Source organism: Diplocloster modestus (assembly GCF_019042245.1).
Taxonomy (GTDB): domain Bacteria; phylum Bacillota; class Clostridia; order Lachnospirales; family Lachnospiraceae; genus Diplocloster; species Diplocloster modestus.
The window spans coordinates 173015-230685 of record NZ_JAHQCX010000005.1; the positions used below are offsets into that span (position 1 = coordinate 173015).

Annotated in this window: 43 protein-coding genes (2 of these 43 running past the window's edge); 11 read left to right on the top strand and 32 right to left on the bottom strand. The window is 50.1% G+C overall.

All coding sequences use genetic code 11. The features are described from left to right. The 5 genes from KTH90_RS09505 to fixA form a co-directional block, all read right to left on the bottom strand. On the bottom strand, positions 1 to 480 hold the 5' end (the start) of the coding sequence (locus tag KTH90_RS09505; RefSeq protein ID WP_158351141.1) for an acyl-CoA dehydrogenase family protein. Its footprint begins 675 nt before the window's first position; 480 of the gene's 1155 nt are visible here — the first part of the coding sequence; it begins with the start codon at positions 478 to 480; its stop codon lies beyond the left edge, outside the window. A gap of 18 nt (positions 481 to 498) precedes the next feature. Then, complete coding sequence (locus KTH90_RS09510; protein WP_158351142.1) at positions 499 to 1749, bottom strand: CaiB/BaiF CoA transferase family protein; 1251 nt, start codon at positions 1747 to 1749, stop codon at positions 499 to 501. A gap of 63 nt (positions 1750 to 1812) precedes the next feature. After that, positions 1813 to 3081, bottom strand: a complete 1269-nt coding sequence (locus KTH90_RS09515; RefSeq protein ID WP_158351143.1) for an MFS transporter — start codon at positions 3079 to 3081, stop codon at positions 1813 to 1815. A gap of 79 nt (positions 3082 to 3160) precedes the next feature. Next, positions 3161 to 4090: an electron transfer flavoprotein subunit alpha/FixB family protein gene (locus KTH90_RS09520; RefSeq protein ID WP_158351144.1), complete on the bottom strand. Its 930-nt coding sequence runs from the start codon at positions 4088 to 4090 to the stop codon at positions 3161 to 3163. Between the two features lie 12 nt (positions 4091 to 4102). Further along, entirely contained in the window at positions 4103 to 4873 is a 771-nt protein-coding gene (gene fixA / locus KTH90_RS09525; RefSeq protein ID WP_158351145.1) for a putative electron transfer flavoprotein FixA, read from the bottom strand. Between the two features lie 380 nt (positions 4874 to 5253). Here fixA and KTH90_RS09530 point away from each other — a divergent pair, with 380 nt between their 5' ends. The 8 genes from KTH90_RS09530 to KTH90_RS09565 all read left to right on the top strand — a co-directional run bounded on the left by KTH90_RS09530 (position 5254) and on the right by KTH90_RS09565 (position 11393). After that, positions 5254 to 6513, top strand: a complete 1260-nt coding sequence (locus KTH90_RS09530; RefSeq protein WP_158351146.1) for an FAD-dependent oxidoreductase — start codon at positions 5254 to 5256, stop codon at positions 6511 to 6513. 44 nt (positions 6514 to 6557) lie between these two features. Then, entirely contained in the window at positions 6558 to 6836 is a 279-nt protein-coding gene (locus KTH90_RS09535; protein WP_158351147.1) for a 4Fe-4S dicluster domain-containing protein, read from the top strand. A 152-nt stretch (positions 6837 to 6988) separates the two neighbouring features. Continuing rightward, complete coding sequence (locus KTH90_RS09540) at positions 6989 to 7792, top strand: electron transfer flavoprotein subunit beta/FixA family protein (RefSeq protein WP_158351148.1); 804 nt, start codon at positions 6989 to 6991, stop codon at positions 7790 to 7792. After that, positions 7789 to 8796, top strand: a complete 1008-nt coding sequence (locus KTH90_RS09545) for an electron transfer flavoprotein subunit alpha/FixB family protein (RefSeq protein WP_158351149.1) — start codon at positions 7789 to 7791, stop codon at positions 8794 to 8796. Before KTH90_RS09540 ends, KTH90_RS09545 begins: the two co-directional genes overlap by 4 nt. A gap of 254 nt (positions 8797 to 9050) precedes the next feature. Continuing rightward, positions 9051 to 9206 (top strand): hypothetical protein, encoded by a 156-nt coding sequence (locus tag KTH90_RS09550; protein ID WP_238726696.1) that lies wholly within the window; start codon positions 9051 to 9053, stop codon positions 9204 to 9206. 1 nt (position 9207) lies between these two features. Further along, entirely contained in the window at positions 9208 to 10101 is an 894-nt protein-coding gene (locus tag KTH90_RS09555; protein ID WP_238726697.1) for a cache domain-containing protein, read from the top strand. Between the two features lie 40 nt (positions 10102 to 10141). Beyond that, the gene (locus KTH90_RS09560; RefSeq protein WP_158351151.1) at positions 10142 to 10546 is read left to right on the top strand and encodes a GGDEF domain-containing protein; all 405 of its coding nucleotides are present in this window, start codon (positions 10142 to 10144) and stop codon (positions 10544 to 10546) included. Positions 10547 to 10640: 94 nt separating this feature from the next. Continuing rightward, positions 10641 to 11393: an SDR family NAD(P)-dependent oxidoreductase gene (locus KTH90_RS09565; RefSeq protein ID WP_158351152.1), complete on the top strand. Its 753-nt coding sequence runs from the start codon at positions 10641 to 10643 to the stop codon at positions 11391 to 11393. Between the two features lie 160 nt (positions 11394 to 11553). Here the strand turns inward: KTH90_RS09565 and KTH90_RS09570 are convergent, their stop codons facing one another. From KTH90_RS09570 to KTH90_RS09595, 6 genes are all read right to left on the bottom strand, one after another. Then, on the bottom strand, positions 11554 to 17610 hold the full coding sequence (locus tag KTH90_RS09570) for a discoidin domain-containing protein (protein ID WP_158351153.1): 6057 nt from the start codon (positions 17608 to 17610) through the stop codon (positions 11554 to 11556). Positions 17611 to 17682: 72 nt separating this feature from the next. Continuing rightward, a complete protein-coding gene (locus KTH90_RS09575; protein WP_158351154.1) occupies positions 17683 to 19530 on the bottom strand; it encodes a glycoside hydrolase family 15 protein in 1848 nt (615 codons plus the stop codon). Between the two features lie 22 nt (positions 19531 to 19552). Then, on the bottom strand, positions 19553 to 22369 hold the full coding sequence (locus tag KTH90_RS09580; RefSeq protein ID WP_158351155.1) for an alpha-L-rhamnosidase-related protein: 2817 nt from the start codon (positions 22367 to 22369) through the stop codon (positions 19553 to 19555). A 131-nt stretch (positions 22370 to 22500) separates the two neighbouring features. Beyond that, positions 22501 to 23340, bottom strand: a complete 840-nt coding sequence (locus tag KTH90_RS09585) for a carbohydrate ABC transporter permease (protein WP_158351156.1) — start codon at positions 23338 to 23340, stop codon at positions 22501 to 22503. Further along, complete coding sequence (locus tag KTH90_RS09590; RefSeq protein WP_158351157.1) at positions 23340 to 24227, bottom strand: carbohydrate ABC transporter permease; 888 nt, start codon at positions 24225 to 24227, stop codon at positions 23340 to 23342. The genes KTH90_RS09585 and KTH90_RS09590 overlap by 1 nt, the downstream gene beginning before the upstream one ends. 497 nt (positions 24228 to 24724) lie before the next feature. Beyond that, a complete protein-coding gene (locus KTH90_RS09595; RefSeq protein ID WP_238726698.1) occupies positions 24725 to 26080 on the bottom strand; it encodes an ABC transporter substrate-binding protein in 1356 nt (451 codons plus the stop codon). 255 nt (positions 26081 to 26335) lie between these two features. Here KTH90_RS09595 and KTH90_RS09600 point away from each other — a divergent pair, with 255 nt between their 5' ends. After that, complete coding sequence (locus tag KTH90_RS09600) at positions 26336 to 28135, top strand: sensor histidine kinase (RefSeq protein WP_238726699.1); 1800 nt, start codon at positions 26336 to 26338, stop codon at positions 28133 to 28135. Then, a complete protein-coding gene (locus tag KTH90_RS09605; protein WP_238726700.1) occupies positions 28128 to 29192 on the top strand; it encodes a response regulator transcription factor in 1065 nt (354 codons plus the stop codon). Before KTH90_RS09600 ends, KTH90_RS09605 begins: the two co-directional genes overlap by 8 nt. 209 nt (positions 29193 to 29401) lie before the next feature. Here KTH90_RS09605 and KTH90_RS09610 read toward each other — a convergent pair whose 3' ends face one another. From KTH90_RS09610 to KTH90_RS09680, 15 genes are all read right to left on the bottom strand, one after another. Then, positions 29402 to 30994, bottom strand: coding sequence for a GH39 family glycosyl hydrolase (locus KTH90_RS09610; RefSeq protein WP_158351161.1), 1593 nt, complete (start codon positions 30992 to 30994; stop codon positions 29402 to 29404). A gap of 25 nt (positions 30995 to 31019) precedes the next feature. Next, a complete protein-coding gene (locus KTH90_RS09615) occupies positions 31020 to 33914 on the bottom strand; it encodes a glycosyl hydrolase family 95 catalytic domain-containing protein (RefSeq protein WP_238726701.1) in 2895 nt (964 codons plus the stop codon). A 17-nt stretch (positions 33915 to 33931) separates the two neighbouring features. Next, entirely contained in the window at positions 33932 to 34774 is an 843-nt protein-coding gene (locus KTH90_RS09620; RefSeq protein WP_158351163.1) for a carbohydrate ABC transporter permease, read from the bottom strand. After that, entirely contained in the window at positions 34767 to 35654 is an 888-nt protein-coding gene (locus tag KTH90_RS09625; protein ID WP_158351164.1) for a carbohydrate ABC transporter permease, read from the bottom strand. The genes KTH90_RS09620 and KTH90_RS09625 overlap by 8 nt, the downstream gene beginning before the upstream one ends. 134 nt (positions 35655 to 35788) lie before the next feature. Next, a complete protein-coding gene (locus KTH90_RS09630) occupies positions 35789 to 37198 on the bottom strand; it encodes an ABC transporter substrate-binding protein (protein WP_238726702.1) in 1410 nt (469 codons plus the stop codon). A gap of 120 nt (positions 37199 to 37318) precedes the next feature. Continuing rightward, positions 37319 to 39064, bottom strand: coding sequence for a cache domain-containing sensor histidine kinase (locus tag KTH90_RS09635; RefSeq protein ID WP_238726703.1), 1746 nt, complete (start codon positions 39062 to 39064; stop codon positions 37319 to 37321). Then, the gene (locus tag KTH90_RS09640) at positions 39061 to 40677 is read right to left on the bottom strand and encodes a response regulator (RefSeq protein ID WP_158351167.1); all 1617 of its coding nucleotides are present in this window, start codon (positions 40675 to 40677) and stop codon (positions 39061 to 39063) included. The genes KTH90_RS09635 and KTH90_RS09640 overlap by 4 nt, the downstream gene beginning before the upstream one ends. 500 nt (positions 40678 to 41177) lie before the next feature. Continuing rightward, positions 41178 to 42536 (bottom strand): ADP-ribosylglycohydrolase family protein, encoded by a 1359-nt coding sequence (locus KTH90_RS09645; protein WP_238726704.1) that lies wholly within the window; start codon positions 42534 to 42536, stop codon positions 41178 to 41180. A gap of 89 nt (positions 42537 to 42625) precedes the next feature. Further along, entirely contained in the window at positions 42626 to 43468 is an 843-nt protein-coding gene (locus tag KTH90_RS09650; RefSeq protein WP_158351169.1) for a carbohydrate ABC transporter permease, read from the bottom strand. Positions 43469 to 43543: 75 nt separating this feature from the next. Continuing rightward, positions 43544 to 44404, bottom strand: a complete 861-nt coding sequence (locus KTH90_RS09655) for a carbohydrate ABC transporter permease (RefSeq protein ID WP_158351170.1) — start codon at positions 44402 to 44404, stop codon at positions 43544 to 43546. 16 nt (positions 44405 to 44420) lie between these two features. After that, positions 44421 to 45809: an ABC transporter substrate-binding protein gene (locus KTH90_RS09660; RefSeq protein ID WP_158351171.1), complete on the bottom strand. Its 1389-nt coding sequence runs from the start codon at positions 45807 to 45809 to the stop codon at positions 44421 to 44423. A 144-nt stretch (positions 45810 to 45953) separates the two neighbouring features. Next, complete coding sequence (locus KTH90_RS09665; RefSeq protein WP_158351172.1) at positions 45954 to 46901, bottom strand: nucleoside hydrolase; 948 nt, start codon at positions 46899 to 46901, stop codon at positions 45954 to 45956. 54 nt (positions 46902 to 46955) lie between these two features. Beyond that, positions 46956 to 47966 carry a LacI family DNA-binding transcriptional regulator gene (locus KTH90_RS09670; RefSeq protein ID WP_158351173.1) on the bottom strand — a complete coding sequence of 337 codons (1011 nt, stop codon included), beginning with the start codon at positions 47964 to 47966 and terminating at the stop codon, positions 46956 to 46958. A gap of 242 nt (positions 47967 to 48208) precedes the next feature. Beyond that, positions 48209 to 48394, bottom strand: coding sequence for a hypothetical protein (locus KTH90_RS09675; protein WP_158351174.1), 186 nt, complete (start codon positions 48392 to 48394; stop codon positions 48209 to 48211). Between the two features lie 112 nt (positions 48395 to 48506). Then, positions 48507 to 49238 (bottom strand): TMEM164-related integral membrane acyltransferase, encoded by a 732-nt coding sequence (locus KTH90_RS09680; RefSeq protein ID WP_158351175.1) that lies wholly within the window; start codon positions 49236 to 49238, stop codon positions 48507 to 48509. Between the two features lie 300 nt (positions 49239 to 49538). On the opposite strand from KTH90_RS09680, the gene KTH90_RS09685 reads away from it, so the two are divergent. Next, the gene (locus KTH90_RS09685) at positions 49539 to 50366 is read left to right on the top strand and encodes a prepilin-type N-terminal cleavage/methylation domain-containing protein (RefSeq protein ID WP_158351176.1); all 828 of its coding nucleotides are present in this window, start codon (positions 49539 to 49541) and stop codon (positions 50364 to 50366) included. A gap of 35 nt (positions 50367 to 50401) precedes the next feature. On the opposite strand, the gene KTH90_RS09690 is transcribed toward KTH90_RS09685, so the two are convergent. From KTH90_RS09690 to KTH90_RS09715, 6 genes are all read right to left on the bottom strand, one after another. Continuing rightward, complete coding sequence (locus KTH90_RS09690; protein ID WP_158351354.1) at positions 50402 to 51778, bottom strand: MATE family efflux transporter; 1377 nt, start codon at positions 51776 to 51778, stop codon at positions 50402 to 50404. A 263-nt stretch (positions 51779 to 52041) separates the two neighbouring features. Continuing rightward, a complete protein-coding gene (locus KTH90_RS09695) occupies positions 52042 to 52653 on the bottom strand; it encodes a 4Fe-4S binding protein (RefSeq protein ID WP_158351177.1) in 612 nt (203 codons plus the stop codon). An 89-nt stretch (positions 52654 to 52742) separates the two neighbouring features. Continuing rightward, positions 52743 to 54809 (bottom strand): beta-galactosidase, encoded by a 2067-nt coding sequence (locus KTH90_RS09700; RefSeq protein ID WP_158351178.1) that lies wholly within the window; start codon positions 54807 to 54809, stop codon positions 52743 to 52745. Next, positions 54806 to 55753 carry an ABC transporter permease gene (locus KTH90_RS09705; RefSeq protein ID WP_238726705.1) on the bottom strand — a complete coding sequence of 316 codons (948 nt, stop codon included), beginning with the start codon at positions 55751 to 55753 and terminating at the stop codon, positions 54806 to 54808. The genes KTH90_RS09700 and KTH90_RS09705 overlap by 4 nt, the downstream gene beginning before the upstream one ends. A 33-nt stretch (positions 55754 to 55786) precedes the next feature. Beyond that, entirely contained in the window at positions 55787 to 56989 is a 1203-nt protein-coding gene (locus KTH90_RS09710; protein ID WP_158351180.1) for a sugar ABC transporter substrate-binding protein, read from the bottom strand. 455 nt (positions 56990 to 57444) lie between these two features. Beyond that, positions 57445 to 57671, bottom strand: partial view of an ABC transporter permease gene (locus KTH90_RS09715; protein WP_158351181.1) — the 3' end only. Its footprint extends 742 nt past the window's final position; 227 of the gene's 969 nt are visible here — the last part of the coding sequence; its start codon lies off the right edge, out of view; the stop codon is at positions 57445 to 57447.

Below are 57671 nucleotides of genomic sequence, written 5' to 3' on the forward strand. Positions count from 1 at the left end.
ACCGCAGGTGGTGTAGTGCTTTCCACCGTTAATCACGGCGGTATCGCCATCCCATACATAGCTGGTCTGCATGCCTGCCACATCCGAACCGGTTCCTGGTTCGGAAATGCCCAATGCCAGCGGAGGCCCGCCCTGCACATAATCTTTTACATATTTATCGATCTGTTCCTGAGTTCCAAATTCGCAAAGGTCATACATCGTCGGAATTCCCATGGAATAGAAGCAAGCCACCGGACCGCCGTAACGGGAAATGGTCAGGTTCGCCATCGCAAGAGTCAGCATATCACAGGGCGTCCCGCCTACTTCTTCCGGAAGTCCAAGGCCTACAAAGCCGTTATCTGCCAGAGCCTGCCATGCTTTCCAGGGGAATTCTCCTGTCTTGTAGCAGCTCTCACCGCCGTCGGGAAGTTCTCTTTCCAGGCATTCTTTTATGCCTTCCATCAGGAGCTCCTGCTCATCTGTCAACGTAAAATCTACCATGATATCATTTCCCCCTTATTATTTTTTCATTTTCATATATCTTTCCATGTTATAAATCTGCGGATCCCACTGGTCTCCCTCGAGAATCAGTTTTTCTTCACGCATGCGGTCAACATCGGCGTCACTGTAGCCCAGCTCCTTTAATACATCACGGGTGCTCTCTCCTACCGGCCCTGAGGACTGGAATTCTGCCGTACCCGCTTCCTTGAAGATCGCCGGTGCTTTTACGATACCGACATGCATGCCGCTGGGATAATCGATCCCCTGGAAGAAGCCGGCATCCCATGCCTGCTGATCTCCCTGCAGATCTTTGAAATCCTGGCAGATATCGAAAGGCATCGGAGTATTGATCAATTTGTCAACCCAATACTGTCGGTCTTCTTTCAGGAACATCTCCTTTAGAATCGGAGTGATCTCCTGCGCATGTGCCAGCGCGTCCTCATAAGCTACCCATGTGGTTATGTATTCCTCGGGGAGTCCAACAGCTTTTACAAATACCGGCCATGTCCTCTGCCAATCCAGCCCCATAAGGCCGATCCATTTTCCGTCTTTACACAGATACGGTTTCGCCAAAGGATGTACGGTGTTCGGGTCGGTCGGATACTGATCCCCATATATGGAAGAAACTACCGGTACGTTGGCACTCCACATTCCTGCATGCATCAGGGCTACATTGATCTTCTCTCCCTGCCCTGTGCGCTGCTGACGGACATAAGCGGCCAGAATCGCCATCGCAAGATAGGTACCAGTCGGAATATCGCCAAAGCCAAAATACGGAACCATCGGAGTATCACCCTCAACCGGGCAGTCTTTTACATATCCGCAGCGCGCCGCATAGGAAACCCCATCGAATCCGCCGCGTGTCGCCCAGGCACCGGCCAGACCATATCCGCTGGTAGATGCGCAGATCAGCTTCGGATGGTCTTCTTTTAAGGTCTCATAATCCAGCCCCAGTTTGATGGCATCTTTTATTTTCAGATGAGAGATAAAAACATCCGCGTCTTTCAGCATCTTCTTGAGAATTTCCATTCCTTCCGGTTTACGGGTATCCAGCGCAACATATGTCTTGCAGGCATTGAAGCAGTCAAATCCGGCCTGATCTCCATTCAGGATGTGGCGGGAGATACCTACGCCGCGGGTTGAGTCTCCCTGAGGCGGTTCCACTTTGATTACATTTGCTCCCCATTCACCTAAGATACGTCCGGCTGTAGGTGCAGCCATAAATCCAGCAATTTCGATAACCTTCATTCCTTTTAGCAGATCCAACATTCTTTTTTACCTCCTTAGAATTTGTTTTTTCTATCAAAGGGACTTTGCCCTAATTGATCGGTTCTAAAATTCTGGTTTCAGTTTTTCACCATTCTTAAATGCAATCAGCAGACACAGTACACAGGCAACCAGGAATCCCAGGATCAGGTACAGCACATACTGATAAGTCTTAGTTGCATCATACACAAAACCATAAACAGGTACCAGCACCATACTGGCCACGTTAATAGCCGTAATCATAAAGCCAAAGATCGTACCGAAGTCTTTATACCCGAAAATCGAGGAGACAATCAACGGCCCTAATGTTCCCATCGTAGAAGCCAGGAATCCGTAGAATACCAGCGCTCCGTAATATCCGGCCATATGCTGACGGAAGAAGATCAGGATCAGGACAGCGACGAATCCGAAGCACATAGCAAGCAGAGCGGACTTTCGTGCCCCCAGTTTATCAGCCAGCATACCAAACAGCAAAGATCCTACAAAAGTCCCTATCATCCAGAAGCTCATGCCGTTGCCGCCTACCTGGGTGGTAAATCCGGCGTCCACAGCCAGCGTGGGCACGTGGGATGCAAAGGAGGCGATGCCGCAGATAAAGAACATAAACAGAAAAACGCAGTAGAATGCAGGAGTCTTTAAGGCTCTTGCGGATGTGATACCCGGAATCATGCTGGGATCCACCGCCTGAGCGCTCTGAGCAGCCTGTTTCGTTTCCGCTTCTTCCGCTCCGTAAGGTTTTAACCCTTTATCTTCCGGATTATCCCGAATCAGCAGAAGAACCACCGGGAGTACAATTACAAATGACACAAGTCCAAGGCCTATGTAACCTGCAGACCAGCCGAATTTGGTGATAATCGCTGCAGTAGTCGGCTGCAGAATCGCGCCGAAGAGGCCCACAGCCGCCATCATAATACCCATTGCGGTACCATTTTTTTCTTTAAACCATTTGTTGATCAATACAGGTCCTACCAACTGGGTAGTAAATGCGGCGCCCAGAGCCATCAGTCCTACGAAGCTGTACCAGCCCCACAGCTGATGCATCAGACCCATGGCCGCGAAACACAGAGCGTGCACGCATACGGAAATACCCGTGATCCTGCGGATGCTGTATTTCTGAAGCAGTTTTCCTGCGATTGGATTCCAGATTGCCCCTACCAGTGCAGATACACTGTACATAATGGACAGCGAACCGATTCCAAATCCCAGATCCTTGCTGATCGGTGATAAGAACAATCCCATACCGCTGTTAATTCCACCGCGTAAAAACCCCATCATGACAATAATTGCTATTAACACAAACCATGCATAGTGAATCCGTTTCTTTTGCTGCGCCATACCAATACCTCCTCATAATTTTATCGATCCTATTTTATAATGATCTTCCTTCACACTCCGCCGGCCCTGTTTCAACTGCTTACTTGCTTAACTTTTTAGCCAGTGCAGGTACTATCTCATACAGATCTCCTACGATACCGTAATCGCACTGACGCATAATGGGTGCGTTGGCATCTTTGTTGATCGCTGCCAGAATTTTGGCATCCTTGAGCCCTACCATATGCTGTACCTGTCCCGAGACACCAACTGCCAGATACAGATCCGATTTGACGAAGACACCGGAAATACCTATGTAACACTCTTTGGGCAGCCATTCCAGCCCCTCTGCGATGGGACGGCTGCATCCAAGTTCGGCATCCAGAGCGTCCGCCAGTTCTTTTACCATGGAAATGTCTTCTTTGTTAGCGATTCCCAGTCCGATACTGACGATCTTCTTAGCCGCGGCCAGATTCACGCTTGCGGACTCCCGCTTCTGCTCGTCGCTGAGTGTAATGCTCCAGGCCGGCTCTACATAGGGAACTTCCACAACATTTCCAGCACCCGCCTTCATTTCTTCCGGCTTCTCCAGTACGCCGAAGCCCAGGATAACCAGGGTTAGATCCCCTTTTACGCTTTGTTTTAAGTTCGCCCCGCCGCCATATACCATGCTCACACCGTTCGTAACTTCACTGGTAAGATCCAGTTCTTTCGCATCCGCCAGTACACTTGTTTCAAAGCGGGCCGCCAGCCGCCCCGCGATCGCCCGTCCGGTAAGTGTAGCTCCGAATAACAATACCTCGGGTTTTTCGTCTTCCACCAATTTCGCGATGGTGTCCGTATAACTCTCCGCCATTCTTTCGGATGTATCTCCCAGATAATAGACGGTGTCGGCTCCAGCCTGCGCAGCAGCAGTTATAAGATCCCTGCTTCCCACTGCGATGACACTGACTTCCCCGCATTCCTTCGCACCTGCGGTAATATCCTGCATGAAAGCCGGCTTATCTGAAAACACCCAAACTTTTTTTGCCATACCTGCTCCCTCCTATACTAAGCCTTCTTTAGCCAGATGTTCTACGAATAGGTCAACTGCTTCATCCACTGCCGCGTCGATGATGATACCCTTGCGGTCCCGCGATTTGGGTGCCAGGATACTATCGATCTGAATCTTCGCCTCAAAGCTTCCCAGATCCTCAGGTGTAAATTCTTCCACCGGTTTCTTACCTGCGGAGAGAATATCTTTCATCGTCGGTATCCGGGACGGCGCATAATCTGCAGTGACGCTCAATACAGCCGGAAGCGGGATTTCGATTTTCTGGATACTGTCCTCCGTGGTACGCAAAGCGGTAATAGAAGAATCCCGGATCTCCAATACCTTACTGATCCCGTTGATGGTCGGCCATCCGAGGATCTCTCCCAACTGCATACCTGTCTGCCGGTAATAAAAATCTGCGGAACCTTCCCCGCATATAACGATCCTGCACTCCTCGTCCTTTCGCACGGCGGCGGCAAGTATGGAGGCCGTCAGGTTCGTATCGGCATTCCACAGGGAATCATCCATCACCACGGTCAGACTGTCCAGGCCCCTGGACAACGCATTCTTTCTGGCCTTCTTATTCGAAAGTGCTGTGGGCCCGACACAAAGCCCCTTGTGGAAAGCTTCTGCCATAACGGCAATCTGTGCGCCTGCCTCAATGGCCACCAGATCAAAATCTCCGATAATCCATTCCGCCCTGTCAAAAGATACCGAATAATCGGGATTAATCTGCATGTCCTGATTGTCAGGGGATAATTTGTAGCAAGTGATTACGTCCATAAATCCATAAATCTCCTTTCTGCTTTTGGCCTTTCTACCATTTCTGATTCTGAGATATAATTACGCAAATATGATGCCAAGTAAAAAATTACCATTTTAAGCGGCTTTGTGAAAAATTTAATTAGCAGGTAATTTGTACATAAAATAACAATTTGATACACTATGATACATTGTAATACATTTTAATGCATTCAGAAACTCTATTAGGTTCTTTTTAACCTCTTCATGTATGCATTTTTCCGCGCAGATCGCTTATAGGTGAACCTCTTTTTGTTCACCCTTTGCTTCGGCCGAATTCTTCCCAAAAAAGAAAGGTTTCAGACAGTTGGCATTGTATTTGCTCTTTAAAATAACAAAATCTTGAAGAAAGAGGTGCACACATGGGCGAAGATAAGTTTGATGTGATTATCGTAGGGGGCGGTCTGGCAGGTTCGACAGCAGCTTATATCCTTGCGCAGGAAGGCCTGGAGGTTCTGGTGATTGAACGCGGAAATTACAGCGGTTCAAAAAATATGACGGGCGGCCGTTTATATGGCCACAGCCTGGAAAAAATTATTCCTCAGTTTGCTAAGGAAGCTCCGGTGGAGCGAAGGATCAGCAAGGAACGGTTTTCCCTGCTCACAGAAGACAGTGCCGTCACTCTGGAATATGGCAGCGCAAAATTAGGAACACCCGGCTGTGAATCTTATTCCGTACTAAGGGCGGGCTTTGACCGCTGGCTGGCTGAGAAAGCGGAAGAAGAAGGAGCCATGTACATATATGGAATCCGAGTAGACGACCTGATCGTCCGCGATGGAAGGGTCTGCGGCGTGATCGCCGGTGACGAAGAGATGGAAGCCGATCTGGTCATCCTGGCGGACGGTGTAAATTCCCTGCTGGCGCAAAAAATCGGTATGAAAGAAGAGCTGCTTCCTTCCCAGTCAGCCGTAGGCGCCAAAGAAGTTATTCAGCTGGATGCCGCTACCATCGAGCAGCGCTTCCAGTTAAACCCGGGAGAGGGACTTGCCTGGATCTTCCAGGGAGACTGTACGGATGGAAGGATCGGGGACGGTTTCCTGTATACCAATAAGGACACGGTATCTCTGGGTGTGCTGACTACCATACAGGACATCGACGACAAGGAAACCACGATACCGCAGCTGGTGGACCGCCTGAAGAATCATCCGGCGGTGAAACCCCTTATCGAAGGTGGAAAATTGCTGGAATATTCGGCTCATCTGGTACCGGAAGGCGGTTACTCCATGGTTCCCACGCTGTATCAGGACGGGGTATTGTTAGCCGGTGACGCCGCTTCCCTTGTTATCAACCTGGGCTTCATGATCCGGGGAATGGATCTGGCCATCGAATCCGGACGGCTGGCCGCCCAAACCGCTGTGGCCGCCAAAGAAAAGGGGGATTTCTCAGCTGAGACATTAGCATCCTATCAGCAGGCTCTTGAGGACAGCTTCGTAATGAAAGACCTGAAATTCTATGACGGATACGACAAGGTTATAGAGGACCGGCGCCTTTATCAGGATTGCCCGGCAATAGCAGACCGGTTGTTCGCGGATTTGTTTGTAGTGGATGGAACCGGCACGAAAGATATTTCCAAAAAAATCGTGCCCGGTCTGATCGATGGGCTGGAAAAATACAACGGCTAATCTCAATTGTAGACAGATTTAATGAAAGAAGGAGAGGATCGAAAATGACTATAGAAGATAAGTTGGGTGTGGATAAATTTCATACGGACGAGATTAACAGTCATATTGATGTAGATAAAGAGTCCACGGATATGGAGGAAATCAAGAAAGTCATCAAGGCATGCCCCGCCGGGCTGTATAAGCTGGATGATGAGTATCATCTGCTGTTCGACCATCTGGGCTGCCTGGAATGCGGCACCTGCCGTGTGTTGAGCAAAGGGAAAATTGTGAAGGATTGGGAATATCCGATCGGAACCAAAGGGATCGAGTATCGTATGGGCTGATGTCCTGCAAATATGGACTCTTTAATGAAACACCCTTCGGGTATACCTATATGTCCTGCAAATATGGACTCTTTAATGAAACACCCTTCGGGTATACCTATATGTCCTGCAAATATGGACCTTTAATGAAACGAAAGGAGATTTATCAGAATATGAATATCATCGTATGTATGAAACAAATCCCGGACACATCTGAAATTAAAATTGATCCGGAGACAAATACACTGATCCGTGCCGGCGTACCGAGCATCGTAAATCCATATGACAAAAACGCGCTGGAAGCGGCAGTCCAGTTAAAAGAACAGCACGGAGGAACTGTGACCGTAATCAGCATGGGACCGCCCGCTGCGAAAGAAGCGTTAAAAGAGTGTCTCTCCCTGGGTGCAGACCGGGCATTTCTCATCACAGACCGGGCGTTCGGCGGATCCGACACCTATGCCACCAGTTATATCCTGGCGTCTTCTATCCAGCATATCGGTGATTATGATCTGATCATCTGCGGGATGCAGGCCATGGACGGGGATACCGGGCAGACCGGCGCCAGCATGAGTGAACATCTGGGAATCCCGCAGCTTACTTATGCCGTCAAAATAGAGGTTGCGGATGATACCGTAACCGTACACCGGGAAACAGATGACGGTGTGATGGTAATTTCCACCAAGCTTCCCGCTCTGTGCACTGTCGGAAAAGATATCAACGAACCCCGGACCGCTACCATGAAGAGTAAGATGCGGGCCAATAAAATAGACATCGCGGAAATCCATGTGGATGACATGCCCGACATTGACCGGGAAAAGATCGGCCTGAAAGGTTCTCCTACCCGGGTTAAGAAAACTTATACGCCAACGATTAAGAAATCGGGTAAAAAATTAGAAGGATTAAGCTGCGATGAAGCCGTGGAAGCCCTTGCCGGTTTCCTGACGGAAAAGAAAATCCTGAAAGGAGAATTGGTATGAGCTTTCCGGAATATAAAAATGTATGGGTATTTATGGAAACTTTTGAAGATGAACCGAAGAACGTAGGCATGGAACTGCTGGGACAGGCGAAACAGCTGGCGGATAAACTCCAGGAAAAAGTAGGCGCCGTGGTAATCTGTGAAAACCCGGACAAGGCGGTCCAGGCCGCCGGAGAATACGGTGCGGATGAGATCTACGTGGTATCCGGGGAGCAGTACCGGCATTTCAATACGGAGACTTATTCTTATGCTTTAACCGAACTGATTCAAAAGCATAAACCTTCCGCTATTTTAATCGGAGCCACCCACAATGGCCGTGATTTAGGTTCCAGAACCGCCGTTCGCGTACATACCGGATTAACTGCCGACTGTACCGGACTGGACATCGATCAGGAATCGGGAAATGTAGCTTACACACGTCCGGCCTTCGGAGGCAATCTGATGGCAACGATCCTGTGCGCCAGCACCAGACCCCAGATGGGAACCATCCGTCCCGGCGCTTTCAAGAAGGGAATCCCCGAGATCGGCAGAAAAGGCCATGTGAATCCAGAAGAGATTCATGTGCCTGAGGAAAGCATCGTTACCAAACTGCTGGACTTCATTAAAGTAGAACAGGTCGGCGGCCTTCAGCTGGAAGACGCTGAGATCGTGGTATCCGGCGGAAGAGGTTTGGGAAAACCGGAGAATTTCAAGGTAATCGAAGAACTGGCCAATGCCCTGGGCGGAGCCGTAGGCGCTTCCCGTGCCGCCGTAGACGCAGGCTGGATTCCTCACGTACAGCAGGTTGGCCAGACAGGCAAAACCATTTCTCCGAAACTATACATTGCCTGCGGTATCTCCGGAGCCATTCAGCATCTGGCCGGAATGAATTCCTCAGAGTTTATCATCGCCATCAACAAGGACCCGGAAGCACCGATTTTTAACGCTGCGGACATCGGCATCGTGGGAGATCTCTTTGAGGTCGTACCGGCGCTGACCAAAAAAATCCTGGAGTTAAAAAAATAAAAAATTGACTTCACCCTCCTATCGTTAGATCCTATATAGAGAGTGCTGCCCGCACTCCCAAAGCCCTCTGCCCTTTCCTTTGGATTGGGTGGGGGGTTTTCCATTACAGGAATACGTGGGGCTGGTCAAAAACCAGGGCGCAGTAAAAAACTCTCTACATTTGATTTATAAATAACCAGAAAAATAAGACTTCCGGGAATAAATGTGCTAAAATGAATGTAATATTTTGTATAAATCAACCGGGGGATATCCTAATGACGCCGTCGAAATCCAAAGTACGTAAGAAAGCCTTAATCATTACTGTTATCGTCATTGTCATCGACATAGCCGCTATATTATTAGTTCGAAATAAAGAGATCCTTTTTATCCGGAATAGTTTATCGGAACATTCCCAGGATACCAAAGCATAAATTGGTTTCCACTCTGCTGGAAATAGAAGGGGAAACCTACGACGGTCTGTATATGTACTATCAGGATCGTTATCTGTACAGTTGGGACACCCCCTATTCGGTGTACGAGTATTCCGGTTACAGGGCAACAGATCGACCATGGTATAAAGATGCGGCTGCCGGAAACGGTGATATCGTTTTTACCCCGCCCTATATGAGTTATGCGAATCACTATATCCTGACTACGATCTCCCAGCTCCAGCCGGACGGAGAAACGGTATTTGCCTATGACATCAAGATGGGGGATATACAGACCCTGGTCTCCTCTATGGATTATTTCGCTGACGAACAAATCATTATATTTGACCGTAACGGCACTGTTATCGGCAGTACGGATTCCGATTATCTGGGCGGTAATTTTTCCGCTTCACTAGAGGAAACGGCGCAGACGGTTTCAGATGCGGAAACCGAACTGGAAACGGCAGATCCGGCGCAGACGGAGAATATTGGGAAGCTTAAAGACGCGCTTACTTCCGCATCCGCCTTTTATGAATTTCGGCAAAAGTTTGATTCTGCCTTTGACCGTTTGAAGGATTCTGAAGATCATATGGTTTCTTATTATATGAACGGTACCAAATACTACGGATATCTGCTTTCCCAGGAGGATTTCAGCTTTTTGGTGTTTGTGCCGGTTGTGTCGGTGCTTAAGGGATCCCTGAATATTTGGCTGGTTCCTCTGCTCTTGATAGAATTAATATTGATCTATGTTCTGGGGCGTATCGTCAAGGAACAAAAAAACCGGGAACTGAAAGCCGCTTATGTACAACTGGGCCAGACACAAAGGCGATTGGAAATCGCGTTATCCGCAGCGCAAAAGGCCGCAGCCGTGGATGAGCTCACCGGTATGATGAACTAACCGGTCTTTCAAAAAAGAACTGACAGATACGCTGGGTTCCATGGGCCCGGATGAACACGGTATTCTGATTATGATAGATGGCGATCATTTTAAGGACATCAATGACACTTACGGTCATAATACTGGTGACGAAGTGATCAAATTGACGGCTCAGATGATCGTTGGCCGGATCCGGACGATAGATATCGCGTCTCGCCTGCACGGCGATGAATTTGCCATATTTGTATCAGCTACCGAAGATTATTCGGTGGCCAAACGAATCATGGAGGATATTAACAGTACATTGGAAAAAGAAGCCCTGAAGCGGAACATGCCCACGATCACCCTGTCTGCCGGCGCTGTAGCCGCGCGGCACGGTGATACTTATACCGCTCTTTCCAAAGCCGCAGATGCGGTATTATATAAGGCGAAAGAGACGCATAACGGAGGATTTGCTTATAAATAGTTGCACACCGGAGAGGCTTATTATTTTACCCCTGACTCAGTTGTGGTAAAATGATAGATAGAATATATAGCAGTAACCGGAAAGGAGAAATATTATGAGGAATGTAGTAGTAACCGGCGGAAGCCAGGGGATCGGAAAAGCAACGGTAAAGGCGTTTCTGGCAGAAGGCGACCGTGTTCTTTTTACCTCTCGTCACGCCGAACCCGCAGAAAAATTAATGGAGGAAATGAATTCTGACCGCCTCTTCTATCTGAATGGCGACAGTACTTCAGAGGATGGCTCCCAAGCTCTGGCGGAATATGCGAAGAAAACGTTGGGCGGCTGTGATGTTCTGGTGAACAACGCCGCGATCTTCATCGGCGGTGCCGTACATAATACAAGTATTGAGGACTTCGATAAGGTTTTTCAGGTGGATGTGCGCGGGGTATTTCTGTTGTGTAAAGCCTTTCTGCCTGAGATGATGGAGTGCAGATCCGGGAATATCGTTAATATCGCTTCCCTGGCAGGACTGGGCGGCGCCTACAATATGACGGCTTATTCCATGGCCAAAGCCGCTATAGTCAGCCTGACCAAGAATATGGCGATGGATTACGGATGCCTGGGCATCCGTGTGAATGGCATCTGCCCCAGCGCTACCCTGACGGAGATGTTCTTCACCGGAAATCCGCCGGAAGTGGTGGAAACTTTTAAAGCCAATAATCCCATGGGACGTCTGGGAAAACCAGAAGAGATCGCCGACGCAGTGGTGTATCTGGCTTCTGATAAGGCTTCCTATGTAAATGGGCAGCTTCTGAGCGTAGACGGAGGCCTGGCCTCCTGGAACCGCGAGGCAAAACAGGATCGCTGATTGACTGACTAACGGACCGCTCTCCATTTTACAAATGGAGAGCGGTTTTTCAAATACTAAGGGGGGACATGTCCATTCCGGTTTGGGACATGTCCGTTTCAGTTTGGGACATGTCCGTTTTTTGTGTCCGTTTTTGTTACGAAGATGAGATTATTCTATCTCAGGCCTTTGAACGTTTTTTCTTTACAACGATGCCGCCTGCCGCTAAGGCCGCCATTCCAACCAGCAGAAGTACATATGGTATCACAGGAGCTTCATCGCCTGTCTGCGGCGCATGGGCGTTGGAATCCGAATCGTTACTCTGTGTCGTATCAGGCTTCTGGTTATCCTCAATCTTTGGCTGATCCGGTTTACGTGTAGGAACAGGTTCCCCGGTAGGATCAGGTGCAGCGGAAGGTTCCGGTGACCCGGAGGGGTTCGGCGCGGGCGATACGATCGGTGTAGGAGTGGGTTCCGGAGTAGGTTCCGGATCCGGTTCGGTATCCGTAGCGGGTGTTGTATATACCGTCACGCTCTGTAGATCCCGGATATCACCCTCAAACCGGATGTATCGTCCATTTACTTTTGAAGTAGAAATATCGTAGCTGCTCCCTCTGCCGTCCAGGGCCTGATAAATTCTGCGCCATACTTCTCCGTCTTTTGATACGGAAACGGTAAAGTTCCTGGCCGTTTCCCCTGCGAAATTGGCGGTCATGGTCTTAAAACTCTTAATCGACCCAAGGTCTGCGATGCCTTCTGCTACCGTCAGGTCTTCTTTCTGTGCATCGTTATTCTGCTTAATCTGTACCAGGTTCAGGAAATTCAGATCCACGTCTTCCCTGGAGAGCTCAAACCGGATATAGCGGGTGTCCAGGTTTTCCGCAAGGTCTGCGGCCGCGCGGGTCTTTCCTCTCATATCCAGAGCAGCAGCCTCAGTCCAGTTGTCATTTCCGGAAGAGATCAGAACTCTTACGGTATCCGGGAACAAGAAGCGGAAGTTTAAGTCATCCAGCGCGATCCATCCCTGTTTTTGCTCCGTGCTTCCATCTACCGCCTCAAATATTACGTTCTTGCCCTGATAGCCTTCTGCTGTCATTGTAAGCATCACAAAATTATCGTCCTCAGGCGGTACAGCGCGGGCAATCTCTTCTCCCGCTTCATTCAGAAGCCTGAAGTAGTTATTCCCGTTTACGCCATAGCCGGCGGCCAGGAAGCTGATGGTATCGTTCTCCATTACGAACGGCTCCGAAGTAAGCGTACCGGTCTTGTCCGTTCCGCCAGCGGCGGAATCTGCCCAACCCTCACCTCTGGCACCGGTGCAGTCCGTGTCCTGAGATGCCGTTACCGGCGCAGCGCCGAAGGCATCACCGGTCATATTCCAGGAAACAAATGTGCCGTTCTCAAAGTTAAAATTATATTCCTGACGGATACTGTCCAGCGCCATCCATGCATAACCGGTTCCGCTGTCTCCGTCTACCATCCGGAATCGCACGGTCTGTCCCATCAGCTCCGATACATCCCAGTATTGCCGGATGAATTGGTTCAGGGGCTGAGAACTCTGTCCGGGAGGGGTGGCCATCCGCAGCTGTGTTCCATCCGCACCAATCAGCTCATAGTAGTTTTTGGCCGGGTCCCATCCGTTCTGCCCGTTCCAGCCGCAGGCCAGGAAGGAAAGGAAGGGTTTCTCGATGACAAATTCTTTTGATGTCAGGGTTCCGGTCTTGTCTTCTCCGCCCACATTGGAGTCCGCCCAGTAGACACCGTTATCGTCTCCCATAGGTCTTCCAAGTTTCGAAGAGTTGGCCTGGGCGGGGAATGCGTTTCCGCTTCTCTCCCAGCCATCGTAGGTACCGGATTCAAAGGACCAGTAGTCGTCCTCCGGCGCATCTTTATAATTATAGGTAAAAAGTTCATGGAAGCCAATCCAGCCATTCTCAGCGGAATCCATACCATCCACGGCCTCAAAATACACCTGCTGCCCTTTCAGGGCGGACACATCCCAGGTCACCAGCTTTTGATCTCCGCTGTCGGATGGATACGCAGTCCGCAATATATTTCCGGTCACATCCTTCAGGTAATAAGCATTATAACCGCCGGCCTCCGGTTCACTGTCAAATTTATCCCCGGTCAGTATGATATCGTCTACCGCAATCCAGTCAAATCCGCCGCCATACACTGCCGCCTCTTCCTTGCCAACTGCGTCGACCATCTCAAAGTAAACTTCACGGCCGGCATACTCGTTGACATCCCAGCTGTAGGTCATGAATTTATCACTGTCACCCAGTCTGTTTTCGGGTACCTGTTCAATCAGGATCTCATCTGTTGCCGCGTCCTTCAGGTAAAAGCGATTGTTCAGCTGATAGGGCCAATCTCCGGCCGAATACGCAGTACCGTTCCACCCGGCGCCTTTAAAGGTCAGGAACGGCCGTTCTACGATAAAGTTATTTGTCCGCAGAGTCCCTTTGTTTTCACCGCTGACTGCAGCGGAGTATGCGTAGTATCCGGTACCGTTTGGTACTCCCGAAGTGGATGGAGCATCGCCGAATACGGTTGTGTCAATATTTACCGTCTGGCTCCAGGTCCCATCTTCGAAATCAGCGATTACCGTCACATTTTCATTGGCCGAACCGCGGGAGGTATCGGCACTGCCGGCATCCGGATCCGTCTGTCTCAGATTCGCCATTCCAAACCATCCAAACCCTCCGGCAATAGCATCCGACATTTCAAAATAGACTTCTCTGCCCTGATAAGTGCTGACATCCATGACATGCTCCCGGAAATCCTCGAAAGTCACGCCTTCCCTTCCGAACACATTCACAGGCTGCTCTTCTATAAGCACATCACCCGTCTGCGCATCCACCAGCCGGAAGACATTGCCGCCGCCAGCCGCGTAATCGGTCCATTTATCAGGATCATATGCCGGTCCGCAATATCCCATATCAAGGAAAGTCAATTGCTTTCGCTCGATAATAAACGTTTTTGTTCTCAGTGAACCGGTCGTCTTCTCGTCTATGGCGCCGGAAGTAGCAAAATAACCATCCCATCCTTTATCACTCGCTCCGGAAGCTGGTACGTCACCGAACACTGCGGTATCCACGCTCTCAAGCTCACTCCAGTCTCCGTCTGCAAAATCCGCCACGACGATTGGCTCCTCTGTCTGAGGAGGCTCAGGTGTCTGCGTGGGCTCAGGCGTTTGAGACGGTTCCTCTTCGCCCTTCGAAGGCTTAACGCCTGCATATCCTGTCCCGTAGAAACCGAGCACATTATCCTCGATTGTGAACAGCTTACTGGAGATCTTGCCGACCCCTGTGCTGTCCGCCCGGGAAGAGGCAGTTAATTCCCCATCCTCTGAAACAGGAGCGTTACCAAAAGCACTGCCGCTGACCGTCCATTCCGGCGCGAACCCGCCTTCCTTAAACTGTATTGATTCAACCTTATTCTCAGCGTCCAGAATCACGCTTTCTACCGCGAAATCATATCCCAAATCCATGGTAATGATCGTCTTGCCATTTTCTCTGGTAATGACCGCGGAACCGGATATTTCCCCGGAAGCGGAATCTGAATAGACGAAGGCTTTTCCTTCCTCGAATTTATGATAAATCAGTTCATCCTTCTTCCAGTTCAGATCAATTACCGCTTCTTTTCCGTCCAGAGAGCCATCCTGTTCAATAATGAGCAGATCGCTGTCCTTCGTATTCTCATTCCTGGAAACCTCCAGTACACGCCGTCCGGACAGCTGATCCAGGCCGGCATCCACCACATGGAATTTCAAAGGGTCGTAGGTCACGGTCCGGGTGATGCCTCTGGAATCCGCATAATCCGCCAGAATCTTACTCATGAAGCCATCCTGGAACATCTCGGTGTTGGCAATGGGAACTGTGCAGAACAGTACGCTGCCTTCCCCCACTTTCCACTCACACATGACGATGTTGCCGGCCTCATCAACAAGCACCGGTACCGCGCCGTCTGTCAGCCGGCTGAACGCCTTTTTCTGTACGGGGTCCTCACACTCATAGCCGGCCTGGGCGCCTTTCGACACCGATTTCAGCCATTCCGGCGCGTCCTTGGAAACCTCCACTTTACTGCCGGTAAAGTTCGTTACCTGAGCGCCTCCGGAAAGCCCCATCATCCACTCTTCTACGGAATCTCCACCCTCCAGCCTGCCGGTGGTGGTGTTAAAGCTGTAATTAAAGCAGTCTTTTCCAAATCCCGCGAAAGCTCCGCCTTCCTCTATCCACTGCTTGATCTGTGTTTCCGCCTCATTGGTGGTGAGCGCCACATCCATATTGGGCTCGATCAGCACTTTTTTGCCCGCAAGGGCGCCGTCCTGTACCGGAAAATCATCCAGGATCACCGGCGAGTTCAGATAGTGGGCCCAGTTGGCAAATGCCGCCCCGTACCACTGGATCCCATGCTCGGAATCAAACACATAGTTGTGATTGTTCTTGTTGTATCCCTGCCGGAACAGATTCGCATACCAGGGGTTGAACACGACCACGTCAGACTCGGCCCCTTCCGGATCGATAGCCAGTATTTTTTTCGCATTGTTTTTTGTATAGTGGTAGACATCGGTACCGCTGTACTCGCCGTCCTTATCCCACGAGCCGTTGCTGTACTCTGAGAAATCCGCTCCCAGCGAACAGTGGGCAAGGGTTCCGATCCCGCGGCTTAAGAAGTTGAAGCCGTTATCCAGCTGTTTTTTCTCATCCAGCTGTCCGGTATCGTCCATCGTTACGCCATCCATCTGATAAAAATCAGCGGTGGCCGAAAACTGGGCCGGACCGTATGACGCATCCAGATTACTGTTTCCGACGATAACATTATCATACTTGCTGAAATCTCTGACGATCTTACCCATGCTCTCCCCGGTCTCCATCGGGGCACTCTGATAACCGCCGTCGATCTCCACATGAATCGGCTTGTCCGATACGGAACGCATGGTGGTCATATACAGGTTGATAAAGTCATCCATGTATTGGATCTTCCATATCATAAGATCCGCCCACTCGGGTCTGTCATCCACTGCCTGCGCGTTGTTCCGTACCGGCTTGGGAACCACTACGCTGTCAAAATCCCCGTAGCTTGTATTCCAGGTGCTGTTCAGCTGTTCCACCGTCTTATATTTATCCTGAAGCCAGGAGCGGAATTTGTTCTGCGCGCCCTCGCTGTATACCGCCAGCCGTTCCGGGTTCGAGCCGGAATAGAATTCAATACCGCCGAACCAGCCTGGGCCCAGGATGGAATATGCGCGGATATGCGGATTGGAGTCGAAGTGCAGCATGGTCTGCTTCGCAATTTCAATCACTGCCTGGTTCTGGATATCATTAAAGAAATCCCTGTGTTTGACCACCCGGCCGTCCTCATCCACGATATCTGTGTAAAATTCCGGGAACGCCCTCTCCGAAAAGCCCTGGAAACCAAGCCAGATATCAAAACCATCATCGATAAATTTCCCGAAGATCCAGTCTGCATATTCCCAGGAATAATTGTCCGGGTTGCTGACATATTCCATGACCTCGTCGTTGGTCAGCCCATCCGGGAATTTACCGTCGTCAATCAGGTCCGGCAGGATATTGATGCCAGGGCTCGCCGGATCGGATATGCTCACACACAGGTTCACCATCTGCTGCCCCTGCCGGTGCAGAGCCTCCAGACCCTTATCGCCAAAATTCCCCATATCCGGAAATCCCGCCAAAACCCCCACACGGTGCGGCAGAATATCCGGAAACGCAGTCAGTTCGTTTACCGCGCAGATCTCCTGAAAAGAATCCCTGATTACCAGACGCAGATAACGGGCGTCCACCGCATTCCACTGGGCAAAGATCGTCCGGCTGCTCTCAACCGTCTTGTCAAAAACCTTTACGAAGTTTTGTCCATCCGATGAGGCCTGGATCTCGTAGGACTTCGGGCCCTGGTTCCCGGTCACTGCGGCCTCCAGGACTCCCACCTTTACAGTTTTCCCGAAATCCAGCTGCAGCCATTGGCTGGCAGAGGCCGTCGGCTTCTGCTCCGGCACCCAGTTATTGTCCGCCTCGTTGTGTATCCCGTCAATTACCAGCTCCGGTCCATGACCGTCCCTGGCGGACGACGCTGTAACCGCTGCTGCCGGAATATTCGCTTCCTCGTAATTCGCAGCCGGTTCTTCCGCCTTTGCGTTCATACGCAGCGGCTGTGACGTAACTGTCAGGGCCAGCGCCAGGATCAGGGTGATTCCTTTTGTCAAATATTTCTTCCTCACTGTTTCATACCTCCGTTTGCTTTCATCTCCGTTCCCATTGGAAATGAAATTTACTTCCCCATATAAAGTGTCTCAGTCTGCCGTATAGCCTGCGGCATATTGCAGGACTGCCTCCAGGTTGATCCCGCTTTCCCACGGACGATACCGCGTGCCGTCCGGCTTTCTGCCGTAGTAGTATTCGGCCCACCCGCCGACGGAATCCAATTGCTCCAACACCTCCCTATATATTGTTTCAGCCTGAGGCATATTTCGTCTGCCCAGGGCGTACAGCAGCATTCCTTTATCATAGCCCACGGTCCGGCTCTCTTGCTCCGGGTAGGAGCAGATAAATTCTTCAATCATCCGTCTTTCTTCCCCAGGGCCAAAAATCGAGCTTCCCAGGTAAACCGGCGTCAGCTTTACGGACGGTATCCGGTAGATCCGTTGGAGAGGCTTCACCTCTGTAGGGGAGCCGTAGCAGTCCCGGCACAGATAATAGCCGCTGATATCCAGTTCGTTCCAGCCAAATTTTCCGCATTTCTGGCAGACACCGTGCAGGAATCTTTGCTGGTCGTTCTCATCGGCGAACGGCCGGTTGGTGATCAGATCCCCGTTTTTATAGAATCGCTCCTTATACTGGGTCTTTACCATATGGTAGAGCTCCTGCTGCGCATAGAGCATCGGGCTCCCCCACAATCCGCCTTTTCCCACGAACTTAAGCAGCCGTTCTCCTGCGGTAAGGAACAGAAGCGTCGACTCGGCCGAACCTTCACATAAGACGGTACGCGGCAAAATCCCCCCCGCCACATAGGTCTCATCTCCGTTGAACGGGAGCATATTCTCCTTCAGCTCTTCGACCTGGGCAAACCAGGCCCATTCTAACATGGGCATGATCCTGATCAGGAAATCCTTGTCCTGGCTGGCATTGTAGTAATCAAAAGCCTGGATAATCAGATAGCCGGTTATCTCCACATTGTCATTTTCATGGATGTGAAAATGGTGACTATCTCCCATGGTCTGCGCGTTATGTATTTTGCCGTATTTTTCAAAAATCCTGAAATAATATTCCAGGATCTTTTTTGCTTCTTTTCTATATCCCAGCTTCAGCAGGCACCGGGATGCACCGTATTGATCCCGCACATAGGCCAGATGATAGTTGTGTCCGGCCAGGATTCCCCCTTCCCGGGACTGCTGTGTCTTAATAAGGACGGATACGTCATCCACCGCACTTAACACTTTTTCCCGCAAAGGCAGGTTCTGCGGCAGCTTCTTTTCGAAATCCTTTCTCCGTGCGCTGAACTCTCTCCAGCAGGTACGCACTTTATCCAGCAGCTTCTCCGGCTTCTGGTGCAGGACCCACTCCGCGTTTTCGACGCAGGCCGGATAGTCTTCCCCTCCCACGCAGTAAATCACACTATGCCCCGGCTGTGCATGTACCGTCAGGTTATCGTCCATGGCAATATTTCCGCGCATCATCACCTGATGTACGATATCCCGGCAGCTGGGATAAGGGACGTGCTCATAGACCGAAATACCCGCGTCCGCGTATGCCATAAAACCTGCACAGACTTTCTGCCTCCCGAATCGTTTTCCATTGATACTGACCTGCCAGTTCTTTTCCATATCGATCCGCAGGTCCACCGGCTCCAGCAGTTCCACCAGCCTCAGAAAACAAGGGCTGCCCTCAATGGTAAAGTCTATCATTTCACCGATCTGCTTCCCGCGAAGGATCAGCTTGTGATGCCACACCGCGGTCTGCGGCTCTCTCTGGGATATCACAAACAATCCGTCCTCGGCACACAGCGAGAACTGCATATAGGAAGGCGAGCTGTAGGGGGGGCCAAAGATCTGTATGATATTCGGTCCCTGCTCATATACGGCCAGCATTCCATTACCGATACAGTGAATACTGCCGTCGTTTTGATAATATGCCTGATTCATCCTCATTTCCCCCGCTCTTGATTTATATTTCCGGCAGCTGAATCTCATAAGTGATCTCTTCTGGGACATCTGCATCCAGATGCAGCTTTCCATCCCGTATCTCCCATTCCACATGGATACTGCCGAATGGCGTGGGTACCTCTCCCCGCGCCCATGTAAGGCCGCAGGTCTCAGGCGCAATCATGATCTTTCGGAAACCGGGTTTCAGCGGTTTCACTCCCAGAATCGTCCGGGGCAGGAAGAAACCGGGGGCCGATGACCATCCATGGCAATGGCTCCTGGTCAGCCGGTCCGTCTCAAAACCGGGAAAAGTCTCCCAGCAGGTGGTCGCCCCATATCGAAGCATCTCCCCCCATCTGTCTTTGATACTCCTGATCAGCGTTTTATAGGCCCCGGTACGTTCCAGCGCTTCATAGTAAAAGAAGGCCATAAACGGGCTGCCAATCTGCACAAAATCAGCAGGCGGGTCTGTGATATAGCCGGCCAGGATTCTTCCCCGCTCCTCTTCCACGCAGCCGCAGAGGTATGCCATGATATTTGTCTGTATACTGACCACGCCGGATCTGCTTTTGTCCCGGTGGATGCAGTCGATAAACGCCTGTCGGTCATCCTCCCACAAGATACGGTTCATGGCCTGGCGGATTCGTTCCGCTTTCCTGGAAAGCAGCCCCCAGGTCTTATCATCCTTCCGAATACGCGCAATGTCACCCGTCTCACGCAGCACCTTTACAAGCAAAGCGTTCTGGTGGGTTACCACCCCCGAGACAGGCGTATCCATTCCTGCCCAGTCCAGCATATTCCAGCCGTCTATTTCCAGCAATCCGTCCTCATTCATGTGGCGGTCCAGCCGCCGGATCGTGAGAAGCATATCGTCGTATACGGCATCTAACCCGTTCATATCCCCGGTGTACTCATAGTATTCCTTACAGGAAAGCAGCCACAAGAGAAGCCAGGCCGTAATCATGGTGCTGCAGCCGGTAGGTACCTGGGCATCCGGCAGTTCCGACTGGCGCAGCGACCCTCCCACCATACCGATACTGTTTTTTGTCAGCTCATATGCGCCGTGCGTATAGTAGCTGACCAGCGCCTCGATCCTGGCGTCCCCGATCCAGCAGGCCTGCTCGAAAGCCGGGCAGTCCACGAATGTGTCCTCCATACACAGCTCCACACTTCGCCTGGAGATCTGCCAGATCTGATTCAGCTCCCAGTCGGAACAGGTAAAGCTCCCCCGCTTAAGCTCCGGGTAGGACAGCTCTGTGGTCTGTATGCCATATACCGCCGTGTCCGCGGTCAGGTTCCGGAAGGTCAGGAGCGCATACCGGAAGCCCCGCCTCAGATGTGATTCGTACCGCTGCCTTCCTTTTCTGGTGTAATACCGGAACCCGGAATTCATATCCTTGGAAAATTCAAACTGCTGCTGATTATAGCACTCCGCGAAGTCCGCATCGATTATGACGCCCTCCGGAGCATCCAGGTCGAATCCGAACAATCCGGATAACTCTTCCCCAAAATCTATGGTAATCCGTACCTCCTGTTCCGAGGCCTCCAGAACAAACGGCTGGGGGCTTTGCAGCACCATGTAACGCATATCTCCTGGTATCGGAAGTTTCTTAAGTACCCGGTCGGTCATGGTGAGCATGTGCGGGTTCTTCGTGATACAATGATCCCCCATAACCGCCTGCAGTACCTCTGCAAATTTCTGCAGCCCGTTCACATCCTCTACCTCCCAGACTGCCTGGTAGTCCGGATTCTCAAAATCCAGCGGTTTGTCGATGGCTGCAATATTCAGTATATTCCCGGCCTGAAACGGCCCTACCGTAACGAATCCGCTTTTTTCCCGGCTATCTTCTTTCCCACGGCAGGGTGCCTGGAAGCTCAGAGGATAAGGAAACTCAAAATAATAATTCATATTAAAACGCTGGTGATATCCACTGATATCGATCAGCAGAAAGTTGCTTCCCTTTCTCAGGATTACGTCTTTCTTATCTTCCTCTTCGGTAAAAAGGATCTCTTCTCCATTCAGCTTCATACGCTCCGGTGTTGCCGGACTTTTTCTGCAAACCAAACTGATCTGCCCCCGCATATCGCAGGGTGCCTCGATGCAGGTCGCCAGATAGCCCAGGAATCCTTTATCCGTGCTGTCGCTGGAACCCGGGAAAAAATTATCCCGGACATTCACGCAGGCATGACAGCCCGTACTCTCCACCTCTTCGTATTTCAAAATATTCCACGCATAGCGCTCTTTCCTGGCGAATAACGGAACCTTCCGCTCCTGCAGGGATATCCAGGGTTCACATCCCACTTCCCCCACAACCTCTGCCCGTGTCCACAAGTCATCCGGAAATGCCGCTCCCGTCCAGTCAGCCGGAAAACGGGCGGCATCGTAAACTTCCATCCACGGCTGGGCCACATTGATCCGGCACAGGCCGCCTGTATAAGCTTCATGCACCGTCCATTTCCAGGTCCCGTCAGAGCCCAGGCGAAGCCTTTCCTCTCCTTTCAGATACCCTTCCATCTGGAACAGCAGTCCGCCTCTCCCATGAACATACTGGGAGGTGGATTCTCCATAAAAATTAACGGACACAGCGATTACATTCTCCCCCGGATGCAGATATCCTCCGGCCTCCAATACATCATAGCTCTGTTCAAACGGCCATCCTCTGGCCGGGCCCATAGCCACCTGTTCTCCGTTTATGTATAATTGATATCTCGAGTCTGCCGTAATGCGGACCAGCGCGCGGTCCAACGCTTCCTGCAGCGTAAACTTCTTCCGGAAGCAGACCCACTGGTTTTTTGACCCGCTCTGCGTACGCCAAATCCACTTCGCACTCCAGTCCATAAGTCCTCCTTGACTATTCTGATATACAACATTTTCTTGATACTAACAGCTTCCTGATCCTTCATAGCTTCCCCGATATGCCCTAACACTGATAATCTGAAACATTCGGGATAATCTTGAATCCGCTGTTCTCAGCCTTTCACTGCTCCGGCCGTCACGCCGTCCACAAACGCCTTCTGGAAGATCAGGAACAGAATAACCAGAGGCAGGGATTGTATCACGATCGCCGCGAAAATAACCGGCCAGTTGTTAAAGAAAGAGCTGGTAAAATTATAAATCCCCACGACCAGGGTCCTGGAATTAGGGTCCGTAGCAAACAGCGACGGAATCAGGAAATCCCTCCAGGCGTACATCCCCACGAAAATAGCCACCGTAGCGTTCACCGATTTCGTCAGCGGGAACAGGATCGACTGGAAAATACGCAGCAAACCGCAGCCATCCAGTTTCGCCGCCTCCAGGATCTCATCCGGCACCGACTTATAAAAACTGGTATAGAGCATCACCGGCAGGATAATACTGGTAGCCGTGAAAATTGCAATCAGCGTCCCGGAATAATTAAAGATCTTAAGCTGACGGCAGATCTTCATCAGCGGCACCATAATGGTCTGGAACGGTATGATCATCCCCAACATCAGGTAATTATAGATCAGCTTCTCACCCTTCAGGTGCAACTTGGCCAGCGCGAATCCCGCAGGCGCAGCCAGAATAATCGTAAAAAGAACGGTAAATACCGTATACACCACCGTATTTACAAACAAGACGCTGAAATTACCGCCCTTCCAGGCATCCACGAAATTCATAAGCCGGATTTCCTTAGGCCACCCCACCGGATTCAACGTAAAATCCGCGGTAGATTTAAACGATACCATTACCGTAAAGATAAGCGGATAGATCGTCAGGATGAAGAGGATCACCAGAAAAACCGCCCCGATCACATTGGCAGGATGTAAGTTCTTCCATCTTTTCGTCATCAATAGTTCACCTCTTTCGAACGGAAATACCGGGTCTGCAATGCAGAGATGACAAACACCAGGATCAGCAGAACAAAAGATTCCGCCGCCGCATACCCGGCGCTGCGACCATAAAACGCGTCCTTATAAAGCATAATGGCCACAGTCTTGGTAGCATCCGCCGGGCCGCCCTGAGTCATTGCGAACGGTATATCAAATATCTTCAAACCGTTAATCACGGACATCAGCATATTCACCGTAACAGCCGGTGCCAGCAGAGGAAACGTGATATAACGAAACTTTTTCCAAGGGGTCACGCCGTCAATATAGGCGCTCTCATAGTAATCAGACGGAATATTCTTCAGTCCCCCGATGTAGATGATCATACTGTAACCCAACCCCTGCCACACCGAGGCAACCACAATCGTAATAAATGCAAAATTAACGTTCCCGAACCAGTCTATATTAGCGACAGCGTCCAGCCCCAAACTCTTAGCCAGCTGGTTAATAGGTCCAAAAGTCGGGCTGAATATATAGGAAAATATAAGCCCAATCACAATCATAGTCAAAAGCGTCGGGATAAAAAACACAGAACGTGCGATACTGTTAATCACGCGGTCCTTCGAGAGCATAATAGCCAGAAAAATAGAAAGCCCATTCTGGACCACGATAATAACTACGGCGAATCTAAGTGTAACCCAAAGGGATTTATAAAACCCATCATCCATCAAAAACTTTTTATAATTATCAAACCCGATAAAATTCGGAATCGAGTAAACGCCGTCCCAATCAGTTAATGAAATCCGAAAACCTTCAATCGCGGGAATAATTATAATCCCAGTAAAAACGATAAGTATAGGAGCCACTAAAAGATATGGAGAGATCTTGTTTTTCATTTTAAGCCACAAACTTATCTCCTCCTTGTAATGCGGTTCTTCCGCTGATAGTTTTGTGCAAAGGACCGGAGCAGGCTGGCCTGCGGACTGGCAGCAGGGCGGGCGGCCCAAACGCAACCTGTCTAAACTTAACCCACACCTCAACCCCTCAGACCATGAAACACAGCCAGCAATAGAGCAGGGAGGCGGACGAAGCGGCGGGGTCTTGCAGGGCGGGCGGCAGACATCGTGGGGCCAAATCGCTTGAGGCCGGACCTTAGAACGGGTTACGCAGAAGGCGGGAGAACCTCGCAGGGCCCCTGGAACACTGTCCGAGCCGCTCTTTGGCGAGTTTGTTCCAGGCCCTGCCAATAAGAGGTTCTCCCGCCTTTGGAGTTACCCGTTCTTAGGTCCGGCCGAAGCGATTTGGCCCCACGATGTCTGCGGCCCGCCCTGCAAGGCCCCGCCGCTTCGTCCGCCTCCCGGGGCCCAGGATCCGGGCCCCCAGAATCTGGGCCTCCAGGGGCCCGTTACTTAGTCATAGCAGCGTTATCTTCTTCCTGGGCTTTCTGCATCTTGTCGCAGTATTCCTGGACGGTCATATCCCCGATTGCGATGTTGGTGAGCATCGGATCCATGATTTCATTTACTTTGTCGTGGAAAGCGTAGGTATTGCTGATCGGAAGCTGCGTGATCTTCGCCCAGTCCTCGCTGGCCGGCAGGTCAGGGCTTGCCGCTTCTTTTACGGTGGAGATTCCCAGGGTCTTGCCCATATGGATTTCCGCATTTTCCGGCTGCGCCATGAATTCCAGGAACTTTTTGGCGTTGTCTTTATTTTCACTGGTTTCCAGAATACCGAAGATTCTTGTGTAGGTATCGCCTACCATAACCTGATCTTCCGTCTTGGCATTGTTGGGTGCTGCGAACGCCCCGACTTCAAAGGCAGGTTCCGCATCGCTCTTAACCATAACTTCCACTCCCCAGTTCCCCATTACCCACATGGCTGCTTCCTGCTGCAGCATGATCTGCCAGCACTGGTCATATGTGGTGCTCAGTAAGCTGGATCCGTAATATTCTGGTTTCTGGAGAAGGGCGAGTCTCTCTTCCAGAACCTTTACTACATCGGGATCATTCCATTTTAATTTGCCTTCTTCCAGGTCTTTCTGGAAAGTCGGATAGGTCTGGGTCAGCTGATTGGTTCCCAGGCGCAGGAACTGATCCAGCGGCCATACGTCTTTTCCGCCCTGTACCAAAGGTTTCACCCCGTTTTCCACCAGTGTGTCACATACGCTTATGAACTCTTCAAAGTTCGTGGGGGGCTGGATATTGTATTTGGCAAAAATGTCTTTGTTGTACCATACGCCGAGCGCGGAGCACTCATAGCAGACACCGAAGCGCTTGTCACTGCCAAAGAAGTTGGTGATATCGTTTACCGCATTTTCCTTAATATTGGCCCAGAACGCCTCATCTGTAAGATCGGTCAGGTAACCTTTCTGGGAAAAATCACGGGCCGCCGGCTGATCCATTCCGATGATGTCCAGCGCTTCCCCGGATGCCATGCGGGCATCTCTGGCTGTCTCATAGTCGGTGGCGAATACATCCTGCTTTACTTCGATACCGGTCTCCGCTTTAAACTTATCCAGAACCTCCTGCGGGAATTCCCACGGGGTAATCATGGTAAGCGTACCGCCTTCTTTGCTGTCTGCCGCAGGCGCATCGGTCTGACCGGCGGCCGGATCGGCTGTGTTCGTATCTCCTGCTTCCGTTTGTGCCGGAGCGGCATTATCGCTTTCTTTCGCTTTGTTGCTGCAGCCGCTTAGCATTCCCATCGCTGTGGTCAGGGCTAACGTTACCGCAAGAACTTTTTTTACTGTTTTGGCTTTCATAGATATCCTCCTTATTTTGGTTCCTTTATGAATCAGCTGTTTTTGTATGAACCTATCATATCCCAGCCGCTTCCGTTCGTCGACTTGTTATTTTTATAATCAATGGTTGATTTTTTTTAGAAATAGGGTATTTTTTTATGCATTTTCCCCTTTCGAAACGTTTTTCCATCGTATTTATATGTCTATTTTGCTTGACCATTTCTCAAGGCAATGCTAGAATGGCTATGCAATGTTATTATTTTAGGGGGGTCCACGGTGAAGCATCTGAAGCGGTTCTGGAATAAAATTCTGAGTCTGCCTCTGTTTTCAAAACTGGTAGGGGTGAACATCCTGTTGGTGGCGTTCCCCTTGATATTTATTGTCACGATCACCTATCGGGAGCTGACGATGTTAAATCAGAAGGAATTTAACAAGTATTCCATGGAAACCGTGCACCAGGTCAGTAACAGTATCTCCGTCATTTTTAACGAGCTGAATCTGATGTCAAATGTGGTCCTGACCAACAAGAATGTCCAGGAAGCTTTAAGTTACCCCAAAGATGGCTATGAAAAAGAAAAGCTGGACAGTTACAAGCGTGTTAATTCAGATATGAACGTACTGTTTAACAGCCGGATGAGCTATACTTCCCTGTTTATCTACGGATATAACGGCCAGTTGTTCTACCGCGGGATTTCCAGCGCGGACTATTATTTCGATTATGACAATTATCTTTCGGAACTGCTGGAGAAACCATCAAAAAAATATATGGGTTCCCACTACCGGGAATACGCAACCGACGGGAAGCTGGTCTTCAGCCTTGCGGTACCCATCCTGTCCACTTCCGATTTTAAGCCGTTGGGGTATATGATTCTGGATCTGGACTATGCCTATTTTAATGATTTGATCAACGATATTAATTATGCGGATAACAGCGACATCCTGATCGTGGATGAAAACCAGATTTTATTTTCCAAATATAAGGATAACGTACATCAGCCGCTTGCCTCTTCTTTCCGGGATTTCCTGTATTCTGCTCCTTCAGGGAGCGAATTGTTTACCGGCGGGGATGAGACGAATTTCTATTCCTTCTGTCCCATCGAGGATACCAACTGGAAAGTGGTATCGGTGCATTCTCTGTCCAGTTATACGAATAAATCCTCCACCATTTTCAACTTTATGCTGGTGGCTGCCGGAATCTCTCTGCTCGTATCCATACTGATTCTGGTGCCTATCTCCTCCGCTATCACCAAACCGCTGAAAAAGCTTACCGCTCTTATGGCATCCGTCCAAAACGGAAACTTCAACGTACGCTTTCACCCAAAATACGAGGATGAGGTTGGTAAACTGGGACATTCGTTCAATTACATGCTTTCTTACACCAACACGTTAATTGATAATGTTTACAAGCTTCAGATCGCCGAAAAGGAAGCCACCATTTTTGCACTCCAGTCTCAGATTAATCCGCACTTTCTGTACAATACCCTTCAGATGATCTCCGATTTTGCGGAGATTGGGGACGACGGGGAGGTTTCCACGGTGTGCGGGTGCCTTTCTTCTATTTTCCGCTACAGCATCGACGGGAAAAGTCCGTACGTGATGCTGAATTCGGAGATCGAGCATGTGGAAAATTATACGTATATACAGGCCATTCGGCTGAATCACCGGTTTATCTTTTACATCGATGTGCCGGATGAGTGCCGGAATATAATGGTCCCCCGTCTGATCCTGCAGCCGCTGGTGGAAAACTCCATCACCCACGGAATCTTTGACCGGCTCAAAGGGGCTCAGATCACGGTGTCGGCCATCCTTGCGGACCATATTCTGACCATCCGGGTATGGGATAACGGTGTAGGGATTCCGCCTGATCAGCTGGCACAGATCAAAGCGCAGTTAAATACTCAAAGCATCTCCGGGGACTTTAACCGTACATCCATTGGAATCCAGAACGTTAACCACCGCCTGATCTTAAATTACGGGCCGCAGTACAGCCTGTGTATCGAAAGTATCCCTGATGAGGGAACCACTGTGATAATCCGTATTCCGGTCAGTCAGGAAAGGAGCGACAGCCATGTATAAGGCAATCATTGTAGACGACGAGGATCTGTTCCGCAAGACACTGATGAATAAGATAGACTGGGATGCCTTCAAGCTTACCCTGGCCGGTGAGGCTGCTAACGGCAGGGAGGCAATGGCCCTGATTGACGGGGTCCGGCCGGATATTATCATCTGTGATGTAAAAATGCCGGTGATGGATGGATTGGAGCTGTTAAAATCTCTTCCGGCCAATTCCCGGATCCGCTTCATCATCCTGAGTGGTTTCAGCGAATTCGAATTCATCCGCACCGCTGTCAAATACGGCGCCTTTGATTATATTCTGAAACCGGTTCAGGCGGAAGAACTGACGGGTGTACTGCTGCGTGCCGTGGAAGACATCGAGAACGAGCGGCGCCGGGAACGCACCGACCTCGATATCTCGCTGGATATCCGCAATCACCTTGGAAAGTACGAAAGCCTATTTATCCATTTCGTGGAGGGCCGGGATATGGAAAATATCAACCGGTATATCGATACCGTATTTGCAGAGCTGGAACCCTACCCCGCTCCCCAGTTAAACCGAAATTCCCTCCGGGAATTCATCTACTTAATCAACCGGATCTGTGATACTTTTAAAGTCAACAGACTAACGGTGCTCCGCGGCTATACCGAGGAGGATCCGGGCAGCTATTCCCGGACCGAGGAGGTCATCGACAGGGTAAAACAGTTGTTCAACGCAGTTGTGGATGATTTGATTTATCAGAAAAATATGGATCGTAAAAAGATCGTCTATGACGTGATCTCAGATATAGAGAAAAATTACAAAGACAAGATATCGCTGGAGCTGATCTCCAGAAAATATTATATAAATCCTTCCTACTTCAGCCAGCTGTTTAAATCCGTGACCAATGACACTTTTTCAAACTATGTCATCCGTTTCCGCATGCAAAAAGCCAAGGAGCTGATGCGGATCCCGAACCTTAAGATCTATCAGATCGCGGAGATGGTCGGCTATGAGGATGAGAAGCATTTCAGCCAGCTGTTCAAAAAGCATGTGGGGATGGCTCCCACTGCTTATCAAAGGGTTGCTGTCCGCTGATGACGGCCCCTGCTGCTTATGCCGCTTCTAAGGTTCTAAACCATTCACAGCCGCTGGGGATGGGACTGGCATCTTTATCTTTCGGCAGTAAAGCCAAACAAAACAGTAACTGCCTGGAGAAAGGGGCCTGTTCCCTCTCAGCGGCTGTGAATAGTGAGTTTAATGCCGGTTTACAGAGCAAATTCCGCCTTACTTAATCTAGTCTTATATTATATTTCCCTGATTGCCAGTACTGCATATGATCCCAATTTTACATTCAGGTTTAAGGAACCATCGCCTTGCGCTTTAGCGATATAGTTCTTGGTCTCAGAAGCCGCCTTGATCGCCTTCATCTGTTCCTGGTTAATATTTTCCGGATATCCCAGCTCCCCCCAGGCAGTCGCCGCACATCCGTGTCGTTTGTCCAGAACCTCGACAAGAAAGACCTGCCCAGGTGTGAAATGATTGATTTGCAGATGAATGTCAGCCTCTTCTCCTGAATCCTGGAAAGCTTCCGCTGTATGGTGATCGGGGTACATGGACATCGGTACCGGGCGTTCCTCCCTCATATCATAGTTGCAGATTAGGATATGCAGTTTCCGGTCTGCCCCGCGGGTTATGATATATCCCTCTCCCTGATCCACGATCTCATCTCCCAGTTCATTCAGCATGCGGTATGCGTGGAAGGAAGGTTTTCGAATCCCCTGAAGGTTCATCAGGCCGAATCCGCCGTGAAAATCCTGAGGGCCCGGGCCTTCTTCTTCAAATATGTCCGTAAACACCCAGTAGGACAGAGAGTCCACCTGCCCGATATTTTCAAGGTTCGATCGGATAATGTAAGCAGCTTCGGGCAGATAATCATGGCTGTAATCTCTCGAGCAGGGGCTGCTGCTCCATTCCGTCAGGTGAATCTCCACATCCGGGAAGGCGCTTTTGGCAATGGTTTCTTTCAGCCAGCAGATATCATCCCGCAGTGATCTGACATACCGGGTGCGGCCGGTCATCTCTTCATCCGTGCTATGCTGTCCGCCCAGCGCAAAATCTGTGGGATACGGATGCGTGGATACAAAGTCCACGGGCAGCTTCCTGTCCGCTGCGAATTCCAGGAATTCCTGAATCCATACCCCCTTCCATTCTAATGACTCCAGGTCTTCCACCAGATGGGTTTTATGCTTTGTCAAGTCCTCCTGTTCCCCGGCGAACCTGTCATCCGGTACGAAATTACTGGTTGCCGGGCCGCCTACCTTTAACATCGGATCGATGGCTTTCACCGCTTTCACCGCGGACTCGTACAGCCGGAAGTATTCCGTCCTCGTTCCGTCCCAGAAGACGGACAGATCCGGTTCATTCCAGATCTCATAGTACCATTTCCGTATTTCCTCCAGTCCATAGCGTTCTTTCCAGTGAAGGACAAGTGCGGTAATCAGCTCACTCCAGGCGTCATAATCGGACGGCGGCGTTACGTTGCCTTTCCACCAGAACATGGTGGTCTCTCCAGACGCCAGCGCGGCCGGCATGAATCCGAATTCCACAAAAGGCCGGATGCCGATGCTTAACAGGAAGTCGAATAAACTGTCTATATACTGCCAATGAAAATGCAGGCTGCCATTTTCCCATCTGCAGATTCCCATATCGTCACAGAGAAGGCCATGAAACCGGATGTACCGGAATCCACAGGCCTCCCGCGCTTCCTGTAACTGCCGGCGCCAGTCGGCTCTGAGCCCCTCACAGGCCCTGCCTGCACCAACACAATTGCTCCAATAGTGCTTCACTTTGCTTATGCTCTTCTTATTTTTGTCCGTATGTATCCTAATCTCTTTCATGATATATGCGCTCCCTTCTTCCGGTTTAACCGGCTGTATAAAAACTGATATTCATTTGCAATCCTTTCACTAACATCAGCCGCACACTGGGTTCTCCCCCCTTATCCCACACAGTTACAGCCTTTTTTTCATAAGCCATGCCGGAATCCCAGGCAGGATCTGCCGATGTGCAGACCGGCGCTGCGTACCGTTTTCCGTCAACCGCACAGGAATCCCAGGGAAGGCCCGATTTCAGATAGATACTTCTGCTCTCTTCCGGCATAAGGGTCAGCGATACCATCGGTGTATCTTTTCCTGAAGCCGTACGGTCCCAGCACAGACGGATCACCTGTGCACGGCATCTGGTTCTTACCCCGCACAGCCGCCCCTGCTTCCACTGATCCGGAAGCGCCGGTAATACTTCCACCTCCTTATCTCCGGAATAGACCAGCGCCTCCAGAATAATTCCGGGATAGGTTATAGCGGCATCCGTACAAAAAGCGCTGCCATGTCCCTTGTCGTGGGAGGTCATTAAAGAGGTATACTGGTACTCACCTGCCGTCAGCAGATAGAGCTCCTTTTCCAGCTCCTGGGCGGATTTCACCCTGGCCGCCGCCATCGCTTTATGCAGATGGCCGTGGGCCATGGCGTCATCCGACCGGTTTTGTCTGGTCCTGTTTTGTATCGCTTTGTATATACCGGCTCTTAACCTTCTGTCCTTCTGTGCTTCATGGGCGGGCCAGGCCCCATATGCGTGGCTCACATGGCGGTGATCGTCATTTTCCATGAATCCGGGCAGTGCCCACTCCTTAACCGCTCCATCGTCCGTATAGAGATAATCCGGAATTCTTTCCCGCAGCATCCCCCACTGTGGGCACCACGGCAGCCGGGGAGATACCCGGCTGATTTGTTCCGCCATATACAGGGAATTGCGCATGGCCGCAATGTCCATGGCCGTGTTGGCTGCCAGTGACAATACCCCGTTATAGTCCAGGCCGCCGGGTGCGTTCTCAGCAGAATATCCGGGAGTGAGCAGGTAATGGTTATCCTTCTCCCCGATTGCCGTCCCGTCGGCCAGATGAATCTTTTCATTTTTATCGAGATAATATCTGTCATCCACGTACTGGGTCCAAAAGTTCATTAAACCCCGGAGGAGTGGTACCAGAATATCTTCCTGCAAATCAAACCCATTCTGCCGGATTCTCTTTTGATCAGCTTTTGAATATCCGCATATGTCAGTAAGCCGGTCCAAGGGCAGATCTTCCCCAAATGGAATCTTCCTGTTTCCAAAACACTGATAGGTTTCAAATACGGGGATTATCATCCAGTCTGTAACCGCATTGCAGTAAGCATGCGGGTAACCGGGCAGTGAATGGTAGGCCTGTCCGTTCCCGTCGCCGGCAGTATGGACGGGCGCCTGCAACGCGTTCTCCATACCGTAGATATGCGCCGCGTTGGTCTGCCAGTCCGGCAGCTGGCGCAGCAGGAAATGGATATAGCCTTCCGCCGCCTCCGGAAGGTTCCCGGTATTCATGGAAGACAATTGCAGATTCAGGTTTGCATTTGTAATAAATCCTCCGTGGAACAGAGGCATCCAGCTTCCTGTCCACATCCCGCACATACGGGGTACATGGTAACCGCTGGCGCACAGAAGGGCAAACCGTCCATGCCCGAACAATCTTTCCACATATGCTTTATTCATCTGCGCCGTCTGCCGCTGTTTTTCCATCAGCGCCTCGTTGGTCAGGTTCCTGTCCGCCTTCTCCTCCTGCGTATGGCACAGCTCCAGGCTCACTCTTGAAAATGCCGGTTCATGAAGTTTTCTGTGTCCCAGGAGCGCATCCTCGTAGGAAAATATCTTATTTTTTTCATAAGGGCGTGTTTTATCTCTGATCTGTCTTTTCAACTCTTCAAGCAGAGTATCTTTCACACTCTTTCCATCTTTTAACCCGTGGGCGCAGTGCTCGATACCTGCCGCTAAGATAACAATCCCTGCGCCTTTGACCTGCAGTACCGGCGATTCATATCCTCTGATCACCGTATCCTGTTTGTCCGGCATGAATTTTCCACACACCGGGATATCTCTTACATAGTTATCCACATATATTTCCCCATCGGTGTAGATACGTACCGCAGTGGCCCAGCCCCCGTCATGAAATTCGCTGGGCGGATTACTCCGGACTCCTCCAATCGGAAACTCCTGATATTTACCGGTCTGCCATATCCATATTTCCCCGTCCGTATCTACACCTTCCGTGGTAACCGGGGCCGCCGGGATGCCATAGTCGGCCATCGCCTCCTGCTCGATGGACATCTCCAAAATATGATCCAGCCCGATCGTAAGGTCTAGTTTATCTGATAAAGAAGCCCCCATCGAGGAGTCTGGGGCCAGAAGTTCTGTTATAACCAGCCGGTTCTCTCTGGAAGCAAAGGAGCGGGTATTCCATTCCAAGCCGTTCTCATCCTTCCACTGTCCTCCGATCTCTCCGGTCTGGTAGTTCGTATACCTGTTATAAGCGGACTGTGCGCGCGGGACAGACGGGCGGATACGAAGCTGCGCGGAGGGATGATACGGTCGTTCATCCGCAGATACTATGTCCTTCACCCCGTATTCCCTCCGATTCTCCCGGGCCGCTGCCTCCGCCCAGATCCCAACATGGCTGCGCAGTACTGCGTTTCTGCGTTCCTGCCCTAATATCTTCGAATAATCCGGTACCCTGTAAATCTGGCTGGTGTCCAGCACCAGCTCTGTATCCTGATAGATAATGACATCTTCCCGGGGATCAAAGCTTTCCAACAGTCCGGTCCATCCGTTGCCGGCCGCCAGCGCGTTCCTCCACGCGTTAAGCCCCGCCTGCCCTTTTCCGATCACCGGGAAACTGTCGGAATCAAATCCGCTCATTCCGTTCCTGCCATATTGCCAGTGCATTTTCTCCTGCATCTTATGGTTTTCCCTCCTTATCCCTTTACGGCTCCCATCGTCATTCCCTTCATAATATGCTTACTGAAAACAGCGTATAGAATTAAGATCGGCGCGATACTGATCACCAGCGCAGCAAAATACAGCGTATAATTAAAAGAGTGCGCCTGCCCGAAGAACCGGATTCCTATGGATATGGTCCGCAGGTTCTCATCCCCGATCAGTATCAGAGAAAATGGATACTCGTTCCATGCGCTGATAAAAGAGGTAATTACCACAACGGATACGATCGGCTTGCACAGCGGGAAAATAACCCGCCACATCATCTGAAAAAAATTACAGCCCTCCATATACGCAGCCTCATCCAGTTCCCGGGGAATGGTCTTAATGAAATTTTCCATCAGCAGGACCGACAGCGGCATGGCAAAGGACACATAGGGAAACAGCAGCGTAAACCAGTGGTTTAACAGGTTCAGCTTTTTGAATTCAATAAACACCGGCACCATCAGTGAAAGAATCGGAATCACCATACCGGAGATAAATAGAAGATAAATCAGACGGGACCCGAAAAAGCGGTAACGGGATACCATAAATCCAACCGTAAAGGAAAACGCAATCGTCAGTATCACCGTAAGAATACTCAAATAACCGGAATTCAGGAAACAGTGCCACAAGTCTCCGGTCTGCAGCGCCTCCACATAGTTATGAAAAGCGGGCTTCGTCGCCAGGCCGATCACGCTTTGCATAAAGTCCTTATTATCCCGAAGGGAGGAATTGATCATCCAGAGAATCGGCAGGATACAGCTCAGGGAAAACAGCATGACTGCCAGATTAACGAGAAAATGGAAACAGGTATTTCCCGCCTTTTTCACTCTATTCATAGCGTTTCCCTCCTAACAGCAGTTTGCTTCCCAGTGTCAGCAGCAGCGAGATCACCAGGATCATAACGGCCAGCGCGCAGCCGTATCCCATCTTCATCATGGAAAAGCTGACATCGTAATTATACAGGGACAATACCATCGAGGAATTCCCCGGTCCGCCGCCCGTCATAACGGAGATATGATCAAAGGTCTTAAAGGAACCGGCGATACAGATCATGATGCATACTTTAAGGGTGTCATAGATCATAGGGATGGTGATATAGATACTTCTCTTCCAGCCGCTGGCACCGTCCACCTCCGCCATCTCCAGGATATCCTTCGGGACCGACGCGATGGCGCTGGTCATGATCACGAGATAGTAACCCACGAATTGCCAGATCACCGGAACCGCCACGCTGAACAGCACGATCTTCGGGTCGTCCAGCCAGGGCCGGATCCAGTCCTCCCTGCCGATGGCGCGCAGGAACTCGTTTAAGATCCCTGCCTGGTTACTGTAGATGATCTGCCACAGCAGGCCGATAACCACCGCCGAGATGATATTCGTGATAAACATCACCCTTCTGTGGAATTCCGTCATCTTCATCCACTTCATCGTGAAGAACAGGGTAAACACAAAGGCGATCCCCACCTGTCCCACCACCATGAGCAGGGTAAACACCGCAGTATTGCGGAAGGAAAGCCAGAACGTGTCATCTCGCAAGATATCCAGATAATTCTGAATTCCGAGGAACGTCATACTTTTCCCCCCGGACCATTTAAACAGACTGTAATAAGCCGCAAAAAAGATAGGAATAATCACCATAAACACATATACGCCCACAGGCAGCAGCAGTACGGTTCCGATCTTCCACCCCTTCGGCTGTAACGGATTCTTTCTCATCCTCTCTCCTCCTTTGGATTTTCTGTTCAGAATTTAATTCAGAAGGAACTATTTTCCTCCTTTTGGGCAAAAAGAGAGCAGGCAGATTTTCACCACCTGCTCCCGCCAATATATTCGGTTCGCTTAATTTCCTTCTACTGCTGTCCTTCCTCATAGGCAGCCTGGAGCTTTTCAGCCAGCTGTTCCGGGGTTAATGTGCCAATCAGCAGTTCCTGATAACCGTCTTCCGCCGCGGATACATAAGTCGCGTTGAACTGTATCTCAGGATTCGGCACTACTTCATAATTTTCAAACATGGCAAACATCTGCTGTACCAGTTCACTCTGTCCGGAACTATCATATTCCGCCGTCTTTGCACAAGGTATGGAACCGCCCTTTGCGATCTGAGCCTGGACATCCGGATCCGACAGACTCTTTACGAAATCCAGAGCGATGGCTTTCTCTTCCCCTTCTAACGCGCTGCTCACCGACACGCCCCAGCCTTGTCCGCCAGACATGTATTTCGCATTTTCCGGTTTTTCTGCGGTTCCGGGGAACATGGCCACCGCGGAGTTGGCAAGAACATCTTCCGAGGCATTGTTGACCACATTTCCGGAAATCCAGAAACCGCCCATCAGCATTGCCGCCTTGCCGCTGTAATAATAAGAGTTGGCAAGCAGTTCTTCCTGACTGTTCACATCCTCGTTAAACATACCCATATCCGCTAATTTCTTCATTTCCGTAATCGCCTGTACCATGCAGTCGTCTGTGAATTTCGCACCTTTGCCGTCTTTCAGGCTCTCGTACCAGTCCAGATCCACATAACGGAACAGCACGCTTGGCATAACCTGGCTGGACACCATATAGCCCTGTTTATTGCCGCAGGCCACCGGGATATAGCCTTTGCCCTTTATCAGAGACACCGCCTGTTCGAATTCTTCTACCGTTTTCGGGAACTCCTTCAGGCCGCATTCCTCGAAAATTGCCTTGTTGTAGACAATCATACTGGCTACGATCATCGACTGGGGAACACCCAGGATCTTTCCGTCAAAGGTATAATCATTGAAGGCCCCTTCCACCATCCTGCCGCTCCATTCCGAATCTGCGGACACTTCCGGCGCCAGATCCAGAATCTGCTCGTTCTCATACATGGAAGGCATCAGTCCCGGCAGTGTCTGGAAGATATCCGGCAGGGAATTGGTGGCCATTAATGTCTTAAGCTTATCCTCATATAAATCATGGGCGACCACTTCCACATTCAGTTCCAGATCCGGATATGTTTCCTGGAGCTTCTGAAGCATCTCATTCCCGGTTTTGGCGGAAATATCATTATCGTCACTCCAGGTTACCATCACGGACAGCGAGCAGTCTTTTCCGGTTCCAGCCTGGTTTTCTGCCGGATCTGTAGTCTCCCCGGCGGCATCCTGCGCGCCATCTGCTGCCTGCTGATTTTCCTGCGCAGCCGGTGTGGACGCCGCCTCCTGTGTGTCTGATTTACTGCCGCAGGCCGTCATCGAAACTGCCATGACCAGGGTCAGTAAAACTGCAATCACTTTTCTCTTCATTTCTTTTCCCTCCACCATTTTTCACATGTTTTCGTGTTGCTTTGATAGTCTTAATTATAGGGAAAGCTCCTTATTATTCACACCAAAAAAACAATAAAAACTCCAGAATTTCTGCTCTCTTTATAGAAATCCAGGCTGTCGGATCATGGCGGTGGTCCATCCCCTCTCATCCGTCTCATAGTGAAGCCCGTAGCGTTCTCCGAATCTGAGTTGAATCCGGTTGTTCACATTCTTTATAGCAAAACAGGATTTTCCGGCCGAATCGTCCTCATTTTCCAGAAGGATTTCATTTAACCGGGCACAGTCGGCCCCCACGCCGTCGTCGCTGACCCTCACGATCAGTTCCTGATTTTCCTTATAGATCCGTATCCGGATCGTTCCTTCCGCATCTTTGGGGATCATCCCGTGCAAAATAGAATTTTCCACGATAGGCTGCAGGATAAACCGGAGAGTCCGGCACTGTCTGGTCTCCTCATCCACTTCAAATTGAAAATGGACCGTGTCCTCCAGCCGGATTTTCTGAATGACCAAATAATTGTCCAGATAATCTAGTTCTTCCCCCACGGTCACGATTTCATTGACATTTCCCAGGCTCAAGCGGTAAAGCCTGCTCATAGCCAGGATGATCTCGCCGGTCTTAGGGGCCTCCTCAAGCCTGCTCAGCCAGTAGGCCGTATCCAGATTATTATAAAGGGAATGGGGATTAATCTGGGCCTGAAGCGCGGCGAACTCCGCTTCCTTTAATTCTATTTTCTTCCGGGCAAGCTCATCCGCCAGCTTATCAATGTAGCCGGACATGTTATTATAGGTATCTACCAGAACCCCAACTTCGTCGTTCGAAGGCATCATCTCAATATGTTTCATATCCATGACCTTCAGACGGCCCGTCAGTTCCACCAGAGGCTTGGTACAGATCCTGGAAAACAGATAGGCGCAGCCGACGCACAGAATCACGCTGATCAGGAGGCTGCCGGTCAGGATCCGCTTCAGCACCACGCTGTCGCTTAATACATATTTGACCGGAACCACATTGACCAGGGTCCACGGGCTGTCGTCGACCTGATACAGGGTTACAATACAGGGCTGTCCGCCGACGGTCTTCTCCATCCTGACGCTCTCCCGGTTCATCTCCTCCAGGATCTCCTGGGGCGCCCTGCTCCCCAGTATGTTCATATCTTCGGATGCTATGATATCACCTTCTTTATCGATCATATAGGTGACATTATTCTTATCGGCGATCTGATCCGCGAAAGATTTGGACAGTTCCTGCACCAGGATCTCTATCCGCATAGTAGCCAGCTTTTTCCCGGAATTCATATCGTTGACGGCCCGGACCATAGATATGGTCTTCTCGCTTTGGTTCAGTCCGTCCCACTGTTCAATATCCGTTACCCAGGTGAGCCGTCCTTTTAACTGGTCCGCGTCCTTTTTCATCTGCTCCTTCATGGGGGTTTCCCGGTTGGTACCTACGAAAACCGTTTCCCCCCACAGATTCTCTATGGATATTCCGGAGATATAATCCTTGTTTCCCACACAAAATGACAGTCTCTTCTGCAGCGCGATCCGCTTAAGATCCATGGCGTCGTCCGGTTCCTCCCCCATTTTCAACCAGTCTCTTACAATATCGTCCTGGATCAGAAGCACAGACAGGTCATCCACATATTGAAGAATGGTCTCCACATTAGTGCCGATATGTGCCAGTGTATTCAACTTGGCTGCGCTCTCATTTTTCTTGACGATATTGGCCGACTGGGTAAACAGCATGGTTCCCACGATCAGCATGGGAAGAATCGCGATGGCTACTGCGGTGAGAAATACTTTATAGCTGAGGCTGAACATTCTCTTTTTGTTTTTCTTCCGTTTCATGGCAGAGTACGCTCCATCTTTTCTCTGAACTGGCGGGGGGAACATTTTTCATATTTTTTAAAAATGAAACTAAAATATTTATAATTCTGATATCCGCACAGCTCGGCTATTTCATAAGTTTTCAAATGCTTCTCCCGGAACAGAAGCTTTGCTTTGCTGATCCGGTACTGGTTCAGATAATCTGCGAAATGCACTCCGGTCTCCTGGTAGAAAACACGGCTGAAATAATTAGGCGTGACATAGACCAGGTCAGCCAGCTGCTCCACCCGTATTTCCGACTGATAGTGGCTGGCCACATATTGAATCGCAGTGGCTACCACGCTGCTGTAGGAAAAGGTATTCATGGATTTTAACTGCTGAACCAGCTTTTCCATGAAGTCCTTTAGCCAGATCCGGATGTCATTCATCACACGGCAGTTATTCAGCTCGTCCAGAATACTGGCATTCTTGCCTAGGATGTCCTGGAAATCCACGCCCATATTTTCCACGGACAGCAGGGCCACGATGACCTGGCGGACCGCCAGATTTTTCAATTGCTCGTAGTTGGCGTTGTGTTCCCGTACCTTTTGAAAGATCTGATCGATCACTTCCGCTGTCTTCCCTGAATCCAGCCCTTTGATCCCGTCCAGCAGCATCTGTTCCTCCGCCTTCAGGTCGATATTCATATTCTCTCCGGGGGCTTCGATCTCCGAGAATTTGATGATCGCCCCCTGCCTCTGGCCGCTCTTCATCTTTAATGCGGTCATGGCTTTGGTAAAAGAATCCGGGACGCATTCGAGCTTCTCCTGGACATCTCCGATGGACACTGTAACGGAGGTATTCAGCATAACTTTCGTTTTCTTCTGCATTGTACGGCAGTCTTCCGTAATGTTCTGTCCGCCGGTTACATCCCGGTTCACTATACCGCAGAGGTAGTTATCGTGTGTAAAGAACGCCCTGGCTTTGTATGTATTCCAAAAGATCCGGTCAAACAGATCTCCTATTTTCTCATGCATTTTTTTCAGCTGCTGGTTGCTGTTGGACGGGACGATGGCCGAATAGTCATCGATATCCACCACGATCACCTGATAGGCGGGGCCTTTAAAGTCCAGTTGAAGTTCTTTGGCCCTGTGATGGAATTCATCATCTATGGGAATCTGTCCCTCAAGGACCTGCTGCAGAAAATAAGTCCGTATGATATCGATGCTTCCGCTCATTATTTTATTCTTTTCTTCGATCTGCCGGAAAATCTCCTGTTCCTCCTGTATCTTTTCCTTTACCTCCAGGATGTTTTCCATCATTTCTTCCGCCTTCACCGGCTTCAACAAATAATTTTTCACGCCCAGCCGCAGTGCCTCTCTGGCATAATCAAACTCACTGTAGCCGGTTAAGATGAGAATCCGGACCTCCGGCATGGTTTCACTTAAGATCCTGGCTAACTCCAGGCCGTCCATCACCGGCATCTTGATATCAATGATCGCGATCTGAGGATGCTTTTCCTGTATCACCTGCAGGCCGGTTTTACCGTTGGAGGCCTCCCCGACGATCTCACACCCGATTTTTTCCCAGTCAATGGATTTTATGATTCCCTTGCGAACGATCATGTCATCATCTACTACCACGATATCAAGCATAATCCTTACCTCTCTCCTCTTTCCGTGACAAACGGTTTCTTAGATTAAGACTACGCTATAGGAAAATCCCTGTCAAGATATGGCATATTTTGCCTGGAGGGAACTGCCGGAAGAGAGGGGACTGGCTTCTTGCGCCAGTAAAGTCAGACCGCCGGATACAAAAGACGCAAGGTGCCTGTCCCCGGATGCCAGCTACGAATCGATATACCTCATTCGAATCTGCTTCCAGGGACAGGCACCTTCTTCTTCCCTGCCAATCCTCCCAAAAGCTCACCCCGACAGAGCGCCGGGTCTTCGATCTGTACACACAAGAATACAAGGCGAAGGACATCTCAGAAAATCTCCTACTCGCTGGCCCGGGTGATCGGTCAGGAATTCGACTGCAATCCCTTATGGATCCTGACCCGCCAGGCCACTGAAGACGAGATGTTAAAAGAGCTGCCGGCTTTCCGTTTCAAGGAGGCATCGGCTATTCCGCCCAGAACCCCGTCCTGCTATGTTCACTTCATCAGTTCAACCAGCCTATCCACGACTTCCTCCATTTTCATCTTCTCATACCCGTGAATACTGCTTCGAACCTCTGACAGCCCCTCGAACCATCTGCCGTCCAGCCTCCCGAATCCCAGATGCAGTCCCACCACAGATCCAACCGTAGCCCCATTGCAGTCTGTATCGAATCCGCTCAGCACCGTCCTGGTAACAGCCTTATCATAATCATCCCCGAAAGCCAGCACCCCGGCTGTCACAATCATGGCATTCGGTACCACATAGCACCAGTCGAACCAATTCTCCTCCCGATAAACCCGGTGTACCGCGTCGATCATTTCCTCATATGTACAGCCCTGGCCGAACATCCTGCAGATGCCGGTGATCCCGTCATGAAGCCTGCTTTCCGGCGGAATCTCCTTAAGCGCCAGTTCCACCTTCTGCCTCATATCCAGTTCATCCACATAACAAAGGCTTAACAGCGCCGCTATATACATTTCCCCATAGACACCATTCTTCGTATGAGAAACCACCGCATCCTCATAAGCCATACCGGCTGCTTTCCCCGGTTTTCCCGGATTCACATAGCCAAACACATCTGCTCTGATCTGGGCGCCGATCCATTCCCGGAACGGATTCAGATACAGCCCCGTACCCGGCGGCAGCAGCCCGTTCAGCAGATTCCGGTAAGCCACCCGTTCCGCCGTGCAGGCATGAAACGCCGGAAATCCAAGCAGCCATCCCTCCGCGGCATCCATAGCCCGGAAGTCTTTTCCGTATCTCTCCAGCAGCTTGATCGCCATAATGGAATAGTTCGTATCATCGTCTACCGGAAACCCTTCCACACAGTTTCTCCAGCAGATCATCTGCCGGTCATAGGAAGTGTTCGGGTCCTCCCGGACGATCTCATACTTTTCCATCAGCTCACTTCTGTCTGTGTCGTTTATATAGTCCCTGAGCGGAGCTTGATTGGTATCCTTCAGATAGTCCGCTATCTTCTTTCGTGTCCAGTTTTCCACCGGAATTCCCAGCAGACAGCCTGCTGCCCTTCCATACCAAGCCCCTTTTACCTTCTCATACACAGCGTTTTTTGGCACTGGGTACTCCCGGCCGTGGCCCTCAGGCAGCACCTTTTGAATCCCTTCCCAGCCGGTCGGCTCCTTATATGAATACTCCGCTTTGATGGGCGCCTTTTCCATTTTCCGGATCAATCCCGCTGCCTGCTCTTCTTTTTCCTGTCCCGGCGACAGATTAAGGATCCGTTCCATTTCCTCCCGGTATCCTTCCACTTCCCTGCCTTCCAGCAGGCACTGGCGGTATTCATCCGCCAGCAGATCAGCCATATAGATCCATCTCATTTTATCTTTTAACATTGGTTTGTTCATCCTTTAACTAAGTACTATTAATTTTCCAATCTTTTATAGCCGCTCTAGAGCGAACACATAAAAATAAACTGTCCTGGCTACTCCTTCGTCCCTGCGCTGGTGATACCCTCCACATAGAACTTCTGCAGCGGAATGATCAGCAGGATCGGAATCATAAACGCGATCAGCGACGCGGCAAATATATTATTCCACATCTTTGTATACTGTGTGCGGAAACTGTTCAGCGCGATCTGGATTGTCTGCATTTCCTTCGTTCTGGTCACCAGCACCGGCCACAGGAACGCCTCCCATTGGTTGATGAACAGGACCAGTCCAGAGCTGATACAGATCGCCTTGGAATTCGGCAGCACAATTTTGAAAAAGGTCTGCGCCCAGTTCAGTCCGTCGATCTTGGCCGATTCCAGCAGATAATCTGGAAACCCCTGGAAATACTGCCGGAACAAAAAGATTACCATTCCGTTTGGAATACTCGGTATAATCAGCGCCATGAACGAATCGATCCATTTAAAATCAATCATAATGGTGTAAAGGTTAATAGAAATCAGTTCAAACGGCACCATAAAAGTCAACAGGACGATTACAAACAGCACACGCTTAAACGGAAATTTAAACTTCGCAAAGGCAAAGCCTGCCATGCCGTTGATCAGAATTCCGGCCAGGACCGTAACCAGTGCGATAAAGACCGAGTTGAACACCGACCGGCCGAACTTAAATTCCACGAAAATATCCCGGTATGCTCCCAGTGTAAAATTCTTCGGAATAAATGTCTCCAGCGAAAGAGGGCTGATATATTTATAGATATCCTCCAAAGGCCTGAAGGAAGAGGTAAATGCAAATACCAGCGGCAAAAATACAATGATGATCAATATGGCGTGAAACAGGTAGAACAGGGTTAATTTCAATGCTCTATGCTTTTTCATTTTTGATCCCCTCATCCTTTCATACATGCGTATAATTTTCATATGCACAAACAGGTAGATGTGAAAATTTTATTTTCACACTTTTTCCCGCAGCAACAGATTCTCTATTCCCACCGTTGCCATCATAATCACCAGAAGAATCACGATCATCGCAGACGCCAGATTCACATTCGAATAGCTGTATGCATTTGTGAAAATACGGAACATCAGGAAGTCCGTACTTCCTTCCGGCCCGCCGTTTGTCAGGATGTAGGAAGGAACAAACATCAGATAATTGGAAATAGTATCGGATACGATGACAAAGAGAAATGTCCTCTTCATGTTTGGCATTGTAATATACCGCAGGCTCCTCCAGTACCCGGCGCCGTCGATAGACGACGCCTCATACAATTGGGAAGGTACCTCCTCGAGGCCGGCGATAAAGAACAGCGCCCAGTAACCAAGCCCTTTCCAGCTGGCGATCCCGATGATCGTCGGCAGCGCCTGGGAACTGCTGTACAGGAATTGCTGATTGGGAATTCCGAAAGTATTCAAAATGGAATTCATCAGACCCTGTTCCGGGTTTAACAGCACGCCCCACAGTACACAGGCGATGGTAAACGACACGGTGATCGGTATCAGATGCAGGGTTCGAAACGCTTTCTGCCCCTTAAGCTTCACCATCAGCAGAAGCGCCAGGCCGAAGGACAGCACCACCTGAAGAGGGTTGACGATTACATTAAAGATCAGCGTAACCGCCAGTGAATTCAGAAAGGAGGGATCCTGAAACGCATCCACATAGTTCTGTATCCCGACAAAAAAATCGCGCTTGTTCTGAAAGGAGTACTGGAAAAAGCTGTCATACATCCCCAGAAAAATCGGGTACAATTTGAATATAAAGATTCCCAGCATAGCCGGCAGCAGAAACATCACCGGCGCCAAATATTTTTTGCGCATGATCTTTCATCCTTTATCAGTTCTGATACTTCCTCAACTGGTTATCAATCTCAGTCACGGCAGAGTCCAGAGCCTTCTGCGGATCACTGCCATTCATAATGTCGCTGTAGGTCTGCTGTATCACATTCTGCCATTCCTCATAACCGGCCATCTGAGGGCGGGCTTTGGCTGTGTTCATAGACTCATATACATTCAGCTTTGTAACGCTCTCCGGGAACTCGTCGAACTTCGGGTCGGCATCGATGCTGTTTAACACCGAGATATTACAGGGCAGATTCTTCAGAATCTCATAATTACTCTGACATGCCTCGTCGTCGGTCGTCAGCCATTCCACGAATTTTGCAGCCATTTCTTTATTCTTCGAGTAGTTGGACACACCCGCATACCAGCTTCCGGTCGGGGTCGTCGCCTCGCCGCCTTCGAAGTACGGATGCGGAGCATAGCCGAAGTCCATTCCTGCATCCTGCATGGCAGGGATCTGCCAGGAACCGCCTATGAACATCGCCACCTGTCCGCCGGTAAAATATCCAACTGCATCGTCGGCGCTGATCTTCGGGCTGATCTTCCAGGTATTAAAGGTGTCATAATACCACTGGCAGGATTTTACCATCTCAGGGCTGTTGGTGTAACCGGTGGTGATCATACCGTCGTCGCTCACAAACTTGTCTGCTCCCAGACTCTGTGCCAGCGGAAGCAGCTGATAGGGACGGTTGATCTGCTCGAAGCTAAGGCCGTAGATCTGCTTGCCGTCTTTTTCGTAGGTCAGCTGCTTTGCGATTTCTGTTACTTCTTCCCATGTCATTCTCTTATCCACGTCATTTTCTGGATAAGGAATACCTTTTTCATCAAATATAGCCTTGTTGTAATACAGGTTCACGCAGGAGCTGTACAGCGGAAGGGCCATCAGCTCACCGCCTATCGTTCCGGCTCCCAGGGAGGACTCGGTAATTCTGCCTTTGGATTCATCGGATACGAATTCGTTCAGGTCTGCCAGGAACCCTTTGGCAGTATAGTTAGCCACGACCGGCGCGTCCACCAGGAGCATGTCCACGGATTCCTCCTGCGCGCCAAGTCTGACTTCGATTGCCTCGAACATATTGTCAAAGGGGAGGGATTCCACATTAATCTTCACTCCCGGATTCAGCTCCTCGAATTGATCAATGGTGGGCTGTAATGCTTCGATATCGGGCATGATCAGGAAGTTCAGGGTCACTTCCTCTCCTGCATTACCGCCGGAGTCTTTATTCGTACCTTTGTCGGAATCTTTGCCGGAGTTATCCACCTGCGCATTGCCACCATCCTGTGACTGCGCCGTCCCATTGTCATTTCCATCTTTAGATCCGGAGCAGGCTGCCAGCGACAGCGCCATACATACCGCTAAAATAATTGCTAAATACTTCTTCATATTTTCCTCCTTTTGTGCGTCTTCTCAGCACATATAGGTATGGGTGAACATCTTTTCGTTCAACCGTTCCTCCTTCTGTGCGTTTTTCCGCACATATAGGTATGGGTGAACATCTTTTTGTTCAACCGTTCTTCTCCATCCTTCTTATCTGTTGCAAACTCTATCCAGTAATAAATTCATAAATCTGTCCGCATCAACCTCCAGACAGACCAGTACATTGGGTTCTTCTGTCGGAGTATCGAGATCTTCCGGAGGCGTCCAGGGAGTCCGGGGAAGCGTGCAGATCGTGTGTCCCGTGGGATGCCGGTGATCATATTCCACCTGTACGTTCATCTTCTTTCCTCTGCACAGGCTAGGATCAAAAACCATCGCCACACAGAGGGGATCGTTCATGGCCGTATAGTCCCGCTTCCAGTATTCCAGCCACCGGTTCACCATACGGGCCATCGCCAGATTCAGCTCATCCCCCGTATCGATCAGGCGCTGCACATGTTCCGGGCGCACCAGTACCTGACGGGTCACGTCATACCCGCACATGATGATCGGCGCTCCACTTCGGAATAACAGGGATGCGGATTCCGGATCCCTGCTGACATTGTGATCCGAGTGTTCCAGCTCCGCTCCATTGAAGCCCAGTCTGGCACTTCCTCCCATGATAATAATCTGCTTTACCTTCTGTGCGATCCGGGGTTCCCTGGCTAAAGCTACCGCCAGATTGGTAAACGGCCCGATCGCCACGATAGAGATCTCTCCCGGATTCTCCATAACCGTCTGAATCATGAAGTCTACCGCGTGTCTGCTGTCATAGATCAGGTCCCGGTCCTCTTCGTTCAGAAGCCCTTCACCTTCATGTCCCAGCCACCAGATCTCCCGGTTGCGCAGCAGTACGTCCCGCACGCCCGCCATAACCGGTATATCATCCCGTCCCAGCAGCTTCAGAATCTTCACCACCATGCGGGCTCTCAGATCAACATCGCCGTATACCGTGGTAATCCCCTCCACCTGTATTTCTGGTGAAAGAGCCGCCAGAGCTACGGCCATCGCGTCATCTACATCCGTGCCAATATCCGTATCCAAAATAATTCTTTCCATTTTTTCTGCCACCTCCTCTTGAATCCTCCGCTCTCTTCCAGTCTCTGTATTCTTTTAACCTTCCGGCATTTTCCGGGTCGATTCTCTGACCACCAGTTCTCTCGGGCACAGTACCTTCCGGGGTTCCCCCCCGTAGTGTTTCTTAATCCGATCCATCAGCAGCCCATACGCATGCTCTGCAAAAAAGGTACTGCTGTTATCAATCGTCGTCAGCTTTGGCCGGCACACCTGTGCAAACTCGATATTATCTTCACCGGTAATGCTGATATCTTCCGGAATCTTAATTCCCTTTTCGTTAAACGCCATCATGATTCCCATCGCGATAATATCATTGGCCGCGCACAGCGCCGTCGGCCGTTCTTCCAGTGCCGCGAAATACATGCCTGCCCGGTATCCCGCATTCATGGTAAAATCCATCTCGAAGATCCAATCCTGGTTTACCGCCTGGCCGCTCGCTTTCATGGCACTTAGGAATCCTTTCTTTCTCCTGGTGTTAATGGCCGATGTTGGGGTTCCACCCACATAGCCGATCTTCTTATGCCCGTAATCAATGAGATGCTTCGCCGCCACATAGATTCCTTTTCCATACTCACTGTGGAGCGTATCAAAATCGTTTCCTTCATAGTCAGTATTGACCACAACCGGTTTTCCCAAATCTGCAAGTTTCTCAATGCTGCTCTCAGAATGGTAGATCGAGCAGTAAATCATCCCGTCCACATCCAGCTCTTCCGCAAATTCAATTCCTTTCATCTCATCCTGCGAAGTGTCATAAAGAATCACCGTATAGCTGTCCATAGCGGCCAGTTCCTGAAGCCGCTTGAAAATATTCGCATAGTACGGGTTCATGATATCCGGAATTAACAGCATGATCTGCTGAGTCGAGTCTGTTTTCAAACCTTTTGCAAATTTATTGGGTTTGTAGTTTAACTCTTCAATCGCCTTTTTGATAATCTCCGCTGTCTTCTCGTCTACATAACCGGAAGAATTCACATAACGGGATATCGTGGATATAGACACGCCTGACTTTTCAGATACATCCTTTAATGTTGGTCTTTTCGGAATCATATCGGGGGCCCTCCTGTTCCTTTTTTCATTCTTTTGTATCTTGATGTGGTAACGTTTCTATATTTTCATTATACATAGGTGTCTTTAACTGTCAATGGGTTTTTTGTATATCTTTTTATCTTTAGCTATTTAATACAGAATTTCAATAGAATTTTCAGTAGAAATCACGATTTCTCTCCACCTTAAACGCATACTTTTTTGTTTTGTGGCAACGTTTCCATTTTTGAGTATAAAAAATCGGGTCAGCCGCGTTTTCTGCCTCTTCGCAGCAGCAAATGCCCCGTATCATACTGCCTGCGTACATTTCTTCTAAAATAGCCGGAACCCATAAATGCCCAGGCCAGAATCCCGCCTATTACGATATACTGGATAAACTGATTCCACCCCATCAATTTCATCCCTGTCTCAATGGTCTCCAGAATCAGCACACTTATCACCAGCCGCCAGGCGTGATAGCCGCTGCCGGTCTTCGACGCCTACGAATTCACAGCGCCGCTCTCCGGCCGTCTGGCCGATCCTTACCCCAGAACGCTCCGTCCCTTATCTCCGGCGCCCTCTCTGCCAGAGATACACGCCGCCATACAGCATCCCCCAGATCAGAAATACCGTGAAAGCCGCTGCCGGCAGATACCAGTGTCCAAATATATCCTGAACCACATCCAGAATCGATCCATCCGCGGCCTCGCTGATAAACAGATAGTTACTCTTTAACTGATGATTAACCGCTGCGTCCACGCAAGCAAGCACAGCCAGAAAGGCAAAACAGCCCGGAAGCCTTCTGATCTGCGGAACAAATCCATCGGCCAGCATCAGTACCGGGATTAAAAACAGCAGAACATGCAGCATAATAAACAGAAGATAATAAATATTCAAAAACGGATAATAGATCTCTCCTGGAGTGATCAGTGCAGCCAATGCCCCAGGCATTCCAAGGGCAAACACAAGTTCCCGGGGGAATTCTTTTTTGCTGTAAACGGCATAGAACTCCACAAACATCATGACATCGCACAGATGCAGCGGCAGATCCCAACGAATAGAAAACGCGCCGCAGGCGATCCGAAGCACAATCCGGAAGATACAGCCCAGCGCCAGAATCCAGGCCAACAGCCGCAGTATCTTTCTCCGGCCGCCGCTATTTTGCTTTTTGAAAAAACAGACGGCAATAAAGCAACCTAGCAGAACGATAACAAGCCAGGTTAGATGCGTGGCACTGAATATCGGAACACCTTTTACATCACCCGGCATCTTTGACAACGGTGTCCAAAAATACACAGCAATCGCCTCCTCCCCGGTCTCCCGCTTTTTGACGGATATGTTTTACTTTAGCTTTTCATAACATTATATGAAACGCACTCTTCTTCCATAATCTTTATTTTACCACGGCGGACGTGCCAAATACATGAATTTTCCGGTAGTTTCTGACTCAATTAGCAATTTTTTCGTGGAAATTTCTACAGTTATGAATTATAATTAGATAACCGCAGATACGAACAGCTAAAAACCGCCCCGTACTTGCTGCTGACATTTTGTTGAAATAATATAATTCATAAAAAGATGAGGGAATATACGATCGTGAAAAGAAATAATGACGGCTTCACACTTACCGAAATGATTGTCGTACTGGTGATTATTGTAATTCTTATCGCATTACTGGTGCCAACTCTGACCGGATATATTGACAAAGCGGCCAAGCGCGCCTGTGAGGCCAACAAGGCCAGCCTCCGCCGTGATCTGAATTTAGTGGAGATCGACGAAAAGCTTGGCGGAAAACTGGACGTGGCCGGTCTGCAGGATCTAGCCAAAAAGTCTGATTACAAATGTGCTCAGGGCGGGGTCTATGATGTCACCCGGGCTTCCGACGGTGATATCATGGTCACATGCAAAAAGCATGACGTTAACTATAACTTTAACATGTCCGGCGCCCTGTCTTATGCCATGGCCAACAATCCTGAGCTGGACGCATTGATCCAGTCCTACATAAAAGGCAACAAGAATATCGACTCTTCCTCGCAGACAGGAAAAGCCTATGAAAGTGTATTGACTGCACTGAAGAACCTGGGCTTTGATCCCGGCCTTCAAAATGTCGGCACCTGGTCGCTGCAGGCATACAGCACCGGATACCTGTTCTACTGGACCACAGAAGATATCTCCGCCAAATCTCCGGGGGATAAAGTAAAAGTCCTGCGCTATAATTCTCTGCGCCAGACCTATACGGCGGGCTATGTTACCGTCGGAACAACTTCCATCTCAGCCAGTGATTCTTCCACCGGAACCGCCGTCACTTATAATATTCTCGGGCGTGGCGATGCAAACTGGTCTGAATACACGGATATCAAGCAGAGCGATAAGGATAAGAAAGATTATGATACCATTTATAATGTCTTTAATCAGATAGACTAAGGTATAGAGACAAATCATATTTTCAGGGGGGCCTTTTAATGTCCCCTTTTATCTTTCTGAAACTGCCATAACACAAACGCCATTGTATACACCGCCATAAAGCCCGACACAGCAGGCGCGATCGCGCCGATCACCGCCAGATTATCCGGGCAGTAAGTATACGCGAGCCGGATCAATGGTATCCTAAGCGCCAGCGCCCCAAAGCAGCAGCTGACCATCGTGAACACCGTCTTCGACCTGCCGTTCATATAACCATTCAGACAGAACACAAAGGAAACTGCCAGATAATCATAACTGCATGACCGGAAGAACGGGATGCCCGCACCGATAATGGCAGGATCTGCGTTAAATATCCCGATCATAGTCTGCGGTGCTATCTGTGCCCACAGGAAAAAGAGCGCCGAGGCCAGGAATGCGAATCCGATTCCCACCATCAGCGACTTCCTGGCCCGCATCAATTTTCCAGCTCCATAATTCTGTGCGGTAATCGCCGCCAGCGCACTGGCCAGTGACGTAGCCGGGAGCATGGCAAACACATCATATTTGCTGGCGATCCCCACAGCCGCCGCCGCGCTGACCCCCAGCCTGTTGGTTACGGAAGTCAGATACAAAAACGACAATCTCACCATGCATTCCTGAAAAGAGACAGGAATCCCCACAACAGCCAGTTCCCTGACCAGCTCCGGATAAATCCTAAAATTCTTTAGCCGGAAGGTAAAGATAAACTTACTTCGGTTCAGAAAAACGATCGAGCAGATCATGCTGATCGCCTGAGAACCTACCGTAGCAAGGGCCGTACCCGCCACACCCATTCCCATGTATTTTACAAATACCACATCTCCTATTATATTAAGTACGCAGGACAAAGCCGCGAAATACATCGGCCGTTTCGAATCCCCATATCCACGCAGTATTGCGCTGATGGCATTATAACCACAGATAAAGAAGATACCGCAAAAACAGATAGTCACATACTGTTTTGCCAGCGCATATGACTTTGACGGTGTTTTCAGGGCCACCAGAACCGGTTCCCGAAGCAGCAGCATCACCCCAGTCAGAACCAGCGCCACGATCGCGAATACCGACAGCGTAGTCCCGATGGTGCGTCCGGCCCTTTTTTCATCTCTCATCCCAGTATATTTTCCCACCAGAATGGTTCCGCCTAAGGTCAGACCCGATACCATACTGGTAATAATCTGTGTTACCTGCGTACCCGTCGACACTGCGGCCACGCTCTCGGGCGGGCAGTACCAGCCGACCACCATCAGATCTACGGCCCCATACAGCGCCTGGATTACATTCGCGATCAGAAACGGTACCGAAAAATGCAGCAGAACCCTGAATATGTTCCCTTCCGTCAACAGATTCTCATTTTTTCGTCCATCTGCGCATTTTCTGTGTGTTATATTCATGTTTGAGTGTGCATTTTGATCAGCCTTCATTCTCCGCTGCCCCCTCCTTGCCGAAATTATCCTGAATAAAGTGTTCCTCTTGCGAAACTCTCCGCCTGCGGCGGACCGCGCAAGCGGCATCTTCCTTTCCGCCGCAGTGCGATCCCGCGGAGCGTTTTTTATTTCATAGAAGCACTTTCTATGAAATAAAATAAACCCTCCAGTCAGTAGAGGGTCAATATTTATTTTATCTGCTAAGGAGCAGGATAAGAATTTTCCTTACATCAGGGATGCAGCCGCTCAACCGCATCCGCCGGGCACTTCTGTGCACAAAGCCCGCACTGCAGGCAGTGTTCTTCCGATATGGAAAATATCCTGCCCTCCCGGACCGCTTTCTGCGGACACACCTGCGCGCATATCCCGCATCCGATACATTTATCCCCGATCCGGAAGCCATTGTGCTCTATCTCTTCTCCGCCATAGGCAAAACTCTCCCTGGAGATAGGATAATTCAGGAGATCAAACCACTCTCCATGTCCTTCGTAGATGTGGAACGCATCCAGAATATATCTGCTCTTTCCAGGATATACCTCATTCATGCCGGGATTCTCCTCAAATACACGGTCTACCCATTCTTTCTCCACGATCCTGCATTTTCCCAGGAACTTAAGGGACTGGCAGTCCGGGCACATAGCGGACAGCGCTACCTCCCCGCTGTCTGTCAGCTGCTTATAAAAGGGCTTTCCCCTGGAAGTAACGATATACATTCCGTCATCGGTGGCAATCATGACGTTGATGATCCGGGTCTGGGGATGCCCTTCTTCATCCACCGTCGCCGCAGAGGCAATCTTCACTTTTCGAAACATATCCACATACTTTTTGGCTTTCGCGTTCATTATCCACATAACCTCCCATTTGGTTGCTTTTTGTTTATTCTATAGTACACCGGGTAGAGGGAGGTTGCTAGTATGCACTTTTTTGTAACTTAGGGGGCCTTCGGGATACTATTGGGATATAGGAACGTACTTGCAGACCCAATTTTCTCAATACACATCCCATAACCGGGAATTACGATGTTTTTCTGTGTTTCTGCCTGAATTCCATAAGACTCATTCACTTCAACTTCAGCATCTGCCCCGCCATGGTTCAGAAAAATCCCATAGAGACCCTGATCATCCCGCTTCGGAACATATTCCACATCCCGAGGCAGGTTCCGTGGGGAAATTCCAGCTATTCGAAGGATCATTTTAAGAATCTCCGTATAATCTTCCATATCGCAGCCGACATAGATCACATTCCCTTCTCCATAATGGTTCCAGGACACTGCAGTTTTACCTTCAAAATAGCCGGCTCCGTACGTACACAGACTCTCAGCCATATGGGGCTTTAAGATCTCGCACCGCATCCTGGCTCTTCCCACTTCACCTGCAGCCCTTTGCTCTGCCCGGCTATGCTCCGCGGCTTCCTCTGTCCTTTTCCTGTCTCTTTTCAAAACAGGAATATTCTGATCATATAGCGTGTCGAACTCCTGTACCTCCGCGGAGGCCATCTCCCGGAACACCCCTGGCAGAGTCTGATCCGTAATCCGGTTCTCCCCGGTCCGCTCCCCGCACAGCATGGTCAGGACCAGCGTACCGCCTTTTTTGGCATACTCTTCACATTTCCTGCTGAAGCCCTCCGGGGCCAGGCTCAGATATGGAACGACTACCACCGGATACTCCTGAAACGGCGCCGATCCATCTGAAACTGCAGCGGCGATACCATTTCGTACCAATCCTTCATACCAGGCTGCCGCTTGTTCCCGATAATCAAAGGCCTCCTGGTGCCTCTGGAATTCATGGATAAATTTATTCTCATAGTCGTAGACAACTAAAGCCTCATAGTCCGTCTCCATCCGCAGAATTCTCTCCTGCTCATGCAGTTCCCGGATCGTCTCCTGGATCTCCTGATATCTCCTCCTGGGGATACCATCATGATCCAATATCCCATACCAGTACTGTTCCGCACCGAACAGACAGCTTCGCCACCGGAAATAAAACAGATTCTCTGCGCCATGGGCTGCTCCGCACAGGCTCCACAGCCTAAGCTGGCCTGGGGCAGGCGTATTCCCCAGAATATTCCAACCGCAAGGGCCGCTTTGCTGTTCCAGGATCCAGAACGGTTTGCGCTTATAGCCTCCGGTGAGTTCATAGTAGAACCCGATCTTCGCCATGGAATTACAGTCCCACTCCGATCGGGGATAGGCGTCATAACCAGCGTAATCCAGCATTTTTGCCAGCTCATAGTTGTCACAGTATTCCGATACGATATTGTGGACAACAGGCAGATCCGTGCAGGCCCGAAGCGTATCGCACTCCATCTGCGCATAGCTGATCAGAGAATCGGATGAAAATCTTGCATAATCCAACAGTAATCCCGGATTATGTGTATGCTGGCTGTAGGCATCCGTCACTGTCCTGGCCGGCAGTACGATCTGATCCCAGTCCGTGTATGTCTGGCTCCAGAATACCGTCCCCCAGCTTTGGTTCAGATTCTCAAGATCCCGATACTTCCGCTTAAGCCACCGGACAAAAGCAGCCCGGCAGTTCCCGCAGTAACAGCGTACCTCATCCTCGCAGCCCAGTTCATTGTCGATCTGCCAGCCATATACCTGCGGATTCCCCCGGAAGTGTTCCGCCATTTTCAGGATGATCCGGCGGGAATACTCCCGGTACTGCGGATGGTTATAACAATAATGCCGGCGGCTTCCAAAGCCCAGCACATGTCCATCCCGGTCCACCCGGTACAGATCCGGCAGCCTTTCGCATACCCAGCGGGGCGGTGTGGCTGTGGGAGTGCACAGGACCGTTCTGATCCCGTGCTTTCCCAATACCTCCATGGCCTCCTCATACAGGCTGAAATCATAGTTTCCGGGAGCCGGCTCCATCACCGACCAGCCGAATTCCCCCATCCGTACAGCCTGTATCCCCAGTTCCTCCATCAGCCCGGCGTCAGTCTCCCAGCGTTCCCGGGGCCAGTGTTCCGGATAATAAGCAGTCCCGACTATCATCATACGGCCTCTTTCCTCTTCCGAAAGGTCAGTTTGTCTTTATTAATACTGATTGCCATAAACAGGATCATAAACAATCCGGTCACCACCTGCTGCAGCGTTCCCGGCAGCCCCATGGCGATCAGGCCGGAGTTGATCATGGTCATGCTGAACACGCCCAAAAACACGCCTAACATAATGTCACAATAGCGTTCCAGATACTGCCCGATGAACACGCCCATAAACGGAGGGAACACCATAGACATCGTATTCATCCCGCCCTTGGGGGCGATCGCGCCGCCATAGCTGACCTGCAGAATACTGGCGATACCCACAAAAATCCCGCAGATCACAAAGCACAGAAACCTGACGTTCATGGTCTTAATCCCAATACTTTTTGCTATCATTTCACCATTTCCGACCGCCCGCACATTATATCCGAATTTCGTGTGATGATACAATACATAGGCCAGCAGATATGCCAGGATCCCTACACCAAAGATATACGGCGACTTACCCAGGAATCCGATCGAAGCTGGAATCGTTATACTGGCTCCCCCGTTAAACAGGGTCCCGGCGGACTCATACACCAGCATCAGCCCGATCGTTACGATAATGGACGGAATCTTAAATACAGAATAGATCGTTCCTGTCAATGTTCCCAGCAGCACTGAGGCCAGAACCGTAACCACGATCAGCCCAGCGATTCCAAAATACTGTGCCGCAAACGCCCCCAGAAGCCCGGCCAGGACCAGCTGGGACCCGGAGCTGAAATCCCACGTATCGATGACCAGATTATAACATAGTCCAAACCCGATCACAGAGTTAATAATCGACTGCTGTAACATGATCATAATTCCAGTTGGTGTCCCAAAACGGTCCGGCTGGCACACAAAGAATATCAGAAATACAATCAATGGCATGGCAATCGGAACGATCAGGTTCTGCAGTTTCAATTTCTTTTTCATTCGCTCACTCCTCATCCACAGATCTGTTTTGTATCATTCTTTCGTCTCAGCGCCTGCCTGGCTCTGCGCGCTATGTCTTGCCACCACATCATCCACACTATAGCTTCCGGCGGTTTCCTTTAACTTATCAATCGTCATATCCGGATTAAAATACTTCACCATATCTCTTATTTCCTCTTCATTATAGGGAAAACTCTCGCCCTCAACATATTGATAATAATTCACCGCGTCTTCCGGAGAAGTTAAATTGACAAAATTCAGGTTCATCGTCTCGCAGCGATCCGACAGAGGCGTTCCCGCCAGCTTATTCACCATCAGCATATAAGAGAACAGAGGATCCACAAAATGTCCGCCCGAAATCGCATCAATGGCCCCGTCTTCCAGATACTTATCCAGGTCGGAGATAAAGTCCACGCAGGCGACCTTCACCTCGCCCGTCTTATTATGCAGGGCCAGTGCCTGTATCACGCCTTCCAGAATGGTATTACTTCCACCGGTAATAAATATCCCGTCCAGTTCCGGGAAAGACGCCAGGAAATTCTCCACCGCCTTCGTGGTCTCCGCCGCCGTCAGTGTATTATTGCGCACCTCACTGATCCGGTTCATACCCAGCTCCTGGCACGCCTTATCGAATCCCCGGTCTCTGGCGTCCGCTGTGGTATCCCCTTTTTCCATCGTAATAACGCCGACATTGCGGCTGCCCTTATCGTACAGTGTTTTCCCCATCCGGTAACCGATCTCTTCCTCATCCTCACAGGTATTCCCCAGATAATATTCGCTGCTCTCCACGATCTCCTTCACCTCCGGATCCGCGATACTCCTCCAGATCAGCGTAAAATACACCTCATTCTCCTCACAGATCCTGGCGATCTTAGGCAGGATATCATCACTATAATTACAGATAGCCACCGCGTCACACCCCGCCGCGATCAAATTCTCCGTAGCCGTGATCTGCGTCTCCGGCGATGAAATATCCGTATTATAGACCATCTCACACCCCAGTACATCCGAGGCAAAATTCAGCATATCCGCACTGGCCTTCCCCAAATCATCCACCGTAGACCAGATCACCACACCGATCTTGAACTTCTCCGGAAGCTTCCCATCCTCCGAAGCCGCCTGCACACTCTGTCCATCCGTATTCACTTCCTTCTGCGCATTTTTCCCAGCGCACCCCGCCAAAAACATAGTACACGTAAGAACCAAAACCATAAAAACCGCTGTTAACTTTTTCATACCGCTACCTTCCCTTCACTAAAATATAAAGTATCAAATCCTTTAACACTTCTTAAGTCCTTTATCACTTCACAAGTCCCTCACCGCTTCTAATTCCCCTCGTCATATCTCCATTAACATCAACAAAATTTATCATCCGTGCATGAATAGCACTTCTTCCGCTTCACCAGTGCAGGTGGGAAACTGTGCGGGAGGCGGGGAGCCTGGCCGTCTGTGGGGAAAAACATTGAGGGGCGGGCTTAGAGCTATGGGCGGGGCAGGGAAAGAATCCCCGTTTTTCGGAGCATGTCCGAGCGACAGCGAGTTTGCGGAGAAAAATGTAATAAGGGATTCTTTCCCTGCCCCGCCCATAGCTCTTAGTCCGCTCCGAAGTTTTTCCCCACAGACGGCCAGGCTCCCCGCCTCCCGCACAGTTTCCCACCGGCCCTACAGCACAGCCCTGCAGCACAGCACGCTTACTTAATCACCTGTGCATTCCGCTTATCGAACGTCAGCCAGACCGCCACCAGGAACACCACACCTTTAATTCCCTGCTGTAGCTTCTCGTTAATATTCCAGAACACCAGCCCGTTAGCCAGCACAGCCAGAATCAGACTTCCGATTACCGCGCACCGGATTTTTGAAGAAGCGCCCCCCGACAGAGGCATTCCACCCAGTACCAGCGCGATCAGCACATCTGTCT

Bases quoted from the DNA above. Each gene is read 5' to 3' on its own strand.
- KTH90_RS09510 (WP_158351142.1), bottom strand. From the start codon at position 1,749: ATGTTGGATCTGCTAAAAGGAATGAAGGTTATCGAAATTGCTGGATTT.
- KTH90_RS09515 (WP_158351143.1), bottom strand. From the start codon at position 3,081: ATGGCGCAGCAAAAGAAACGGATTCACTATGCATGGTTTGTGTTAATA.
- KTH90_RS09520 (WP_158351144.1), bottom strand. From the start codon at position 4,090: ATGGCAAAAAAAGTTTGGGTGTTTTCAGATAAGCCGGCTTTCATGCAG.
- fixA (WP_158351145.1), bottom strand. From the start codon at position 4,873: ATGGACGTAATCACTTGCTACAAATTATCCCCTGACAATCAGGACATG.
- KTH90_RS09530 (WP_158351146.1), top strand. From the start codon at position 5,254: ATGGGCGAAGATAAGTTTGATGTGATTATCGTAGGGGGCGGTCTGGCA.
- KTH90_RS09535 (WP_158351147.1), top strand. From the start codon at position 6,558: ATGACTATAGAAGATAAGTTGGGTGTGGATAAATTTCATACGGACGAG.
- KTH90_RS09540 (WP_158351148.1), top strand. From the start codon at position 6,989: ATGAATATCATCGTATGTATGAAACAAATCCCGGACACATCTGAAATT.
- KTH90_RS09545 (WP_158351149.1), top strand. From the start codon at position 7,789: ATGAGCTTTCCGGAATATAAAAATGTATGGGTATTTATGGAAACTTTT.
- KTH90_RS09550 (WP_238726696.1), top strand. From the start codon at position 9,051: ATGACGCCGTCGAAATCCAAAGTACGTAAGAAAGCCTTAATCATTACT.
- KTH90_RS09560 (WP_158351151.1), top strand. From the start codon at position 10,142: ATGGGCCCGGATGAACACGGTATTCTGATTATGATAGATGGCGATCAT.
- KTH90_RS09565 (WP_158351152.1), top strand. From the start codon at position 10,641: ATGAGGAATGTAGTAGTAACCGGCGGAAGCCAGGGGATCGGAAAAGCA.
- KTH90_RS09575 (WP_158351154.1), bottom strand. From the start codon at position 19,530: ATGAATCAGGCATATTATCAAAACGACGGCAGTATTCACTGTATCGGT.
- KTH90_RS09580 (WP_158351155.1), bottom strand. From the start codon at position 22,369: ATGGACTGGAGTGCGAAGTGGATTTGGCGTACGCAGAGCGGGTCAAAA.
- KTH90_RS09585 (WP_158351156.1), bottom strand. From the start codon at position 23,340: ATGACGAAAAGATGGAAGAACTTACATCCTGCCAATGTGATCGGGGCG.
- KTH90_RS09595 (WP_238726698.1), bottom strand. From the start codon at position 26,080: ATGAAAGCCAAAACAGTAAAAAAAGTTCTTGCGGTAACGTTAGCCCTG.
- KTH90_RS09605 (WP_238726700.1), top strand. From the start codon at position 28,128: ATGTATAAGGCAATCATTGTAGACGACGAGGATCTGTTCCGCAAGACA.
- KTH90_RS09610 (WP_158351161.1), bottom strand. From the start codon at position 30,994: ATGAAAGAGATTAGGATACATACGGACAAAAATAAGAAGAGCATAAGC.
- KTH90_RS09615 (WP_238726701.1), bottom strand. From the start codon at position 33,914: ATGCAGGAGAAAATGCACTGGCAATATGGCAGGAACGGAATGAGCGGA.
- KTH90_RS09620 (WP_158351163.1), bottom strand. From the start codon at position 34,774: ATGAATAGAGTGAAAAAGGCGGGAAATACCTGTTTCCATTTTCTCGTT.
- KTH90_RS09625 (WP_158351164.1), bottom strand. From the start codon at position 35,654: ATGAGAAAGAATCCGTTACAGCCGAAGGGGTGGAAGATCGGAACCGTA.
- KTH90_RS09630 (WP_238726702.1), bottom strand. From the start codon at position 37,198: ATGAAGAGAAAAGTGATTGCAGTTTTACTGACCCTGGTCATGGCAGTT.
- KTH90_RS09635 (WP_238726703.1), bottom strand. From the start codon at position 39,064: ATGAAACGGAAGAAAAACAAAAAGAGAATGTTCAGCCTCAGCTATAAA.
- KTH90_RS09640 (WP_158351167.1), bottom strand. From the start codon at position 40,677: ATGCTTGATATCGTGGTAGTAGATGATGACATGATCGTTCGCAAGGGA.
- KTH90_RS09645 (WP_238726704.1), bottom strand. From the start codon at position 42,536: ATGTTAAAAGATAAAATGAGATGGATCTATATGGCTGATCTGCTGGCG.
- KTH90_RS09650 (WP_158351169.1), bottom strand. From the start codon at position 43,468: ATGAAAAAGCATAGAGCATTGAAATTAACCCTGTTCTACCTGTTTCAC.
- KTH90_RS09655 (WP_158351170.1), bottom strand. From the start codon at position 44,404: ATGCGCAAAAAATATTTGGCGCCGGTGATGTTTCTGCTGCCGGCTATG.
- KTH90_RS09660 (WP_158351171.1), bottom strand. From the start codon at position 45,809: ATGAAGAAGTATTTAGCAATTATTTTAGCGGTATGTATGGCGCTGTCG.
- KTH90_RS09665 (WP_158351172.1), bottom strand. From the start codon at position 46,901: ATGGAAAGAATTATTTTGGATACGGATATTGGCACGGATGTAGATGAC.
- KTH90_RS09670 (WP_158351173.1), bottom strand. From the start codon at position 47,966: ATGATTCCGAAAAGACCAACATTAAAGGATGTATCTGAAAAGTCAGGC.
- KTH90_RS09690 (WP_158351354.1), bottom strand. From the start codon at position 51,778: ATGAATATAACACACAGAAAATGCGCAGATGGACGAAAAAATGAGAAT.
- KTH90_RS09695 (WP_158351177.1), bottom strand. From the start codon at position 52,653: ATGAACGCGAAAGCCAAAAAGTATGTGGATATGTTTCGAAAAGTGAAG.
- KTH90_RS09700 (WP_158351178.1), bottom strand. From the start codon at position 54,809: ATGATGATAGTCGGGACTGCTTATTATCCGGAACACTGGCCCCGGGAA.
- KTH90_RS09705 (WP_238726705.1), bottom strand. From the start codon at position 55,753: ATGAAAAAGAAATTGAAACTGCAGAACCTGATCGTTCCGATTGCCATG.
- KTH90_RS09710 (WP_158351180.1), bottom strand. From the start codon at position 56,989: ATGAAAAAGTTAACAGCGGTTTTTATGGTTTTGGTTCTTACGTGTACT.